The following is a 57,671-nucleotide window of genomic DNA, read 5'->3' on the forward strand; positions in this document are numbered from 1 at the left end:
AATGGATTGATTTTTATACTATTTGGATTGATAGTTTTCAATCCTAAATCAATCCATAATTTATATCAAAAAAAGTATTGCAATACCATTGCAATTTTTCTTGAAAATCATTGCAATTATTTTTGAATTTCATTGCAATACAATTGCAATGCCTTATTTTATTGATGTTTTAAGAATTGATTTGTTTTGTTTTGAACAAAAAACACTTGCAATACCATTGCAATGATTTTTTCAGAAATTGCAAAACGATATTTTTAATTGATTTATTGATTCAAATGCTTAACAGCTTGTAGTACTTCGCTTTTTTTGTAATACACTCTATTACCTAATCCTAAACTTTTAAGTTTACCCGATTTGGTGTGTTTCCAAAGTGTTGTTTTGTTAATAGATAAAAGTTTGCAAACTTCCTCTCTCGTTAGAAGTTCGCTTTGTGACTCATCATTGGCTTGATTTGCTGTTATTTGAGGTTGCAATAGTGGTTTAAGTGCCTCTGCAAGTTCCTCAACTGTAATACCGTTTAATAAAATTGGTGCATTCATAGTACTTATTTTTTATGATTTATAAGTACAAAGATGTATCTGTGTGAATGCCCATTTTAGACCCTAATTTTCCCTTTTTGGGGAAATAAACCCCAATGAACTAGGATAAAACACTTTCAAAGACAATATTGAAGTTGTTTTGTCTTTGTGTGCTATAACTTTTAGTAAGTGATTTTAATTTTGAATAAATACAATACTCGTTATATCTTTTTTCTGAAATTAGTTTAAAATCTGAAAATATGATTTTCATAAAATCATTGTCTTTGTGATAATAGATAAGTTTTTCTTTCTCTAATCTCTTTTTAAGATAGGAGTAGTCCGTATAAAAATCTAAAATATGTTTTTGATATTCTATAAAGCAATGATACACGGCTTCACTTTTAAACAATGATAAAAGAATATTTAGATTGGCTGAGTTATTTTCTTCTAATATAATGACCAATCCTGTATCTTCAATATAACTGTCAGGATATAACTTTCGATGCAATTTTTTAAATATTGGTGTATGGTCTAAAAGGAAACCTCTTTGGTATCGTATTTCAAAATCATTAAAGTCATCTAAATCATACATCATCTCAAATAATCGAGAATTGTTAGACAACAATCTTGAAATTTCATTTACTACTTCAATTATTGCAATGCTTTTTATCAGTTTAATATAATTGTAATCTTTGGGAAGTTTTGAGAAATCAACTTTATCAAAGGCTTCTTTGAGTTCGTTTGTAAAAATCTCCTGCTCTGGATCAGTTTCATAAAAATTATAACGCTTGTTAAAAAGTGAATGCAACTCTTTTAATAAATCACTTTTTTCTATTTCATGTGTAGCCTTAAAATCATTACTCAAATACAACCGAATGGAGTTCAAAGTATCTCCGTAGGTTCTCTTTTTTCTTTTGCGTTTTACAAAAAAATCTTTTATCAAAAGCTCCGCTTTATCGTAGTACTTTGTGTAAAAATCGTTATATATTTTTGCGTAATCCATTGTTGATTTTAAAGGTCGTTTTTCGCTCTATTAACTAACGTTATTTTTAACAATTTCCATTACTGGTGTTTTTTCTTTAGGGGTTAACTTGCTGAAATACTCTAACATTTGATACGCATTGTCATAGGTGGTTTTTCCGATATAGTTTAAAAACATTTTCTCTGTTCCGTGCGCTGTAATATTCATTAATATAGGTGTTGGAATGCGTCCATAAAAGTTTGTTGCAAAAGAACGTCTACAAATGTGTGAGGTAACCAATTCGTATTTTGGGTAGTTTCCTAAAACATTTAAGCTAATTTTTTCATCAATTAATTTACCTGTTCTCTTCGAGATCACTTTGTTTCCTGTTTTAGTTGTTACGGATTTACTTCCTTTAATATTTTGTGTAAGACCAGCTGTCTTGCAAATACTTTTTATAAACATATTAAAATATGGCAATGTTACTTTATATGGTAAACCATCTTTTATAATTTCTAAAGCTTCAGGTAGTAAAGGTATAGCAACGAGTTTTCCTGTCTTTTGTTGCTTGAGTTCAATTATTTTCATAGTTCCCAAGTCTTTAATGTTTTTATCGGTTATATTTAATAAATCACCACCTCTCTGACCAATTAAGCATCCTAATAAAAGCCATTTTCTAGCATTAATTAGTGATGGGTTTAATAACACTATATTTTTAATTTTCTCTTGTTCCTCTTCGCTTAAAACAATGATTTGTTCGGGCGACTTATTCTCTGAAATAATTTTGATGTTTTTTAATTGTGAAGAGGTTTCAATATCATTCTTATAAGCATCGTTGCAAATGGTTTTAATATTGGCGATGTTTTTACCGACATAATTAATCGCATAACCTTTACTAAAAAGCCACATTTTGTATTTTTCAATGAATTGCAAATCAATATTTTTAATTAAAATACTTTTATCGTTTAAGGCTTCTTTTTGATAACGAATGATTGTATTTTTAAATAAATTTAAAGCTCTAATACGTCCTAAACTCAATCCTGTTTCTCTTTTTTGATTGGTTTTGTATGGGGCTTCTTTAATGTATTTGTCGATATAATTGGTTAAAATATCAAGTTCAACTATGGCAACTTTATTGTTGAAAATATCAATTTGCATTTGTAACCAATCTCCAGTAAGTTCAATCCCTTTTCCAATAGCTTCATTATGAGCATCGCCAATAAATAAAGCTAATTTATCCAATTTGGATTTTATGATTTTTAAATCTTCTCTGCCTGTTTTGGGTAATCCTTTATCAATGCTCCAATCTTTTGCACTAATAACAAGTCCTGTTTTACGTTTTAAAACGGTAGCTCTATTTATAGAATAGCGAACATAAATATTGGATGTTTCGCTTTTGCTTTGAAGTAAAAATTTTATCTTAGCCATTATTTTGCTTTTTACAATAAAACAAAGATAATGAATTAGTCAACATTTAGTCAACAAAATGCGAATTTAACGGAATTTTGATGAATCTAGGTAAATTGTAAAATATGTAAATATACATAATATGAGCTATTTAGGTGTTTTATGATTTATACAAATCATATAGGTTGAGTCCTGATTGAAGGAAACGCCATGCGTGACGAAAGCAGGAAAATGGAAACCAAAAAAAGCCCGAACCATTCGCTTCAAATAATAAGAAATGTTATACTTTTGTGACTCCAATTTTTGAAACCATGAGAAAACTACAAATGGTTGACTTGAAAAGTCAATACGAAAAAATTAAAGACGAGGTTAATGCGTCAATTCAGGAAGTTTTAGATACCAATACTTATATAAACGGACCTTTGGTTCATCAATTTCAAGCCGATTTAGAAAATTATTTGGGCGTGAAACACGTGATTCCGTGTGCCAATGGAACCGATGCATTGCAAATTGCCATGATGGGCTTGGATTTGAAACCAGGTGATGAAGTAATCACGGCCGATTTTACGTTTGCCGCCACGGTAGAAGTGATTGCGTTATTGCAATTGACTCCAGTTTTGGTTGATGTTGATTTAAATAACATGAACATTTCGTTAGACGGAATCCGCAAAGCGATTACACCCAAAACGAAAGCGATTGTACCGGTACATTTGTTTGGAAGAGCAGCCAATATGGATGCAATTATGGAACTAGCAGCCGAGTATAATTTGTATGTAATTGAAGATAATGCGCAAGCCATTGGAGCTGATTATACATCGAAAGATGGCTCCAAAAAGAAAGTGGGAACGATAGGTCATGTAGGAGCAACGTCGTTTTTTCCCTCTAAAAATTTAGGATGTTATGGTGATGGAGGAGCGATTTTTACTAACAATGATGCTTTAGCTCACAAGTTACGAGGCATTGTAAACCACGGAATGTACGAAAGATACCATCATGATGTAGTGGGAGTGAATTCGCGTTTGGATAGTATTCAAGCTGGTGTTTTGAAAGCGAAGTTACCACATTTGGATGCCTACAATAAAGCACGTCAAGAAGCGGCTAGAAAATATTCTGTTGCACTAAGCGTGAATCCCAATATTTGGGCGCCAACCATTTGTGAAAGTTGTGATTGCCATGTGTTTCATCAGTATGTGATCCGAATCATGAATGGCAAACGCGATGGATTGTTAGCACATTTACAAGAAAAAGGAATTCCGTGTGCGATTTATTACCCAATTCCGTTGCACAGTCAGAAAGCCTATGCTGATGTTAGATACAAGGAAGAAGATTTTCCAGTAACCAATCAATTGTGTAAAGAAGTAATTGCCTTGCCAATGCACACTGAGTTGGATGAGGAACAAATTAAATTTATAACTGATAGCGTTTTAGAATACGTTTAATAATTGTTTATACGATAATTTGGTTATTTGTTAATCCGAATAACCAAATAAACAAAAGAACAAATCAACAAGAAAATGAAAATAGTAGTCACAGGAGGATTAGGATTTATTGGTTCACACACCGTTGTGGAATTGCAAAACGAAGGATTTGAAGTCGTTGCCATTGACAATTTATCAAACTCATCAGAAAGTGTTTTGGAGGGTATTTTTAACATTACCGGAAAGAAACCTATTTTTGAAAAGATGGATTTGCGAGACAAAGCTTCGGTTCAGAATTTCTTTAAAAAACACAGCGATATTGCTGGTGTCATTCATTTTGCTGCTTCAAAAGCGGTAGGTGAGAGTGTTGAAAATCCGTTGTTGTATTACGAAAACAACATTAGTGCCTTGGTGTATATTTTACAAGAATTAGCTGCTTTGCCCAATGCAAATTTTATATTTAGTTCGTCGTGTACGGTCTACGGTCAAGCCGAAAAGATGCCGATTACCGAAGATGCTTCTGTGCAACCAGCCATGTCACCTTACGGAAACACGAAACAAATAGGTGAAGAAATCATCACAGATGTGGCTAAAGTAACCAATTTGAATTCGATTTTGTTGCGTTATTTTAATCCAATAGGTGCACACCCAAGTGCCGAAATTGGGGAATTGCCATTAGGTGTTCCACAGAATTTAGTGCCCTTTATTACTCAAACAGCTGTTGGGTTACGTGAAAAGCTTTCGGTTTTTGGAAGTGATTATCCAACCGTAGACGGCACTGCTGTTCGTGATTATATTCATGTGGTAGATTTGGCGAAAGCCCATGTGGTAGCGATGAAGCGTTTGGTTGAAAAACAAAATCTTGCCAAAGTAGAAACTTTCAATTTAGGAACTGGAAAAGGAAGTTCAGTTTTGGAAGTTATCACAGCGTTCGAAAAAGTATCGGGACAAAAATTGAACTATCAAATTGTAGGTAGAAGAGAAGGTGATATTACAGAAGCCTATGCTAATACGGACAAAGCCAATAATGTTTTAGGATGGAAAGCACAATCAAGCTTAGAAGATAGTTTGGCGAGTGCCTGGAAATGGGAGCAGAAGATTAGAAGTTAGTTTTCGGTCACAGTTTTTCGATAAAAAATATTTAGATCTTGTCTAAAAGTCTATCATCTATTCGTCTATCATTTTATTCAATATGGAACAAAAGCCCGATATAAAATTAATATTTTCCTTAGTAATTGTCGGGATTGTTTGGGGAACCACCTATTTAGGAATTCGGGTAGCGGTAGAAACGATGCAGCCTTGGTTCATTACGTCTATTCGGCAAGGAATTGCGGCTTTGATTGTACTTGGAATTTTACTTTATAAAAAACAACTTTCTTGGATTGGTTGGAGTAATTTTAAAATTCAATTTTTACTTTCGGTATTGATGTTGATCTTTGCTAACGGATTTACAACCATTGCCGAGCAAACGGTTCCGAGTGGATTAACATCAATAATGAGTGCTTTGTCACCAGTGGTGATTTTCATTGGAAGTATTGTTTTTAAAATTCAGAGACCATCTTGGAAAGGATTATTTGGTGTCTTATTGGGGTTTTCGGGAGTTTTGTTTATTTTTAGAAACGGACTTTCAGAGATTTTAGATCCGAATTATAAAATCGGAATACTGTTTTTAAGCACAGCGATTATAAGTTGGTCGACTGGCGTTTTATATTCGAAGAAGCATTCTCACGAATCAAATAATATTACACTGAATTTATTTTACCAGTTCACCATTGCTTCTGTGATTCAGCTAATTTTAGCCTTTATTTTTTCTCCCGATGTTCAAGTTAGTGATTGGAGTTTAAGGAGTATTTCAGCCGTAATTTACTTAGCCGTATTTGGTTCTGTTATTGCCTTTTTTGCGTATTATTATGCGTTAAAAAGAGTTTCTGCGGTAAGAGTTTCGGTACTCAATTATGTGAACACCATAATTGCTATTTTCTTAGGATGGTTGCTGTTGGATGAAGTAATTACCTTAGATTTTATCATTGCTGCAGCTTTGATTATGAGTGGTGTATTTATAATTAACTATAAGCGGAAAGAAACTATTCAGAAATAAAAAAGTCCTCACACTATTGTTATGAGGACTTTTCTTTTTTACTTTTTAGCGGCTTCTTTCAATTCTTTGCCAGCTTCTTTAGTTTTTTCTCCTGCTTTTTCAAGAGCTTCACCTGCTTTAGCTTTAGTAGTGTCTACTGCTTCTTCTGTTTTTTGAGCAAGGGTGTCGATTTTTTCACCTGCTTCTGTTCCAACTGCTTCAGTAGCATCTTCTACTTTCTCTTTGGTTTTGTCTTGGCAAGATACCATTGCAACCGCCATAAAGGCTGCTGCTAAAATTGTTTTTTTCATTTTTTTTAAATTTAAAGATTAATAACAATTGGAGCTATGCAAAACGAGTGCCAAAGATTTAAAAAATAAAATCCTCCCAGAATTTAGGAGGATTTAAGGTTACTTTTTAACCGATTCTTTTAACTTTTTGGCTGCTGTTTCTAATTGTTCTGCACTTTTAACCACGACGGTATCCATCTTAGATTTTACTTTTACTTTGGCCGAATTCAATTCTTTTTCTGCTTTGACTTTAGCGGTATCAATACCTTCTTTGACTTCAGTTGTTACCGCGTCTTTGGCGTCTTCTAATTTTTCTTTGGTTTCTTCTTTACATGAAATGAGTAAAGTTGCAAAGGCAAGTGATAAAATTATTTTTTTCATGAGTGTTATGTGATTTTAAATTTAATCTTCTTCAAATTTCTTTTTGTATTCTTCTACTTCTTCTTTGGCTTCTTGTAAGGTAGTGGCTTCTAATTTTACTTCTACTAAATGAACAATTTCAGCATATTTAGAAGGTTTGATGGTATCGCCAAATTCTATTGCATAACATTTAGCAAAAAGTGCGCCTAAGTATAAAGTTACCGAAGAATAATATACCCAAACCATAATAATTACCAACGATCCTGCGGCACCGTATACGTTTCCTAATCGGGAATTTGAGATGTAAAAGGAAATTAAAAATTTTCCAGCCATAAAAAGTAAGGCCGTGGTAAAGGAAGAAACACGTACTTGTTTCCAAGTGATATTAGCATCAGGAAGTATTTTGAAAATTACGGCAAAAAGCAGTGTAATAATGGTTAATGTGACTAATGTTTGTCCGATGTAAACCATATACACCGCAGTATCTGAAAAATGCGCAAATAATTTTTCGTTTAACGATTCTAAGATAGCGGATAAGCCTAAAGAGGCTAATAAAATGAAACCCAAACTACCAATGACGCCAAAAGAAAGTAATCGTGATTTGAAATACAGCCAAAAGCCAGAACGTTTTTTGAGTCGAATGCCCCAAATGGAATTGATGGAATCTTGAATTTCTGCAAAAACCGAAGTAGCTCCAATCAATAAGGTTACAATTCCGATGAATGCTGGAAAGCCGCTTTTATTGGAAACAGCAATGTTTTTAATTATTTCTTGCAATTGAAGCGCCGATTTTTCACCCAAAAAGTCTTTGGCCTGATAAAAAATCTGTCCTTCTATGGCATTGGCTCCCCAAAACAAACCCACTACCCACAGCAAAACCATGAGTAAAGGCGCCATCGAAAAAACGGTAGTGTAAGCTAGAGAAGCACTTTTTTTCATGATTTTGTGTTCTCCAAATTCGGAGAAGGTGGCATGAATTACATCCCACAAATCTTTATAATAGGCTTCTCTAACTCCTTTCAAAATATATTATGCCGAAATCGTTTCGACTTCTTTATCAATTTTGTTTACTAATCCAACTAATACTTTACCCGGACCCACTTCTGTAAAACTTGTTGCTCCGTCTTTGATCATTTGCTGTACCGATTGTGTCCATTTTACTGGAGCTGTTAATTGGATGATTAGGTTTTTCTTAATCTCATTAGCATCTGAAACGGCACTTGCTGTTACATTCTGATATACTGGGCAACTAGGTGTTGAAAAAGTGGTTGCTTCAATAGCTGCTGCTAATTCTTCTCTAGCAGGTTCCATCATTGGCGAGTGAAAAGCACCACCAACTGGCAAAATTAAAGCGCGTTTGGCTCCAGCTTCTTTCATCTTTTCACAAGCTAATTCTACCGCTTTGTATTCGCCAGAAATAACCAATTGTCCAGGGCAGTTGTAATTGGCAGCTACCACAACACCATCAATAGATGCACAAATGTCTTCTACAATTTTGTCGTCTAGGTTTAATACAGCGGCCATTGTTGAAGGAGTAATTTCACAAGCTTTTTGCATGGCAATAGCACGTTGAGAAACCAATTTTAATCCGTCTTCAAAACTCAATGTCCCATTGGCAACTAGTGCTGAAAATTCTCCTAATGAATGTCCGGCTACCATTTCTGGTTTGAAGTTTTCTAAGGTTTTTGCTAAAATAACCGAGTGTAAAAATACGGCTGGTTGCGTAACTTTAGTTTCTTTTAATTCTTCGGCGGTGCCTTCAAACATGATGTCTGTGATACGAAAGCCTAATATTTCGTTGGCTTTTTCAAACAGTGATTTTGCTACTTCAGAGTTTTCATATAAGTCTTTGCCCATTCCTGTGAATTGTGCGCCTTGACCTGGAAATACATATGCTTTCATTGGATTGTTTTTATAGTTTAAAAATCGTGAGTTTAATAAAACACTCATAACGGAACAAAAATAAACTTTTTAAAAATAAAAAAACCTTACAAATTCTAAAATCTGTAAGGTTGTATAAACTATTTTGTTTGAATTATTGTTTAACCAACTGTAAATCAATTACTAGTTTTACTTCTTCTCCAACTAATACGCCGCCAGTTTCAAGTGCCGAATTCCAGTTTAATCCCCAGTCTTTTCTGTTGATTTTGCCTTCGATATTCAAACCAACTTTAGTATTTCCCCATGGATCTTTCATCAAACCACTAAATTCTACAGGAAGTTTTACTTCTTTTGAAACACCTTTTATTGATAAATCACCAGCTAATTCGTAGTCAGTATCACTTAATTTAGTGAATGATTTTCCTGTAAAGGTCAATTTTGGATGGTTTTCAGCGTCAAAGAAATCGCCACTTTTCAAGTGATTGTCTCGGTCTGCATTTCGAGTGTCGATAGAATTAATGTCTGCCGAAAAAGTAATTGCTGCACTGGTAAAATCATCGTCTTGAGTTTCAAAACTTCCATTGTATTGATCAAACTTACCCGATACATTTGTAAACATCATGTGTTTTACTTTAAAACCAATTTCTGAGTGTGTTGGGTCAATTGCCCATTTTGTAGTTGCCATAATATGTGTTTTTAATTCTATTAATAATTACACTACAAAGGTATATACACTACAAATATGGGTCTCTTAACCTAGATTAAGAAATGATTTTACAATTGAATGGAATGTACGATTTGAGTTAAATTGTGCTTTAAATCATTGTCAATTATTCCGTTTACGACATCAAAATTTTCATAAAAACTAGGCAGTGAAAAAGCACCTTTAACTACTGCGCCTTGGAAAGGAAAACGATTTTTGGCAATTTCTAATACCGAACTTCCACCACGTGGACCAGGAGAAGTAGCTAAAAGTAACACTTGTTTCTCTTGGTAGGTTTTGGCATTGATGCGAGATGTCCAATCAAAGATATTTTTGAAGGCAGCTGAATAAGCACCATTGTGTTCTGCAAATGAAATCACGATTAAATCGGCAGTTCCTAGTTTGTTGAAAAAATCATGAGCCAATTGTGGAATGCCAGTTTCTGTTTCTTTATCGGTGGAAAAAATAGGCATTTCATAATCGTTCAAGTCTAAAACTTCAACAGTAGCACCTTCGAATAAATGAGCGGCATAAGTGGCTAGTTTTTTATTAATGGAAGTTTTGCTTGAGGAAGCGCCAAAGGCTATTATTTTTTTCATACGTTATTTTCAATAAATGTTTTTGTTTTTAAAACGGCATTTTTTACCATTTCTGAATTGTTTATTTCGGTTTGTGTGGATTTATCTTTCCAGTTGATGTTGAATGTCATTTCGGTTTCATTGTCTGATAGGAAAGTAATGTCGTTATCAACGAAGCCTTCTAATTTGGGATGTTCTAGTAATTCAAAACGAACTTTGTAAGGAACAAAGGTGATTTTTTCTTTTAAAACAGTCGTTGCTTCTGCCGTAGTAACCGTCATTTCTCGAATAATAAAATCGGCTGATTTTTCTAAAACAACAACGTTGCTAACGCCAGGAACAAAGTTTTCGGGATGTTCAATTTTTAAAAGCAAATGTTCCCAAACTTTTTCCAAAGAAGCCTTAACAATTGTAGAAAATTGTGCCATTATTTTTCGTTCAAATAATAAGTTAAAGCACCCGAAGGGCATTTTTTGATGGTTTCAATGATTTTTTCTGTGGTAGAATTTTCGGCATGAATCCACGGTTTTTCTTTGGGTTTAAAAACATCAGGATTGTTTTTTACGCATTCGGCAGCGTGTTTACATAAAGCGTTTTTCCATACAATGGTTACTTCGCCATTGCTGTATTCTTTGGTTAGGTCGTTTGCATCCATAATTATATAGTTGTTGGTATGGTTATTTTGTTTTTTAAAATTTTAGAAACCGGGCATTTTTCTGCAATGATTAGCAATCGGCTTTTGGTTTCGTCATCTATATTGGAAGAAAATGAAATTTCTCTAGTGATGATTGTTTCCAAATCGGGATTGTTTTCTTGAGCTAAATTTAGTGAAATTTTTATTTCCGGAATGTCCCAGCCTTTTCGGTCGATGTACATGCGAAGCGTAGACAAAGTACACCCTGCTAAAGATGCTAAAAGCGTAGTGTATGGATCTGGTCCAAGATCTTTACCTTCAATTGATTCGGGTTCATCCATAATGAATTTACCATTGCGCCACGATATGGTACACAAATATTTTTGTGTACCAATGCTTCCTGTTACGTTTTGTTCTAAAAGATTGGCCATGATTACAAAACGTCTCTAATTTCGGGAGTTTTATCAAATACGCTTTTGGCAAAAGGACAAAGCGGAATGATTTTGATGCCTTTTTCTCTGGCATATTCAACGGCTTTCATGACCATTTTTTTGCCAAAACCCTTGCCTTCATTACCAGGTTTTACTTCGGTGTGGTCAATGATGATTTTATCTTCGCCAGCAAATACAAAAGTCATCATGGCTTCGTGTTGTCCGTTTACATCAATATAAAAAACACCGTTTTTATCATTGATTTTTAGTTGTACTTCTTCTTTCATTTTTTAAAGTTTAAAGATTCTAAGGTGCTAAGATTCTAAGGTTTTAATCTTAGGCCCTTAGAACCTTAGTGACTTTCTGTTCTTATTGCTCCATAGGAATTTCCATTACCAAAAACTTCGCATTGGTGTTGGCTTTAATTTCAATTTCGTTAGTGTTCCAAACGCCTAAAGCATCTCTTTTTTCTAATTTCTCGCCATTTACTTCAATTTCACCTTCAATATTCATGATGTAAAATCCGTTACCTTCCTTTTTTAGGGCTAATTTTTTAGAAAAATCGGCATCAAAATCGCTGAGATAAAACCAAGCATCTTGATGAATCCATGCGCCTGCATCATCTGCATTTGGGGAAAGAATTTGGGCAAAATCATTTTTTTCTAACGATTTGTCTAAGGTGATTTGTTGGTAGCGCGGTTCTACATTTCTGAATTTTGGGAACAACCAAATTTGAAACAATTTAGTGTGTTGATCGGCATTCGGATTGAACTCGCTGTGTTGAATTCCGGTACCAGCACTCATTACTTGCACATCGCCAGTTTTAATGGTAGCGGCATTTCCCATGCTGTCTTTGTGGGCTAAATCGCCTTCTAATGGAATAGTGATGATTTCCATATTGTCGTGTGGGTGTGTGCCAAATCCCATTCCAGCTGCAACGGTGTCGTCGTTTAAAACGCGTAACATTCCAAATTGCACTCGATCGGGATTGTACCAACTTGCAAAACTGAAACTATGGTAGGCGTTTAACCAACCGTGATCGGCATGTCCTCTTGTATTTGCTTTGTGTAAAACTGTATTTTTCATGATGTATAAATTTAGTGATTATTATGATACAAATTTACAATCAATCCAAGCAATGGGGTCTTAATGTAGATTAAGAAATTATTTCCTTAACAAACGGGCCTTCATTTTACTAAAAAATTCAGGAGTAACCCCAATAAACGAAGCGATTTGTTTTTGAGGAACTTTCTGAATTAAAGTGGGGTATTTTTTACAGAATTTTTCAAAGCGTTCTTCGGCCGTTAAACTCAAATTGTCCATCAATCGCTCTTGATTAGCAACTAAAGAATTTTCGATTAGAATTCTGAAGAAGCGTTCTAATTTTGGAATTTGAGTGTACAATTCTTCTTGATTTTCTCTTGAAAGCAATACGATTTCAGCATCTTCCAATACTTCGATAAAGAGATTTCCTGGTTTTTGAGAAAGTAAACTATACATGTCGCCTATCCACCAGCCTTCGCAGGCAAAACTCAAAACATGTTCTACAATATTATCGTTGATGTTAAAACTTCGCAACAAGCCAGAATTAACAAAATAAGAGTGTTTGCAAATTTCGCCAGCACTCAAAAGAATAACCTTCGCTTTAAATTGTTTGGTTTCGGTTTTAGATAAAAACAACGACGCTTCTTCTTCTGTTAAAGAAATGTGTTTGGAGATATTTTCAAGAATTGATTTCATTAGTCCAAAATTACAATTTTATTTCAAGTTTTGAAGTTAGAGATATGTTATATTTGAACTGTTGAAAATTCTACAGATGAAAACTGAAAAAGAAAAAATGCTTGATGGCGAAAATTATTTAGCCAACGATAAGGTCTTGGTTTCAGAGCGAACTAGAGCTAAAAAACTATTGCATAAATTGAATGTTACTGAATATTTAATGAATGGCAATGCTAGAAATATTCTACACCAATTGATGCCCAATGCGCATAAACGACTGTATATTGAACCTCCATTTCATTGTGATTATGGGTACAATATCCATTCGGGTGAAAATGTGTATTTCAATGTGAATTGTGTGGTTTTAGACACGATGAAAGTTACCATTGGGAACAATGTTTTTTTTGGTCCGGGTGTTCATGTATATACCGCGACACATCCACTAGACGCTATAGAGCGACGAACGGTTGAGTTTTCTAAACCTGTTTCTATTGGTGACGATTGCTGGATTGGTGGTAATACCGTGATTTGTCCGGGAGTTACTATCGGAAATGGTTGTACTATTGGTGCCGGTTCGGTAGTTACGAAAGACATTCCCGATCATTCGCTAGCGGTGGGAAATCCAGCGAAAGTAATTCGGAAGTTAAACGAATAAAAAAAACCTCAAAAGTCATGACTCTTGAGGTTTTTTGTAGGATATTATATTTTTAAGAAACCGCTTCTTTAATGCGTTTCATGGCTTCGGTTAATAAGGCTTCGCTAGTAGCGTATGAAAAACGGATACAATTTGGATTTCCAAAAGCATCTCCAGTTACTGTGGCAACATTAGCTTCGGCTAACAAATACATTGAGAAATCATCGGCATTATGGATTACTTTTCCGCGCAATGTTTTGCCAAAGTAATAGGAAACATCTGGGAAAACATAGAAAGCACCTTCTGGAACATTCAATTTGAATCCCGGAATTTCATTTACTAAACCAACTACTAAATCCCTACGATTTTTAAAAGCCGTTACCATTTCGTTTAATACGCTTGGATCGGCATCAACCGCAGTAATCGTGGCTCTTTGTGCAATAGAATTAGCACCCGATGTTACTTGACCTTGCATTTTAGTACACGCTTTGGCAATCATTTCAGGAGCACCAATATAACCAATTCTCCAACCGGTCATGGCAAAGGCTTTGGCAACTCCGTTAACGGTTATGGTTCTTTCGAACATGCCTGGAATGGTAGCGATGCTGCAAAAGGTTCCAGAAAAATTAATGTGTTCGTAGATTTCGTCTGAAACTACGTAGATGTTATTGTGTTTCAGAATCACATTTGATAAGGCAGTCAATTCTTCACGATTGTATACCGAACCACTTGGGTTGCAGGGCGAACTGTACCAAATCATTTTGGTTTTTGGCGTGATGGCTTTTTCCAATTGTTCGGGTGTGATTTTGAAATCGCTTTCTACTGAAGTAGGCACTTCAACCGGAATTCCACCTGCCATTTTGATAATTTCAAAATAGGAAACCCAATAAGGTGCTGGTAAAATTACTTCGTCACCTTCATTAATCATGCATTGTGCTATGTTGTATAACGATTGTTTAGCTCCAGTTGAAACCACAATATTGGAAGGTTTGTAATCTAGATTATTATCGCGTTTGAATTTTCTGCAAATAGCTTCTTTAAGCTCTACATATCCATCTACTGGCGAATAAGTGCTGTAGTTTTCATCGATGGCTCTTTTAGCCGCTTCTTTAATGAAATCGGGCGTGTTGAAATCGGGTTCACCCAAACTTAAGCTGATGATGTCTTTTCCTTGTGATTTTAATTCTCTTGCTAATGCTGCCATTGCAAGAGTTTGAGAGGTAGATAATTGATTAATTCTATCCGATAATGGGTTGTTCATTGTGGTGTTGGTTGTTGATTATATTATTTGTAAAAAATAAACCATTAAAATTTTAAGAAAATTAAGATTGTTATGGCTTAATTGGACTTAACGTCTTAATGGTTTATAAAATCTTTAGTTCAATTTTTTAGGCTAATTGAGGTTGTTTTCCTAAATCCCTTAAGTGTGTAAAATGCGAATAAATAGCCGCTCTTGTGGTTTTGAATTCGTAATACGGAAGGTTACATTCTTTAGCCGTTTCTTTAACAAATTCGGCAATTTTGTTGTAATGAACGTGACTGATATTGGGGAAAATATGGTGCTCAATTTGGTGGTTTAATCCTCCAGTATAATAATTTACCAACCAGTTTTTAGGAGCAAAATTGGCTGTAGTATACAATTGATGAATGGCCCAAGTATTTTCAATTTCACCTTCGTCGTTTGGAATAGGATTGTCAGTTTCGTTAACCACGTGAGCCAACTGAAATACAACACTTAATATTACTCCAGCTGTGTAATGCATCACTACAAAACCGACAAGTACTTGCCACCAAGAAACGTGTCCTACAAGTATTGGAACTACAATCCACATTGAAAAATAAATTATTTTGGTGATAACCAATGTGGTCCAACGAACTACCGGTTTTTTAAACTCACCATACGATAAATTTCTTTTTAAATAACGCTTCATTTGAAGAAAATCGGTAGTAATTGCCCAATTGAAGGTTAATAATCCATAAAGAAAAACCGAGTAATATTGTTGAAATTTATGGTGTTTGTACCATTTTGCTTCTTTGGTGAAACGCAAAATTCTACCAGCTTCTAAATCTTCATCATGGCCAAGAATGTTAGTATAAGTATGGTGTAAAACGTTGTGTTGTACTTGCCAATTGTACACATTTCCGGCCAAAATATAAATGCTTCCACCCATAAATTTGTTTACCCAAGATTTGTTGGAATACGCACCATGGTTGCCATCGTGCATTACATTCATTCCAACGCCAGCCATTCCAATACCAATGACTACATTTAGCAAAAGGTAGGTCCAAAAAGGCATTTGCATTGCTAAAAGAAAGAAATATGGTGTTAAGAAAATGGAAAACATCACAATTGTTTTTAAATGTAATTTCCAATTTCCGGTTTTGTCAATATTGTTTTCTTTGAAGTAGTCGTTAACTCGTTTATTTAAAGTTCTAAAAAATTTAAGATTGTCGCTTTTAGAAAAGACAGGTGCATTTGTATCCATAAATTATTTTCGTAATTTGTAGCAAAGGTAATTATTATAATTTTTTTAGAGTTGAAAACAAATCATAATTATTAACTAAAAGTAGTATTTTTGTCAAAAAGTAATAAAATGGAAGAAATTCTAAAGCATTTTCCTAATCTAACTGATAATCAGATACAACAATTTGAAAAATTGCAATTTTTGTATGAAGATTGGAACGCTAAAATAAACGTAATTTCGAGAAAAGACATTGACGAATTGTATACACGTCATGTATTACATTCCTTAGCTATTGCAAAAATTCAGAAATTTGAACCTGGAACTTATGTTTTAGATGTTGGAACCGGAGGCGGTTTTCCCGGAATTCCGTTAGCGATATTGTTTCCAGAAACTCGATTTTACTTGATAGATGTGATTCTAAAAAAAATCAATGTGGTTAAAGCTGTGGCACAGAGTTTAGAATTAAAAAATGTGAAAGCTGAACAGATTAGAGCCGAAAATGTTAAAGGCGACTATGATTTTATTGTCAGTCGTGCCGTAACCAACATGCCCGATTTTGTCTCTTGGATTAAAGATAAAATTAAAAAAACCAACAAACACGAACTTAGAAACGGAATTCTCTACTTAAAAGGTGGTGATTTAACGGAAGAGTTAAAAGATTTTCCTAAGGCCACAGAATATCATATTTCAGAGTTTTTTGAAAATGAATTCTTTGAAACCAAAAAAGTAGTGCATTTGCCGTTGAAATTTAAAGCATAAAAAAGGCTCCAAATGGAGCCTTTTTCGTTTTTTATTCTTTTATAAGTTTTTTTGTTATGCTGCCGTTTTCATTTTGAATGGTTAGTAAATAAACCCCATTGGTTAATGAAACTGGAATTTCTAACATCCCATTTATAGATTGGTTGTTGACTTTATAAATGGTTTTTCCTATCACATCTGTAATGGATATAGATGCATTTTCGATAGCATAATTTGCATTAATTTGAACCGAATTTTCTACAGGATTTTTAATCCAAATACTGTTTAAGGCATTGTTTTGATTGGTAGATAAATTTGGTATCAAAATTTCATTTAAAGCAAAAGTTACATTGTCTTGGGTTAAAGTAACATGATTTTCATTGGTGGTTGGAATCGACGAAGCTGCAAATGGCGTTGTTGAACTAGCCGTTATCGGACTGTATAAATTTTGTGTATTCGAAATAGACATCGAACTCCAAGCCGGAATAAAATCGAAATACATGATGTTTAAATTATTCATGAACTCTGTTAAAAGAGCATTACCTGTTCCTAATGATGAAAGCGAATTCATATCAAATCGACCACCAGGTGCCGAATCTAGACCGTCGGTGTATGAAGGCGCTTTTGATTTAGCCAAACTTTCGTAAGCAGTAATCCAAAAAATAAAATATTGTTGTCCTTTAAAATGACTTACTTCGATGGTGTTTTGGGCTATAGACGGCGTAAAATTCAAATTGATAATCGCTCTTTGCGAACTCGAAATGTTAAAAGTATGATTCATAACTACCATTCCTGGAGTTCCAGTCATGGTGCCGTTCCCAGCGCCGTTGGCAATAGAGACATTTCTGGTAGTAGCCGGAAATCCCATAGTGTTTAACTCTGTTTGAAAAGCAGTTCTGTAGTTTGGACACCCAACGGGTTGTAAGGCAGCGGCTGGAGTGGTCACAAATTCGGTAACACTTCCAGATTGCAAATGTCCTTCAAAATGATCAATTAGCATTTCTCTAGCGGCTGGACTTTTTAACATTCCGTTTACTAATGCTTGCATGGTGACATCACCAACAGGTCCAAATCCCATATAATTAAACAAATGTTGAAATCCAATGGGAACGTTAGCGCCTAAATGTGGTGAGTCAAAAGAAATGTATAACCTGGTATCGTGGTTCAAGCTGTTTTGCTCCATATAACGCAAGGCGTATCTTGAAATTAAGCCGCCCATACTTGGCCCGATAACCACATTTTGAGCCGTACCTACTTTTTGAGCATTGATTTGATTAATCAATTCCACTAAAATCATGGCGTTTCTTTGAATGTAATCTACGCCACCATCAACTACTGTTGAGGTTCCGGTTCGGGTATAGGTTGGAAAATTTAATATTACTAAATCATAACCTTGTGCGCGTACAATGTCACCTAAGTTCTGTCCAGTGGTGCCGTAGTTCAACAGAGAATAAATTCCCGGAATGTTTCGAGCATCGCCAGGATCAAATCCGTCTAATAAAAAGATAGGTTTGTCTAAGATGCCATCAACAGTATCTGGGAAAATTTCATATTCACCTTGTCCTAAAAAACCTTGTGTTTCACCATAACCTTGATACGGAATGGTTGCTGTGATGGTATTGATTGCATTCGGACTTTGAACGGACGAATTTTTATTTGAAGAAGTTAACGTTGGACAATCAACATCAATGGCAATAGATTGTTCTACGATTTCACCAGTTGAAAGTGTCATTCGAAAATGAATAATTTGACTTCCGTTTTTAGTGAATGTGATTTGAAAAGCTTGGTTTTGAACAATTGTTTTCCAGTTTTTAGAATCATCATAATTCACAGCAATACTTGAAATTGTTCGGTTGGTAGTATTAAAAATTAGATCACTTTTTAAGATAAAATTGACGGTATTGGTTTTCGTTTTTGGTAATAAAGTACCAATTAAATTGAGGTTGTGTTTTTCAAATGCAGCAGTAACACCTGTTTTTACTTCCATTTGATTGTTGGAATTCAAAAACACATTTTGATTGTCAATTTCTGATTTTTTGATGGTTTCAAAATCGGAAATTAAAATGGATAACGGAATTTGATTCTGAGTAAATCCTTTATCGGCTTCGGCTCTAACGGTTTCTAATTTAGGCAAACGATTGTCAAAATCGGCTCGTTGAATTTCATTATAGACTTGTAGGTAGTTGTTGGTTGAAATTCCTTCCGACTTTAAATTGGTCGCGTTGGAAATGTTGTAAACGCGATCGTATAAAATATTGGTTTCTGTTTTGTTTTTTAATAAATCATAGGTTTTATCTTGTGCAAAGCTTAATGCCGAAAAGAACAATAAGGTAAAAAAAGTAATTTTTAGCTTCATAGTTTGTTATTTAGATTTTCGAAAGTACAAAATTTTAGTAATCAAGCCAATAAAAAAAGCCCAAACATTTCTGAATGAGCTTTTTAATTACTTTGTACATTAAATTTTGTACTTCGTACTTTAAATTATTCTCCTAAAAACGGATATCTATAATCTTCAGGAGTAACAAACGTTTCTTTGATGGTTCTTGGAGAAACCCAACGCAATAAGTTTTGCATCGAACCTGCTTTGTCATTGGTTCCAGAAGCTCTAGCACCACCAAACGGTTGCATTCCTACAACAGCACCAGTTGGTTTGTCGTTGATGTAGAAATTTCCAGCAGCATTTTCTAGAGCTTTGGTAGCTTCCACAATGGCGTAACGATCTTGGCTGAAAATCGCTCCAGTTAAAGCGTATTCTGAGGTTCCGTCAACCAAGCTTAACGTTTCATTCCATTTGGCATCTTCATATACATAAATGGTGATTACCGGTCCAAAAAGCTCGGTTTCCATAGTGGTATATTTTGGATTGGTTGTTACAATTACTGTTGGTTCGATGAAATAGCCTTTCGATTTGTCGTAATTTCCTCCTATAATGATTTCGGCATCGGCGTCTTTTTTAGCTTGATCGATATAGCTCGCTAATTTATTAAACGAACCTTCGTGAATTACGGCGGTAATAAAGTTAGAAAAATCTTCAGGACTTCCCATTTTCATCGAATTGACATCGATAATTAATTGTTCTTTTACGGCTGGCCATAAACTTTGTGGAATGTAGGCACGAGACGCAGCAGAACATTTTTGTCCTTGGAATTCAAATGCACCACGAGTAATTCCAGTAACCACTTGTTTTACGTTTGCCGATGGATGAGCTAGAACAAAATCTTTTCCACCAGTTTCACCTACTATTCTTGGGTACGTTTTGTAAGTGTGAATATTTTCTCCGATTTTCTTCCAAATTTCTTTAAATACAAATGTCGAACCGGTGTAGTGCACCCCAGCAAAATCTGGTGAAGCTAAAACGGTATCGGTAATCATTACTGGATCTCCAAAAACTACGTTGATAACGCCGTCGGGTACACCAGCTTCTTTAAATACATCGATAATGATTTTAGCTGAAAAGACTTGACTATCACTTGGTTTCCATACTACAGTGTTGCCCATTAAGGCAGCACTTGCTGGTAAATTAGCTGCAATAGCAGTAAAGTTAAACGGTGTAATAGCATATACAAATCCTTCTAACGGACGGTATTCTACTTTGTTCCAAACATCAGAAACCGATTTGGGTTGGTCGTTATAAATTTGCGTCATGAATTCTACGTTGTAACGTAAAAAGTCAATCAACTCACATGAGGCATCGATTTCGGCTTGGAAAATAGTTTTGGATTGTGCAATCATCGTTGCGGCATTGATACGTGCTCGGTATGGACCAGCAATCAATTCGGCTGCTTTTAAAAAAATGGCAGCACGGTGTTCCCATGGCATGTTGGCCCATTTTTTTCTCGCTTCTAAAGCTGATGCAATGGCTTTTTCTATATGTGATTTTTCGGCTAAATGATACGTTCCAACGATGTGTTGGTGGTCGTGTGGCGCCGACATGGTTCTGGTATTTCCAGTTTTGATTTGCTCTGCGCCAATGTACATGGGAACATCAATAGTTTCGTTCCACATTTTTTTATAGGCGGCTAAAACGGCTGTTTTTTCGGGCGAATTTGGAGCGTATGATTTTACAGGTTCATTAACTGCTTTGGGTACATGAAAGAATCCTTTAGGCATGATATCGATTGTTAGGTTGTTTGACTTTTAGATAATTAGAACATTAATTATTGTGAATAATTTAATGTGTTACAAAAGTACAAAGGTTTTTTTGAATTTTTGACAACATAGAAAACAAAACTTGATAGTACTACTTTGGCCTAGCCCAGATAGGAATGGAAAGCTTTGTGAAGTAAAAAAACTATTTTTTCTTGACCAAAAATGGCGACGGTAGGAGCCTATTTTTGGACTTAGAAAAAAGTATTTTTACAAGCAAACTTACAATGGATAGCTGGATTAGCTACTAATTTAAAGCATACGGAGCACTCAATCGGAACGAGGGCACTATAACCCTGAAAGTTTTGGTGGTGGTAAAATTAATCATGTTGAAAAAACCACGCATGGCGCCGTGAGGAGACGACAACAAGCAACCCGAACTGTAGGTGTGCTTTTCGCCAGGTTTTAATACTGGTTTTTTGCCAATTACGCCTTCGCCATCTACAATTTCAACATCATTAAGAGAGTCAAATATTTCCCAATGACGTGAGGTTAATTGAACAGAATCTTTACTGTGATTTTCGATAGTTATCTCGTACGAAAAGGCAAAATGAATCTTGTAGTTTTTGAAGTAAGTTCCTTCAAAACTAGTAATGACTGAAATTTTGATACCTCTTGTGATTTGAGTAACCATAAAGAAAGTTTTGGTAAAGTTACAAAATTATTAAAATAACAATTGTTTTTTTAATGTTAAAGTATGATTAATTGATTATGTCTGTTGAAGTTGCGATGCCTTTTCCTATAACTCTGTCGTAACGTTGATTGTTTTCACGGTAGTAAATAATGGCGTGATAATTATTTTCGGTTTGCCAGAAATTGCCGTCAATAGCATTTTCATTGTCGATTACACCTTTGTTATTAGCAGCGGTATAACTAAAATTGGTAAAACCTTGTTTGATCATCATGGCTTTTTCATAAATACCTTTCTTTTCGTTATAATCCATTTTGTTTTCGTCGGTCAAAGCGTAGTTGTTGAACATGCCGGTTACATAAATGTTTTCGTCTTTGTAAAATGCGGGAGCAGAAAGTGAGAAGTAAATCCACGCATAATCGGCTTCGATTTCGTTGTTTTCGGCATTAATATTATTGATTAAAAAATTACCATTAATATCAGGCCAATAGGTGTATTGTTGTGAAGCTCTGGCATTGCTTGGATACAGGTAACAACTATACAAACCGCTGTTGGAATCGACTTTTGCAATGCTATTAGTAGCGGCTCGAATGTTTTTGTTTTCAAAATACAAATATTCATTTCCAGCCCAAAATTGGGTTTCTTTATCGTATTTGTAAATCAAATCATTTCCAATGGTATACATCGGTTTGATGTTGGTAATAGCGTTGTCCAATCGACCGTTTTGCAATAAAAGAACTTTTACATTGGTAAGCGGACTTTGAAAGGTGATTGCCGCTGATTTTACAGCAAAATCCATGTTGTGTTTGTATTGGATGTCGTTCATGTTTCGCGCTCTTTTGACTTGCATTGGAACCGAAACTAAATCTTCATACACAATAAATTTTCTAGAGAAAACAACTTCTTTGTCTTCGTTTAAAATGCTTATGATATAATTTCCGCTGACTCTTAATTGTGTGAGCCTATTGGGTAAGGTAACACGGTAATGCGAATAGATTTGTAAGGCATTAAACGAGTTGGTATAATCTTGAATGCGTTGTTCGTTAAAACCACCTAGATATTCGTTAGGAGACAATTGCGATTGTTTCCAATCGTAGTCGCAATGCGTGATTCGGTAGTAATAATTGTCTTCAGAACCGTGTAAATCGTCAAATTGCAATTGAAACGTATCGCCTAATAAAAAAAGAGGTACTGCGTTTTGTCCGTTTTGAACAAATGAAATTGTTTTGATGTAATAAGGCGGATTGACTTCTTTTTCTTGAGCAAATGATGTGATAAATAGAAGCAAAAAAAGTGCAACAGAGAGATATTTTTTAAACATAAACATTTTATTATCAAACGTAAAGATAGTAAATATTATTGTTTGCAATTAAGCCTTGGTTTAATTTTTACTTAAAACAAACCGGAATGATTTCGCCCTTGGCTAGACAGTATTTTTCAACTTGTTCAGAAGTAAGCTTCGCGGTATAGTCTTCTTCAACAACTTTGAAACCGATGCTTCTTAGTTTGTCGAAATAATCTCTTCCATACACACGGACATGATCGTACTGTCCGAAAATTTTAGCGCGTTCTTTTTGGTCCACAATTGAATCGTCTGAAAATGTGGTTGCACGTGATAAATCTTGTGGGATTTGAAAAATGCCCATTCCGCCGGGTTTTAGCACGCGATACAGTTCTTGCATGGCTTTGGTGTCATCAGGAATATGCTCTAAAACGTGATTGCAAAAAATAATATCGTATTCATTGTCTTTGAAAGGCAAGTTACAGATATCAGCTTTGACATCGGCTAACGGAGAAAGCAAATCGGTAGTGGTATATTCGATGTTGGCTTGCTTCTTAAAGCGTTTGTAAAATTCTTGTTCGGGAGCAAAATGCAGTACTTTTTTCTTTTCTTTAGAAGTAAAAAAATCGGTTTCATTTTGTAAATACAACCACAATAAACGGTGTCTTTCTAATGAAAGTGTGCTTGGTGAAAGTACGTTGTTTCTTTGATTACCATAGCCATACGGCAAAAACATTCGGAAACTTTTCCCGTCAATAGGATCGGTAAAGCGATTTCCTTTTAAAAGCAAAGCTAAAATAGGACGCACCACAATACTCAATCGGATTAATATGGGACGCGGAATGGTATTAAGTATAAATTTAAACACAGATTTCACAGATTTTCACAGATTTAATTATAAAATTACTCTTTTGTATTTTAAGCTGTCTTCACCAAAATTGACCAATAAACCAATTTTGTTTTTTGAAGCGGCTAAATAATTTAAAGTTTGTTTGATTTAACTTGAAGATAATTTTTCGATGGCTTTTAGCTCTATAATGATTTCATCATACACGGTAAAGTCAGAAAAGTAATATCTTGGTAATGTTATTTCTTTGTATTCAATATTGTATTTTCGTTCTCTTTCGTATGGGATATGATTTGCTTTAAATTCAAATTCTAACGCATCACCGTAAACATTTTCACTATGTCCTTTTCCGAGAATAGAATGGACTTCCATACACAAGCCAATTATCTTGTAGGTTTCGTATTTTAAATAAAATTTTTCCATGGGTTATATAATTAATTTGTTAATTGTGGCGTATAATAATTTGTGGAAATTGGTGAAATCTGTGTTCGAAAAGGTATTTTATTTTAAAGGTTGTCTTCGAAACTCATCTTCTTCAGTACTCACAATTCCCAAAGCATCATAAATGTATTTGAATGTTGATAGAATTTCTGGTTTTCCATCAATCAACGCTACATCGTGTTCAAAATGAGCACTTGGTTTTCCGTCGGCAGTCAAGATAGTCCAGCCGTCTTTCAATTGTTTGATGTTTTTGGTTCCCATATTGATCATCGGTTCAATGGCAACTACCATGCCTTCTACAAATAATTTTCCACGGCCTTTTTTGCCATAATTAGGCATTTCTGGTTCTTCATGCATTTTTCTTCCCAAACCGTGACCTACCAATTCGCGAACGACACCATAACCGTGTCCTTCGCAATATTTCTGAATGGCATTACCCACATCTTCCACACGATTTCCAGCTCTAAACTCACGAATACCAACATACAAACTTTCTTTGGTCACTTGAAGTAATTTTTTTACCTCTGGAGCGACTTCACCAATTTCAAAACTATAGGCATGATCGCCATAAAATCCGTTTTTCAACGCACCACAATCTACTGATATTACATCGCCTTCTTCCAGTGGTTTGTTGGTTGGAATTCCGTGTACAACCTGCGCATTCGGACTCATACACAAGCTATTTGGAAACCCGTACATGCCTAAAAATCCAGGTTCTGCACCGTGATCACGTATGAATTCTTCAGCCAATTTGTCTAAATATAAAGTAGTGACACCCGGTTTAATCACTTTAGCAATTTCACCTAATGTTTTTGAAACTATCAAGGCACTTTCGCGCATCAATTCGATTTCTTCTCGTGTTTTTGGAATTATCATTGTCTTAATTTGAGAGCGCAAAAATAGTGAAAAGTGTTCAGTATTACGCTTTCATGCGACAGAAATTTTACCACTCAAATTGTTGTATTTTAGCAATATTGTCAAAATTTGTTGTTTTTAAATTCGGAAATTAATAGAATATGAGTTTTGTCATATTTTCAAAAAAATGGAACTTTTAACTTTGTATCAAATATTACAGGTATGAGTAAATATGTAACCGCAGCTGAAGCTGTAAAAGTGGTAAAGTCAGGTGATAGGGTGTATCTTCAAGCGGCTGCCGCTGCACCAACGGTATTGGCAAACGCTTTAACCGAACGAGCATCTGAATTGAGAAATGTTGAAATTTGTCACCTACATGTTGAAGGTGAAGCACGCTATGCTAATCCAGAATTAGCCGAGAGTTTTCATGTAAATTCGTTTTTTATTGGTGCCAATGTGCGTCATACGCTAAAAGCAGGAAACGGTTCGTATACTCCAGTTTTTTTAAGTGAATTACCGCATTTGTTTCGTAAAAATGTCTTGCCTTTAGATGTTGCTTTTATTCACGTTTCACCGCCCGATCGTCACGGGTATTGCTCTTTAGGGGTTTCTGTTGAAGCTACTGTAGCGGCTATAGAAAACGCTAAAATTGTGGTTGCCCAAGTCAATCCGCAAATGCCACGAACTTTTGGTGACGGAATCATTCACGTTTCTGAAATTGATTATTTGGTAGATGTTGATACGCCCATATATGGTCACGAGCCTGAACCATTTACTCTTGAAGAAGAAAAAATAGGAGGGTATATTGCGTCATTAATTGACGACAGAAGCACGCTTCAAATGGGTATCGGTTCTATTCCGAATGCGGCCTTGAGCAAATTAAAAAACCACAAAGATTTGGGATTGCACACCGAAATGTTCTCCGATGGGGTCATCGATTTAATTGAAAATGATGTCATCAATTGTAACTATAAAGGGACGTTGAGAGGTCGTGTTTTGGCTACTTTTTTAATTGGCTCCAAACGTTTGTACGATTTTGTAAGCGATAATCCGTTTATTGAAATGAAAGAATCATCCATGGTAAACGACACGGCACGAATTCGTAAAAACCCAAATATGATTGCGATTAACTCGGCCATTGAAGTCGATTTAACCGGACAAGTGTGTGCCGATTCTATTGGTCCGCAAATGTATTCTGGCGTTGGTGGTCAAATGGATTTCATTCGTGGCGCTTCTTTAAGCCCGGGTGGAAAAGCTATTATTGCGTTGCCTTCTACTACCAAAAAAGGAGTCAGCCGAATTGTACCATTCTTAAAACAAGGAGCTGGTGTAGTAACTACAAGAGCGCACATTCACTATGTAATCACCGAAAATGGTATCGCCGATTTATATGGAAAAACTTTGCGTCAACGCGCAGCCGAGTTGGTTCGAATTGCCCATCCCAATCATCAAGAAGCTATCGAAAGGGAATACTACGAATTGTTTAACAAAATGTAATAAAATTTGAAGCGAATGGGTTGCGCATTTTTGTGATCCCTATTCCTGCTATTCATTGCAATAAAAAATGTCCCAAAACACTTGGGACATTTTTATTTTCATTCCTATCAGGGCTAGACTGTTGTGGTCTTTTGTGAAATTAAGAATTTATATCAACGAATGTTGTGTCATCACAGCCGGTTGTTCAATTCCCATTAACTCCAAAATAGTAGGAGCAATGTCACCCAAAACGCCATCGTGAATGGTTTTTAATTCTTTGTCTACTAAAATAATTGGCACCGGATTGGTGGTGTGCGCTGTGTTAGGTGATCCATCAGGGTTAATCATCGTTTCACAATTTCCGTGATCGGCAATGATTATGGTGGTATAATGGTTTTCTAAAGCCGCTTCAACGACTTTTTTCACACAAGCATCAACCGCTTCACAAGCTTTGATGGCAGCCGACATAACGCCGGTATGTCCCACCATATCGCCGTTAGCAAAATTTAAACATACAAAATCAACATTGCCTTTTTGAAGTTCTGGAACTAATGCATCGGCAAGTTCATAAGCACTCATTTCGGGTTGTAAATCGTATGTGGCGACTTTGGGAGAGTTTCGCAATATTCGGGTTTCGCCTTCAAACGGAATTTCTCTTCCGCCTGAAAAGAAAAAGGTTACATGTGGATATTTTTCTGTTTCAGCAATACGAATTTGTGTTTTTCCTGCCTTTTCTAATACTTCACCTAGAGTTTCGGTCAAGTTATCTTTGTCGTAAATAACGTGCACATTTTTGTAGGTGTCATCATAATTAGTCATGGTAACATAATACAAATTCAATTTGTGCATGTTCTGTTCGTGAAAATCAACTTGAGAAAGCGCTTCGGTCAATTCACGTCCTCTATCGGTTCTAAAGTTGAAGAAAACAACCACATCATCATTTTGAATGGTAGCTACTGGAGCATTATTTTCATCTACCATTAAAATGGGTTCTACAAATTCGTCGGTAATGTTGTTTTTATAACTTTCTAAAATGCTTAACACAGCATCAGTCGAGTGTTTTCCAGTTCCATTTACCAATAAATCGTAAGCAATTTTAACGCGTTCCCAACGTTTATCGCGATCCATAGCGTAATAACGCCCTACAACAGACGCTAATTTTATATTTTTATTATAAATATAATTTGTTAAATCTTCTAAATATAAAGCACCCGATTTTGGATCAACATCGCGACCATCAGTAAAAGCATGAACAAATACTTTTTCTAGACCAAATTCTTGTGTAGCATCAAGCAAACCTCTTAAATGAGACGTATGAGAATGTACGCCACCATCCGAAAGTAATCCCAGAAAATGAACCGATTTATTGTTGTCTTTAGCATATTGGAAAGCGGCTTGTAACTCAGGTTCGTTTTGCAGCGTTTTGTTGGCTACAGCCAAATTTATTTTAGCTAAATCTTGGTATACAATGCGTCCGGCACCAAGGTTCATGTGGCCTACTTCTGAGTTTCCCATTTGGCCCTCAGGCAAACCAACGTTCAAACCATCAGTGCGCAATTGAGCACTTGGGTATTGGGTGTATAAGTTATTTATGAAAGGAACATTTGCGTTGTCAATAGCAGAAACTTTGGGGTCTGGAGATTTTCCCCAGCCGTCCAAAATCATTAAAATTACTTTTTTGTTCATGATTATTTTTTGATTTACACAAAGATACACATTTGTAAAATCTCAAATCAGAAGAACCGATTAAATTTTAATGAAAAATCACGAAAACGATTTAGAAAAATTTTCTCGTTTTGTAAGACTATTAATGCTTCAACGTATTGTAATCGATGAAGTAACGAATACTGATTGAAAAAATATGATTCAAGTTATTGTTGATCACATTGGAAAAATTAGAATTTAAACTTCTTTCAAAATCTCTTTGAAAAAGAGACGCATTATTTCGATATAAAACCGATAATTGACTGCCAGGAGCAAACCACCACGAATACGATAAATCTAAATTCCATGTGTTGAAATTCGAATTTTTGTTGGTGGTATAGGTGTAGTTTTCAAGCAAGCTTCCGTCGTCTTGTAGGGTTAAAATATCATGATTTAGTGCATACGACCAATAATGTCTTACCGACAAATTGAAATTCATTACATTGTTTAATGAGTATTTTCCTGAAAGGGTGTTGGTGTAGGTCACGCGGTCTCTTCGAGCAAAGATGATATTATCGTTAACGTCGTTGTCAATCCAACCAATATTTCTGTTTTGTCTGAAAAAGTTAAAGCTGTAGGACAATAAAAACTTATTAGAAAATCGGTATCTAGGAGCGATTTCAAAGCCATAATTAATTCGGCCTTTTTCTGCAACAAAAGCGACTGAGGGATTGAAATCTAATGCAAATTTTCGGTTGTAATTGGTTGAAATATAATGCCAAAAATTAATGAATTTTGGGATTGTTACATACCGTTGTTCATCAGTAGTTCTTGGCTCATAAAAATCATAAGTGTCTACCGGTCTTATGTTAAAACCAAATCCATAGTAGTCATTCTTTTTACTGGTAGTATTGATGTTTACATTAATATTGGCACCTTGTATTCTACCTGTTCTGTTGTCAAATTCTGAATATAGATTCAAATTGGTGTTGAAAGAATTGAATATTTTGGTAGGTTTCAAAATTCGGTAACTTCCATTAGCGTACAAAGCATGATAATGCGTTTGAAAATTAATTCCTAAGTCGTTGTTGTCAAAAAGTCTACTTACATATTGTCCTCCAAAACCATAACGCCATTTTCCTTCGGTTTCTGCAAAATTTAAAGAAGTATTTATCCCTTTTTTATCGTTTAAGTTTTGAAATTCATTAACGTAGCTGTATTTGAAATCACCCGATAACTTAAAGGTGTTCTTTTTAGTATTCAAATCGAAAACCATAGCAGATACATTGGCATCTCTAAAAAATCCATTTCTGGTTACGTTGGTATTTACAAATGAAACCGAAGAATTTTTTCTGAAGCGCTGGTCTAAAACTAAAACACTGTAATTAGAAAGTGGTTCGATTACTTCTTGACGTTCTTCTCCTGTTACCGTATTTCGAATGTCTGCATAAGTCTTTTTGGTAATGGCATTTAAAATTCCAACCCCCAATCCGTCTTTGGTGCGACCAGAGATTTTTAAGGCATTCAATAAGTTTACATTAGCAGGATATTTAGTTACTTCTTCATCGGGACTTAATTCGGGATAATTGGAAGGGCTACCACCGATTCTTCGAGAATAAAACAAATCGCCCTTGCTAAAAAGTTCTGTTCCTTCTGTAAAAAAAGGTCTATTTTCATTGAATTGTTGTTCGAATGGACCCAAATTCAAAACCACATTATCGTAGGTGGTTTGACCAAAATCTGGAACTAAAATAGCATCCAATGTAAACGCATCGTTTAAGCCATATTTTATATCCAAACCGCCTTTAAATTCACCTTTGGTTTTTTGTGTGTCTTTTCCACTGAAATACTGCGAAACATAGGGAATTAAGAATAAGCGAGTGGGTGTTTCAATGTTTTCAATCCCTTCAAGAAGCCCCAATTGAGACGCCTCGTTTCGAATTTTATTGTCAATTAAATTCCATGTAAAATCTTGACGGTGTCTTTTGTCTTCCCGATACATATTCAAGCCCCAAGTTTGTTTTTTTTCAGACGAAAAACGCAAGGCTGCATACGGAATTTTCATTTCAACAACCCAACCAAAATCAGTAATTTCAACATGACTGGCCCAAATCGCGTTCCAAGTAAAATCCTCACCATTGGTGTTGGTAAATAAATCGTCTGCTTGAACTCCAGCTGAACTCACATAAAAGCCAAAATATTGTTGCTCATCGTTAAAACCATTTAACACCACTCCAAATAAATCGGCAGTTCCAATATTATCTCTTTGAGTTAATTCTCTGGGGATTTTGTTAGGTTCAGGGTCAAACATTTTAGCGGCAACATATAACGCTTCATTGTCATAGACAATTTTAACTTCGGTGCGGGTTTCTTTAGATTGGGGCTTGCCATTATCTGGACTTAACATCACAAAGTCGGTGGCAATTTCGGACGTACTCCATATTGCTTCATCAAACTTTCCGTCTACAACAATTTTCTCGTTACAAAATTTAGTTTGTAGTGTTTTTTTAGGCACTTGTGAAGTTCCTATTAAAACAGAAAAAAGGGTGAAAAGTAATGATAAAGTTAATTTTTTGGTCATGTGGGTCGATTCTCTTGGCAAATATAGTTGTTTTAATAATAACTTGAAATGCAGTGGAATTAGTATTTATTCAATACTACTTGTTACAAATATTTTTTATAAAAATAAGAAATAGACTATAAAATATTAAATAAAATGTGTTTTATCTGTAAAAAAGATTAATTTATCGATAAAATTCAGTGTTAAAATTTGCTTTCCAACTTCAATTTAATAAGTTTGTGATGCCCAATCTGCTACTTAACGTATTAATTATGAAAATGCAACCTGTCATTTGTGGTTTTATGATGTTTCTGATGATGTCATTTGTTTCTGTCAAAAACAATCTTTTAAGACCCTCTGCGAGTACTAAAATTGAATACATGTATCATACTCTGAATTCAAATGGTTTTAAAATGCCCAATTTGGAGAGTTTTTCATCAGCTATTGAAGGGTTCTATATTTTAAAGGAAGAAGGTAAAATTCAAAAAAACATTTTAACGATTATTGATTTTAGTTTGAGTTCAAAAACCAAACGATTGTGGATTATTAATTTGGATGAAAACAAAATTCTTTTGAATACTTGGGTAGCTCATGGGAAAAATTCGGGTGATGATTTGGCGACTAATTTCTCTAATGAAACCGATTCTAATAAAAGTAGTTTAGGTTTCTTTGCAACAGCAGAAGTGTACCAAGGGAAACACGGAATTTCATTAAAATTGGATGGTTTAGATAAAGGCATCAACGACAATGCGCGTCAAAGAGCCGTTGTACTTCATGGTGCAGATTATGTTTCTGAAAAGTTTATCAAAATTCACAATAGGTTAGGAAAAAGTCAGGGTTGTCCAGCGGTTCCAGTTGGTTTGAGTAAAAAAATTATTTCCATAATCAAAGATAAATCCTGTCTATTTATCTATCATCCTTCTTTGATTACGATGGAAAGCAGTACATTAATATCGTAGTTTAGAATACAACTCCGCATCCAAACAATAGATATCTTCTCTAAAATTGAGTGTTCCGTTACTTTCCCAAGCGGTCCAATACAATTGATGAATTAAAATACTTTCGTTTACCTTTATGTAAATTGTTTTTAGTTCTGGTTTAGGAAGTGGTTTTTTTGCAATAACTAATTTCGGGTTTTTAGCCAAAAGCTTGGCATTTTTTTTATCAATCCCTAATTGTTGCTTTTTCTGTAATGTGTAATAATAATTGATGTCGGTGGTATCTTTAATGCGTTGTAACGGCCATTTAATGGTATCATTCAAAATATAAGCGGCCATTTCTAACGGTTTTTCCAATCGAACGCAACCCGAACTCAACGATCGGTACGATAACGAGAAAAAATTGCGATGGTTCGTGTCGTGTAAGTACACCGAATATTTGTTTGGGAAATTAATTTTCATTAATCCTAACGAATTATTTCTACTTGGATTTTGAACATATTTGTACTGATTGGCGTCTTCAATCGTCCAGGTCCATGGGTCAATTTCATTGTTTTTACGATCTAAAATCAATAGTCCTTTTTTCTTGAAAATTCCTTTGTCTTTAACCGCTTCTGGATAAATGTCTTCTTTCAAAATGGTTGGCGGAACCGTCCAATTTGGATTCAAATTCACATTTGAAATTTTGGATTCTAATATTGGTGTCTTCCGCGTATCTCTGCCCACAACTACGCGTTGCGACTGAATAGTGTCCCCATTTTTTACGGCAACAATACTGTAATCGGGTATGTTTATTAGAAGGTAATGATTGCTAAAATCGTTGGCAAACCAACGCCAGCGTTCTAGGTTTGCAATGACCTGTTCGATGCGTTGGTTTCTAGAAAAATTCAGGGCATCAATGGTGCTTCGTCCAATTACAGCATCGGGTTTCAATCCGTGTCGGGCTTGAAAAACCTTAATGGCTTCTTGCGTTTTTTTGTTGTAAAGTGTGCTCAGAATGGTGTCTTTCTCTTTCATGTCACCCCAAAACATCAATCTCTTTTTGATAATTGGTAGGTATTTGTTTTTTGTATTAGGAAGAATGCGTTCTCTCAAATCGACCAATCCTATTATTTTTTGATCCGGAAATTCCCTTAATATTTTCAAACATTTTTTTAATTTTTTGTAAATGATATGATTGGGCTTGCAGTCTTCAATGGCTGTTTTAAAATGATTATTGTCTATGCAATCAAATAGAATTTTATTGACATCAATCTTTTTTGCAGGTAAATCCCAATCTTTATACAATATTCTAGGATTTAGTTTGCCTTTACTGATGTGATTGATGTAGCGTTGGGCACTCTTAGTTAATAGTAAATCGTACGTAATAAGTAAAGAATCGGGTAGTTTTTGAAATGTATCTTCCAAAGATTTAAGTTGCGTATAATCATAGTCTTCCGATTCTAATCCTTCGTCTTCAGCGTGAGAAAGTTCGTTAAGAATAAAATTTCGATATTCTGGGTTGTTCCAAACGGTTTCAAAATGGTATTTTCTGTAAAAGGCAGTAACATTTTCGTCTTTAGAATTGAGTATTAATAACGAATCTATGGGTATTCCGTTATTGGCTAAAGAAGTAAGGTTAACAAGTGCTAGTGATGCCGTAGAATTGATGTGACTCGTTTTCTTGCAACCCCAAAACACCATAAACAATAATAGTAAATAAGATTTATTCATAGTCGGTAGCCAATTCCTTTTTCATTACATAATGGATTCCAATATCGGCAATAGAAAATGGAGCGCCAAGTGGGTTATAGCCTAATTTTTTATAAAATAGAACTGCTTTTTCACGAGCATTAAACCAAATCAAAGTTGCCTTTAAATGCTTCAAATAAGCTTCACAATGGGTTACCAATTCTTTACCCAATCCTTTTCGTTGAAATTCTGGTAAAACGGCCATTCCTCTTATTTGATATTGGTTTTCTAAACTAAATATAGTGTTTTTATTTTTAAAAACAGAGACAACACCGATTAATTTTTCATCAACAAATAACCCAAAGTGTGTTGTTGTTGGTAAGTCATCACCTTCAAATTGGCAACTTTCAATAGGTTTTCCAACTCTTAGAACCTGTTGACGAACGTAAAAAGTGTCTTTCGAACTGATAATTCTGATGTGTTCCATAATTTTTTTCACTACAAAGAAACCGATAACAAATTAATAATAAAACTTTTAGGCAAGATGAATTTTGTAAAATTATTTCTACGATAAAAAAATTTAAAAAAAATTTGCATCAAAACAAACAAATGCTATATATTTGCACCTCACAAAACGAAATAGTTCACTGTTTTTATTGTGAATGTATGCGGAAGTAGCTCAGTTGGTAGAGCTCCAGCCTTCCAAGCTGGTTGTCGCGAGTTCGAGCCTCGTCTTCCGCTCTGAAAAAAACCTCTAATTTTTATTAGAGGTTTTTTGTTTTAAAGAGTTTCCAAAAAACTTAAGTCTGTTTCAGGATTTAGTTCTTCCGGAGTTTGATTTTGCCTAAACAATCGAGCGGTAAGATTTCCTTTTAAGATTATTTTTTCACCTTTTACATCCAACCAACTGCCTTCACGCAAACCTAAAACTGGAGTAGTATTAAAGGCATGAAATTCTGTGATGCGTGTTTCACGTGTTTCACCCATATGTTTACTTTGTGCATCGGCATCTAGGTAATGCGGATTCAAATTGAATGGAATAACGCCCAAAGTTTTAAAACTTGGCGGATATATAATAGGCATATCATTCGTAGTTTGCATCGATATTCCAGTAATATTGCTGCCAGCACTCGAACCCAAATAAGGTGTTCCGTTTTCAATGGTTTTTGCCAAAACTTCCATTATATTATTTTGGTATAATTGGGTTACCAGTAAAAAGGTGTTGCCGCCACCGGTGAAAATTCCTTCAGCCTTTTCAATAGTTGCAACCGGATTATCATACGTATGCAATCCGACTACTTTTTTATTGATTTTAGAAAAAGCCACTTGCACACGTTGGGTGTATTCATCATGCGATATACCGCCCGGTCGGGCATAAGCAATGAAAACTATGGTTGTACAATTGATATAATGCTGTTCTAAAATGGGTAGCAAATAGTCTAAATATTCGCCGCCATGAAGCGTTGAAGTACTTGCTATAATTAGATTTTTCATAGTTTGGCGTGTTGATTATAGTGTTGAAATTGAAATGGCTTCAAATTTACAAATTAATAATTAACATAAATTTACAATTGTATTGGCTAATTTTTTGGACGACTTCCCGATACTTTTACATTGAAAATCATCAACAATCAGCACGTTGCAAAAAAACATATTTCTTATTGCTTTTCTATTTCTTATCCAAATTTCAAATGGACAGGATGTGGTTACAGCTAAAAAAATTAATGGAAAAGTAACGGCTGATTCTAATGAATTGGAAGGTATTTACATTATTAACCTTAAAACAGAGAAGGCTACATTAACCGAAAGAGGTGGTTATTTTTCAATTACAGCCAGTGTTGGGGATACGTTGATGTTTTCGGCAGTACAATTCAAGGCCTTAAAAGTTGCAATAACTGAATCCGATTTTAAAAAAGAACTTTTTTTTGTAAAAATGGAGCCGTTGGTACGATTTCTAAACGAAGTCATTGTAAACGAATACAAAAATATTAACGCCGTTTCATTAGGAATCATTCCGCATGAAATAAAGCCATCAACACCAGCCGAACGCAAATTATTTACAGCCACAGGAGGCGGTAAAAATTTATACGGTTTGAATACCAGAATTTCGGGTGATGCCATATTAAATGCTATTTCAGGACGAACGGCAATGCTCAAAAAAGAGTTGGAAGTGGAGAAAAAAGAAACGTTGATGGATAAAATTAACGATTGGTATGAAACCATTTATTTTACAAAAACGCTAAAAATTCCGGAAGATTATGTCAAAGGATTTCTGTTTTATATCGTTGAAGACGCCAAATTTGTCGCCGCGATTAATGCCAAAAACAAAACTATGGCAACCTTTTTAATGAATGAATTGGCGGTGCAATACAATGCTTTATTAAACGAAAAAAAGTAATGGCTTATGAAGAGATTTTTACTTTTTATATTTTTTGTCTTTACAATAGTAACTTTTTCTCAAAACGAACGCGTTAAAATACTACGAGCTGTTGTTGTCTCTGACTCTATTCCAGTAGAACGCGCCACAATTACCAACATTACTGCTGGAACGTTTACCATCACAAACGACTTGGGTCAATTTTCAATCTTTGCCAATGAAGATGATGTAATCATGATTTCGGGTGTGGCATTTGAAACTAAAGAAGTAGTTTTAAAAGCAGCCGACTTTGAAGAAATGATTTTTAGCATACATATTGACATTAAAATCAATCAGTTGGACGAGGTTAAAATTGCACCTTACAAGCTCACCGGAAATTTAGTCTATGATGCTAAAAGAATAAAAGTCAAACCTGCTTTTAAAGTAGAACTACCAAAAATTGATTGGTCAACTGTTGAAATTACGGGCGTACAACCTCGTGTAGAAAATTCGGTATTGCCCAATTCGGGTGTTTCTAGATACAATGTAGATTTTGTGAAAATAGGTGGAATGATTTCGAAATTGATTACAAAAACGCCTGCTTCTCAAGGCAAAAAGGAAGTAAAGCTTGTTACTTCAGACCAATTTGAAATTGAAATCAAAAAACGATTTTCAGATGCTTTTTTTGAAGAAAAGTTGAACATTAAACCCGAAGAGAAAGTGAATTTTATAAGTTATTGCTACAGCAACGAGATTAACGAAAAACAACTTTTAGAGTTTTGTAACTCGTTAACTTTGATTGAATATTTAGTTGCTAAAAGCGAAGACTATCACAAAAAAGACTGATAATTACATTAATTTTGTACTTTTGAAGCATGTCAAAAATCATCCGAAACATACTGCTGATTGTACTATTTGTTAGCCTATCTTCTATGGCAGCACACAAATTTTACACGTCTATTTATCAGATAAATTATGTGCCTCAAAAGAAAATGATTCAAATTACCTCACGCATTTTTATTGATGATTTGAACGATGCCATTGAAAAACGATACCACACCAAAAGTTACATTGGAACGGATAAAGAAACACCGCAAGATGAAGTAGCCATGCAAAAATATTTGGCAGAAAAATTCATTTTAAAAGTCAATGGAGTTGCCAAACCAATGAGTTTTCGTAGTAAAGAGACCGAAGCTAATGTCTTGATTTGTTATTTTAGAATTACAGACATTTCCAAAATCACCAAACTTGAAATCGAAAACAGTGCGTTGACCGAATTGAATTCCGATCAGCAAAATATTATTCAGGCCAATATTTCAGGTGAGAAACAAAGTTTGCTTCTTACTTCAGAAAACTTTAAAGGAATGTTAAAATAATTCCAATCTAAAATTCTTCTTCAAAATTGATTACTTTTATAACCTTAAAATTGATTAGGTATGAAGAGTAATTCGACTATTTTTAGATTAGGTTTTTTAGTTTTTTCAATCGGACTATTTGCTCAAGAAACACCAAAACCTGCTGTTTCTCAAGAGAAAAACCCTGATAAATTCAAGCAAATGTATGATTTGTTGGCCACGCCAAACCTATATCGTACTGCCTCAGGTGCGCCAGGTCCGGAGTATTACCAACAACAAGCCGATTATAAGATTGACGTCGAATTGGATGACAAAAATACCAAGTTGTATGGAAAAGAGACCATTACCTATACCAATAACGCTAAAGAATCGTTAGATTATCTTTGGGTACAATTGGATCAAAACCAGCAATCACGCAAGTCACTTTCACCTTTAGTCGAAAGTAATAAAACCGATCCAGCCATGGGTGTTCAAGGTTTTTCTAGAAAATATTTAGAAGAAGACTTTGACGGCGGTTTCAATATTGAATATGTAAAAGATGTGCTTGGAAAACCGATGACTTATACCATCAACCAAACGATGATGCGTATTGAATTGCCAAAAGTGTTGAAACACGGAGAGAAAATTGTTTTCTCTATCAAGTGGAATTATCTCATCAATAATTATACAATTGATGGCGGGCGTTCTGGCTATGAGCACTTTGATAAAGACGGTAATAATTTGTATGTAATTGCACAGTTTTACCCAAGAATGGCAGTGTATAATGATGTAGAAGGTTGGCAAAACATGCAATTTTGGGGATCTGGTGAATTTGCATTGCCTTTCGGAAATTTTGAAGTGAACATCACCGTTCCTGCCGATCATATTCTAGAAGCCACAGGAACTTTATTGAACAGAGCTGAAGTATTTACACCAGCACAATTGGCCCGTTATGCTCAAGCCGAAAAATCATTTGATAAACCCGTAATTGTAGTTACGCAAGCTGAAGCTGAAGAGCGAGAAAAAGGGTTTTCTGACAAGAAAAAAACTTGGAAATTCAAGGCTGATAACGTACGTGATTTCGGAATTTCAACTTCTAGAAAATTCATTTACGATGCGATGGCTGTTAAAACAGGTAATACCACTGCAATGGCCATTTCGTTATATCCAAAAGAAGGCAATCCACTTTGGGAAGAATATTCTACCCGAATGGTGGCACATACACTAAAAAGCTACTCAAGTTATACGTTTGATTATCCTTATCCAAAAGCTATTTCTATCAATGCTCGCGATCAAGGAATGGAATATCCAATGATTTGTTGGAATTTTGGCCGACCAGATGCTGAAGGAAAATATACCGATCAAACCAAATACGGAATGTTAGGTGTAATTTGCCACGAAGTGGGTCACAATTTCTTTCCAATGATTATCAATTCAGACGAGCGTCAATGGACTTGGATGGACGAAGGTTTGAACTCGTTTATGGAGTTTTTAGCAGAATCTACTTTTGATCCAAAATTTCCATTACGTCGCGGACCAGCCAAAAATATTGTACCTTATATGAGCGGTGATCAAAAAGGATTGGAGCCTATTATGACCAACTCTGAAAGTATTCGCCAATTTGGAAATAATGCCTACGGCAAACCAGCTACTGCTTTAAATATTCTTCGTGAAACCATCATGGGACACGAATTGTTTGATTATGCTTTTAAATCGTATGCGAATCGTTGGAAATTCAAACATCCAACGCCAGAAGATTTCTTTAGAACTATGGAGGATGCTTCGGCTGTTGACTTAGATTGGTTTTGGAGAGGTTGGTTTTATACCACCGATGCCAATGATATTGGGATAAAAGAAGTGAAAAAATATTATGTAAGTAATGAGCCTTCTAAAGAAGTGACGGAATTTTTAAAAACGAGACGCCGTCGTGATACCAACCCAGGACCAATGGTATATATGATTGCCGAAGGAAGTGAAGACTACAAACCAGAAATGAACAAGCCGTTTAAAATTGCTGATTACAAAGCGCTTTCAGATTATGTAACCGAACATTTTACTGCAGAAGAACGTGCAAAATTGAACGAACCTAAGTATTTCTATCAAGTAACTTTTGACAAACCAGGTGGATTGGTAATGCCTATTATTGTGGAATTGACCTATGAAGACGGTACTACAGAAATTCAAAAATTCCCAGCACAAATTTGGAGAGTGAACGATAAAGAAGTGAGTCGTACATTTGCAACTCAAAAAGCAATTACTAAAATTCAAATCGACCCAAAATTAGAAACTGCCGATATTGATGTTACCAATAATACTTGGCCAAAAGAAGAAGTAAAATCAAAATTTGATTAAGAAGTTTGTAACTTTGCAACACAATAAATTATAAAAATATGTTTGGAGGTGAATTCTTTTTCATAATAATCGTAGCTTTTTTACTTTTTGGTTCTAAAAACCTACCAGAAGTAGTGAGAGGGTATGCCAAATTTATGGCTACTCTTAAAAATGCCACCAATGAAATCAAGTCAGAAATTCAAAAAAGTGCCGATATTGAAGGCATCAATTCTTCTATCAAACAAATCACAACTTCAATAACACAAGAAGTTGAAAAAGTAAAAGAGAACGCATCAATTTCTACAGTTGATGTGGGTGAAAACATTTTGAAAGATGCCGCCGAAAGCACCAATAAAATAAAAGAAGACATTGAAAACATTGCAGAAGGTCCAATCAAACGCCAAATGTAATGCTCGAAAAAATCATCACTTTAGATAAGAAACTGTTAGTTTTCTTAAACGGATTAGGTTCCGAACAATGGGATGGCATGTGGCTAATCATTACCAAACAAGCCTATTGGATCCCTTTCTTTTTGTTTTTAGCCTATTTGTTGTACAAGAAAATAGGAATGAAGAATCTAGGAATTGTCATTCTTTTTATTGCGGTGATTTTGTTGTGTTGCAATACGTCTGTCGAATTTTTTAAAAGTACTTTTCACAGATTGCGACCGTGTAATGATCCCGAAATTAAAGGAATTATCAGAATCGTACACCAATCCGATTCGTACAGTTTCTTTTCCGGACACGCTTCCAATTCCATGGCAACGATGATGTTTTTGTATTTAATTCTGAAGAAATATTACAAATACATCTTTTTAATATTTCTGTATCCTTTAATATTTGCTTACAGCAGAATTTATTTAGGCGTTCATTTTCCAACCGATATTTTAACGGGTTATCTTTTTGGTGCGCTATTCGGAATAACGTTTTATGCTATATATAAAAAATACATTCTTAAAAATTAAAGCACACGACTAACCGTCAATCCATCACGAATAGGCAGCAACACCGTTTCTACTCTTGGGTCGTTGTTCACCATTTGATTATATTCCAACAGTACTTTCGTGCTTAGGTCTTTCGGGTTCAATGCTTCCAAAACCTTACCGCTCCACAACACATTATCTGATAAAATGATACCGCCTTGGTTCATCATCGGCACAATCATGTTAAAATAGTTAATATAGTTTTCCTTATCGGCATCAATAAAAACCAAGTCGTATTTTTTATTTAAAGTAGGAATAATTTCCAAAGCATCACCCAAATGCGCGATAATTTGTCCTTTCCAAGGCGACAAATCAAAGTATTTCTGCTGAATCGAAACCAATTCTTCTTTCACATCAATAGTATCCAAAGTGCCGTCTTTTGGCAATCCTTCCGCCAAGCATAAGGCAGCATAACCGGTATACGTTCCAATCTCTAGAATGGTTGTAGGATGAATAATTTTAGACAACATACTCAATACTCGACCTTGAAAATGCCCACTCAACATGCGAGGTTGCAGAATCTTTTGGTGGGTTTCTTTAAATAATTTCACCAACAATTCGGGTTCATTTTGAGAATGTTGCTCAACGTAGTTTTCTAATTCTTCGGATATGAAATGCATCGGGATTATTTTTTTACAAACTTACAAATATCCCACCACAAATAACCAAATACTCAAATACCCAAATCAACAAATTATTCTACCTTTGCGTCATGATGGAGAAAAAAGACATTCGAGCGATATCCAAAGAACAACTTCGAGATTTTTTTGTGGCCAACGGCGATAAAGCATTTCGTGGTAATCAAGTATACGAATGGTTGTGGAGTAAGGGCGCTCATAGCTTTGAAGACATGACCAATGTTTCTAAAGAAACACGTGCCATGCTCGAAGCCAATTTTGTTATCAATCACATTAAGGTAGATACCATGCAACGCAGTGAAGACGGTACGGTTAAAAACGCTGTTCGTTTGCACGATGGTTTGGTAGTAGAAAGTGTTTTAATTCCGACAGAAACTAGAACAACCGCTTGTGTGTCATCGCAAGTAGGTTGCAGTTTGGATTGTAATTTTTGTGCCACAGCGCGATTAAAACGAATGCGAAATTTAGAGCCAGGCGAAATTTACGACCAAGTGTTGGCTATCGATAATGAAAGTAAATTGTACCACAACCGACCGCTTTCCAACATTGTTTTTATGGGAATGGGCGAGCCGTTGATGAACTATAATAATGTAATTAAAGCTATAGACATGATTACTTCAGAAGAAGGATTAGGCATGTCGCCCAAACGCATCACGCTTTCTACATCGGGTATTCCTAAAATGATAAAGAAAATGGCAGATGATGAGGTAAAATTCAAATTAGCCGTTTCGTTACATTCCGCTATTGATGAGGTTCGCGCACGAATAATGCCTTTTAGTAAAAATTTTCCCTTAGCCGATTTGCGTGAAGCGTTAGAATATTGGTATCGAAAAACCAAAAGCAAAATCACTTATGAATATGTGGTTTGGGGCGGTATTAATGACACGAAAGAAGCTGTCGATGCTTTGGTGAAATTTTGCAAATACGTGCCGTGTAAAGTCAATTTAATTGAATACAATCCGATTGATGATGGCGAGTTTCAACAAGCCTCTGATGAAGCGATTAATTTGTACATAAAAGAATTAGCTAAACATGATATTATAGCTAAAGTACGCCGAAGTAGAGGAAAAGATATTGATGCAGCCTGCGGTCAGTTGGCTAATAAAGAAGCATAAAATACAAAAACACGTAAAAATACGTATAAAGAATTCAGTTATCCGTTTTACTTTTGCCTCAATAATAAATCAAATGATTTTTTTGTTGGAGATCTACTAAAAGCCAAACAGATAAAAATTAAAAAACGTCCCATTACTATGGGACGTTTTCCTTTTATAATTAATCAGATGAATGATTTTTTAATTTCCTATTACAATAGTATAGGAGACTCCGTTAATAGTAAAAACAGCCAAGTTATCGCAAGCACCACTTCCATAATCTAAAGTAGCTGTATGTCCGTTTCTTACAAAAGTGATTAATCCTTGAACGATTAAAGGTTTGTTTACGGCAATACAACTCATTTTAACAATCAAAGGATTTGACGATGAAATAGTGCTTGTTTGAACTGTTGTATTTGGAAATGTAGTCGTCCAGTTTCCAGTAACTTGATATACATTATCAGCTAATACATTTGGAGTGTCATATCCAGCAATGATTTCTCTAGTTCTGGTTCCCACGCGATTGAAAACTCTTCCGTCAGGAAACGTAGCATTCATGTCCATATTCATTACTACAATTGGATGCGCTGGTGACGTTGCCGTGGCAGTTGCCATAGTTCTAGTAAAGGTTTTATTTCCATCAAATTTGATAGCATTGTGATAAAAATTCACGAATTGGTAATTGATCGTATGAGAAGTTGCAGTCGGATTGTAGACAAACGTTGCAACAATTTGACCTTTTAGTATATTTCCGTTTGGCATCGCACAACCTGTAGTCCCAAAATCAATAGTTTTAGTTACGGTAGTTCCAGGAGTTATTACGGTTCCAAATGCAGGATTTCTTGTAACGGTAGCACAAGTTGGTAAGTTGATTGTTGCCGTAGTTGCCGTTTCAGTTGCTTTTCCAGTGGTACTGTTGTCCATAGTAGCATTAAACTGTCCTTCCACAATATCAGAAACATCGTCGTTGGCCAAATCAATTTTTGCGTTTACTCCAGCTTCGTCAGCTGTAAAATCGTTTTCCTCTTTGTCTTTGTTACAACTTACAGTAAATAAAGACAATAGTAATCCTAAAAATAAAATTTTTGTTTTCATACGTATTTTTTTAGTGGTTTAAAAGTAAGACATTTTAAATTCAAAAAGGTTTAATGATATCATAAATTATTTTTCAAATAGGCTGATTGTTGTATCTTTGGGCACTAATGAATATCACTTCGCAAATAAAACAACCCATTCTGCAGGAGATGGAACTTTTTGAAAAGAAGTTCTATGAATCGATGTCTTCTAAAGTGGCTTTGTTAAACCGAATTACCTATTATATTGTAAATCGAAAAGGAAAACAAATGCGACCGATGTTTGTTTTTTTAACTGCCAAAATGATTTCAGGAGGCACTGTTGAAGAACGAACCTATCGCGGCGCTTGTGTAATAGAATTGATCCATACCGCAACTTTAGTACATGATGATGTGGTCGATGATAGTAACCGCCGTCGCGGATTTTTTTCAATAAATGCCCTTTGGAAAAATAAAATTGCTGTTTTAGTAGGTGATTATTTGTTGTCCAAAGGATTACTACTTTCTATCGATCATGGTGATTTTGATTTACTAAGAATTATTTCGGTGGCAGTACGCGAAATGAGTGAAGGCGAATTGCTTCAAATAGAAAAAGCACGTCGATTGGACATTACCGAAGACATTTATTACGAAATCATCCGACAAAAAACAGCCACGTTAATTGCCGCCTGTTGCGCCCTTGGAGCACGTTCGGTTACTGATGATGAAGTTCAGGTAGAAACGATGCGCAAATTTGGTGAACTCATCGGAATGGCATTTCAAATTAAAGACGACTTATTTGATTATACCGACGAAGCGATTGGAAAACCCACAGGGATCGATATTAAAGAACAAAAAATGACATTACCGTTAATTTATGCGTTAAACAATTGTTCGGATAAAGAAAAAAGCTGGTGCATTAATTCAATTAAGAATCATAATAAAGACAAAAAGCGCGTTAAAGAAGTTATTCAATTTGTAAAAGACCAAAACGGATTGCATTATGCCGAACAAAAAATGGCGCAATTCCAACAAGAAGCGCTAGCTTTGATTCAAAATTTCCCCAATTCCATCTACAAAGACAGTTTAACGTTGATGGTTAATTACGTTATTGAAAGGAAGAAATAAACAATTTCAATATCAAAAGGCAATTTCAATTTTAAATTCTTACTAATACAAAGTTGCCGTTCTATAAAAATTACACAATCTGATAAAAAATATTTTTTTTAAATCTTTAATAGTCAGTATTTTAATTTTTAATTCATAATTTTTAATTATTTCATGCAACCTTTTTGCAACGACAATCGTCTATGCTAATAGAAGTCTGATTCAATATTAAAAAACAATTGCAATAGCAATAACAAATATTGAATTTTCAAATTGAAATTGAATTTTGTCATTGAATAATGAAAGTAATCAACTTACATCAAGAAGAGAAAGAATTAATCGAATTGGCTGTCGAGAATAATCGTCATGCACAACACAAGATTTATTCCAAATTTTCTCCTAAAATGCTAAGTGTGTGCCGACAATACATGAAAGATTTGCATCAAGCAGAAGACATTATGATTACGGCTTTTATGAAAGTGTTTGCCAATCTGAATAAATTTAAACACGAAGGCAGTTTTGAAGGATGGATTCGCCGAATCATGATAAACGAATGCATTTCTTATATCAGAGTTCAAAAGAAAGTAAAGTTCATTGAAGATGAAAATTATTTCGAGGAAAGTTTCAACAATATAGAAAGCCAGTTTTCTGTGGATGATATTCAGTCTTTAATAGATAGTTTGCCTGATGGATATAAAATGGTGTTCAACCTTTATGCAATTGAAGGTTACAAGCATCAAGAAATTGCAGAATTACTTGGTATTAGTGAAGGAACATCAAAATCGCAGTTGTCTCACGCTCGAAAAGTATTGCAAGACAACATTAATAAATTAAAAAATTACACAAATGGAACCGAATAAAATAGAAACCCAGATACAAGAGCAGTTGAATGCTCGCGAAATCCAACCCAGCCCAATGGCTTGGGACAGATTAGACGCCATGTTGTCGGTAGCAGAAGAAAAAAAAACAGTGCGTTCGCCTTTTCTGTCTTTCCGATTTATTGGAATTGCTGCCAGCGTTTTGGTATTGGTATCGCTTGGTTTGTTTTTCTTCAGTCCAAAAGAAATCGTTGTTAAACCAGAAAATAATGTAGGGGTAAATGAAACAGTAAAAAATGCAACTCCAAAAGAAGTCACTCCTACAATTAACGCAAATACGGGAAATGATAATTCGGGTTTACAAGGATTCAATCAACAAGTAAAGCAAGTTGCAGTCGCTACAAACAATAATCAACCAACACACAAAAAATCATCATCGAGTTTCAATCAAAACAATCAAAAAACAACAAATCATTTATTAATTAATCAAGAAAAAGAAGTTCAAATTCAAAAGCAAGAAGCTGTTGCTCAAAAAGAACTTCCGATAGTTGAATCTCCAAAAGAAAGCGTTCTTTCCAAAACAAGTCCAGTAAATGTAGACGACTTATTAGCATCGGTAGAAAAATCACCTAAATCGGGTGCTAAACCGAAGGTAAAAGTCAACGCTAACAGTCTTTTATCTCAAGTCGACGGAGAATTAGACCAATCATTTAGAGACAAAGTTTTAACCAAAATCAACAAAAATTACCAAGAGGTGAAAGTGGCATTGGCTACTAGAAATCAGGAATAAAAAATCATCAATTAATCATTTAATACAGTAGAAATCATGAGAAATTTTACCATTTACTTAGCACTATCACTATGTCTTTTTGCGAGCAAATTAGTGGCTCAAGATCAAAAAAAGAAAGACGATCAAGCAATCCAAAATTTTGAAACTAAAGCCAAAGCCATTGGTGATAAAATTGAAAAAATCACTACCGAAGAAAAAGCTACTTTGAAAATAGAAGTAGAAGAAGTAAACGTTCAATTGGAAAAAGGGATAATTACCAAAGAACAAGCTGACGATAAAAAGAAAAAATTAGCCGAAGCTAGAGCTACAATTATTGAAAACAGAATTGCCGTTGCTCAAGAAGAATTGAAAGATTTAGTACAAGCAAAAGTGGATGGAAAATTAGCAGAATCTACTAATGAGCATTCGTTTTCATTCAAATGGAATAGTAAAAACGATACCGTTCGTAAATCAGAAAAAAGAACAACCTCACAATTTGTATTTGCTACAGGAGTCAATAATTTGGCTACTGATGGTAAAGTGGCAGGTTCTGATTTTAGATATTTAGGATCACATTTCTACGAATGGGGAAATACATACAACACTAGATTGTTAAAAAACAACAATTTATTACACTTGAAATACGGATATTCTGTAATGTATAACAATCTTCGTCCAACCGACAATAGAGTTTTTGTAAAAAATGGCGACCAAACGAATCTAGAAGTAAGCGCTACTCATTTAGACGATTCTCGTTTTAGAAATGTGTATTTAGTAGCACCATTACATTTAGAATTTGATTTCTCAAAAAATAAATCTAAAGACGGAAAAGCCTTTTTTCAATCGCACCAAAGTGTTCGTGTTGGTCTAGGTGGATATGCAGGTTTCCGATTGAAATCAAAACAATTTCAAAAATTTGAAGATACCGACGGTAATGATATTACGGTTAAAGACAAAGGTGATTTTAATGTAAATAGTTTCATCTATGGCGTTAGTGCCTATATTGGTTATAAAGAAACGAGTTTGTATGTAAAATACGATTTGAATCCAATGTTCGAAAACAATACCGTGAAACAAAACAACATTTCGCTAGGAGTACGTTTCGATTTAAATTAAATTTTGTTTAGGTTAGTTATATTTTCTAAAGGCATCTTTATTTAAAGGATGCCTTTTTTATTTGTAGAATTTCGTGCCATTGTGGCGAAAAAACTTTTAACTTTGAAACCTTAGAACCTTTAATCTTAGAACTTAAAATTGATTACCAAAGAAACCATAGATAAAGTTTACGAAGCGGCTCGAGTAGAAGAAGTTATCGGCGATTTTGTGCAATTAAAGCGCGCCGGTAGCAACTTTAAAGGATTGAGTCCGTTCTCTGACGAGCGCTCGCCTTCGTTCATGGTTTCGCCTGCCAAAGGAATTTGGAAAGATTTTAGTTCGGGAAAAGGTGGAAATGCTATTGCTTTTATCATGGAGCATTCGCAGTTTACTTATCCAGAAGCCATTCGGTATTTGGCCAAAAAATACAATATCGAAGTTGAAGAAACCGAACTTTCAGATGAAGATAAAGTAGTGGCTAACGAACGTGAAAGTTTGTTTTTGGTTTCCGAATTCGCTTCAAAATATTTTCAAGATATGTTGTTGAATTCTGAAGAAGGAAAAGCGATTGCTTTAACCTATTTCAAAGAACGTGGATTTACGAATGATACCATAAAAAAGTTTGGTTTGGGATATTCGCCTTCTACTTGGGATGCTTTAACGAAAGAAGCGCTAGGAAAAGGGTATAAGCTAGAATTTCTTGAAAAAACGGGTCTGACAATTGTTGGTGAAGACAAACAGTTTGATAGATTTAAAGGGCGTGTGATGTTTCCTATTCAGTCGATGTCGGGGCGCGTATTGGGTTTTGGAGGCCGTATTTTAACCAACGATAAAAAAGCGGCTAAATACCTCAATTCGCCAGAAAGCGATCTGTACCACAAGAGTAAAGTGTTGTACGGAATTTTTCATGCCAAACAATCCATTGCTAAAAATGACAACTGTTATTTGGTTGAAGGGTATACCGATGTAATTCAGATGCACCAAGCCGGAATTGAAAATGTGGTAGCTTCGTCTGGAACAGCATTAACTCCCGATCAAATACGTTTGATTAATCGTTTAACTAAAAATGTTACCGTACTTTTTGATGGTGATGCTGCTGGTTTACGTGCTTCCATTCGCGGTATCGATTTGATTTTGGAAGAAGGCATGAACGTAAAAGTGTGTACTTTTCCTGATGGAGACGATCCGGATAGTTTTGCCAAGAAAACGCCGCTTCAAGATTTGATTCAGTATTTTGAAGAAAATGCAATGGATTTTATTCAATTCAAAGCCTCGCTTTTAATGAAAGATGCCAAGAATGATCCGATCAAAAAAGCCGATTTGATTCGCGATATGGTGGCCAGTATTTCTAAAATTCCAGACCGCATTAAACGTGAAATCTATATTCAAGAAGTGTCTAGAATTATGGATATTTCAGAAGATGTTTTGTTTAATACCTTGGCGCAGTTGGTTAAAAAAGACATTGTTGAGTTAGGTAAAAAACATAAAGAAGAGCAAACGGCATTTGAAGTTCATAAAAATGAAAATGTAGTAGCAACTGCCAATGTTGATATTCAATATGAATTGGAGCATAAAATCATAGAAATCCTTCTAGTTTATGGTCATGTTGAAGATGAATTTGAAGACATTTTATTGAAAGCAAATGAAGCTGGAGAAATGGTTGAGGTTAAAGAAATGAACAAATATAAAGTCTATCAGCGTGTGTATTTGAGTTTGCAGGAAGACGAAACCGAATTAGCCAATCCATTGTTTAGAGATATTTACAACGATTTGATTGCTTACTTTAATCAAAATGAAACTTTTGAATTAGAAAAATATTTATCCCAATTGACGCCCGAATTAGCACAAGAAGTTACTTCGATATTAATGAATGATGAAAGGTATTCTTTAGACAATTGGGAAGCCAAAAATATTTTCGTAAAAGCAAAAGATCAAACCATTAGCCAATATGTTTCCGAAACGATATTAACCTTAAGATGGTTATTGGTTAGTAAAATAATTAAAGAATTGCAGGCGTCCGTCTCTAACGAACCCGAAGTCGATAATCACGAAATATTACTAGGAGTTCGAGATTATAACGAGCTTACCAATATGTTTTCAAAAAAATTGGGAAGAGTAATTTCTCGACATAATTAGAGAATAACATAAAAAAAATCCCAAATTCTTAGATGTAAAAGAATTTGGGATTTTCTATAAGATGTGTTTTTAAACAATATCCAAAGTCTTGGCTTTGTTCACCAAATCAACTAAATTGGTTACATTCAGCTTTTGTAAAAGACGAAGTTTGTAGGTCGAAATTGTTTTTTCGTTTAATCCTAAAACTTTAGAAATTTCATTGTTTTTCTTTCCGTCACACAAATAGCGTAGTACTTCAATTTCTCTGTTGGATAATTTTCGATAAAGGCGCTCGCTTTTATTTTGTTTGGCGATTAATGCTAAATTTTTCTTTATAGCATCACTCAACATTACAATTCCTTGATGTACTCTAATGATAGTTGTGCCTAGAGTTTCCAATTTAGAAGATTTGTGTACAAACCCAGCAACTCCAGCTTTTATAGCGTTAGGTGCATAGATTTGTTCGTTCAAACTAGTAAAAACTAATACTTTCGTATTAGGAAAGTTTTTAATAATTGCTTTTAGTTCGTAAATACTTTTCAAGCCGTCTAACTCGAGGTCAATTACTAAGACGTTAATCTCTTTATTTCTTAAGGCATCTGGAACCATGTAAAAGCTTCCGACATTCGAAACTACACTAATTTCAGGATGATCTTTAAAATATGATTTTACGCCATAATGTACCACCGGATAATTGTCGGCAAGGCAAACTGTTATCATAATTTTAATTTTTTAGTAGCTAATTTTTTTCATAAAATGATTGTAAAGTTAATCAAAAAATGCTAAATTTTTAATAAATATCTAATTATTCTCTAAAGGAATTTGGTATTTTGCATACCGGGATTGATTCCATCTTGTGTCTATTTACGAGATTAAGGTGATTATAGATTTCAAAAACTTTTTTTTCTCTGTGCGAAAAATCTTCTGGTTTTTTTCCAATTTCTTTTTGAAGCATGGCCCACTCCAATTCATCGTAATTGGCACCCAATTGATCTTCATCGGTTCGATTATCTCCAAACAAACCATCGGTTGGTGCTGCTTGTTGAATGGATTCAGGAATTTGTAAATAAGAACCAAGTGCATAGACATCACTTTTCATTAAATCGGCTATCGGACTCAAGTCTACGCCACCATCTCCATATTTAGTGTAAAAGCCAACACCAAAATCTTCTACTTTATTTCCGGTTCCAGCTACAAGATAGCCGTGAATTCCAGCAAAATAATATAAAGTTGTCATCCGCAATCGGGCACGAGTATTGGCTAAAGATAAATGGTATTTGGTTTCGTTATCACTTGGTGGGACTTCAGTCTTAAAAGTTTCGTAAATGGGAGTTAAATTGGCTTCGGCTCTACTTACATTAGGAAATCTTTTTTGCAATTGATCGATGTGTTCTCTACCGCGATTTACTTGGTTTTGAGCCTGATGAATAGGCATTTCTACACATAAAGTAGGTAAACCCGTTTGGGCACAAAGTGTTGAAGTCACGGCCGAATCAACGCCGCCAGAGATTCCCACAACAAAACCACTTACTTTTGCGTTATTAGCATACGTTTTTAACCAGTTAACTATATGTTCGTTTACTTTCTCAACCTGAATGGTGCTTTTTTTAGCCATAGTTTAGGAATGAATTAAGATTTGGTAATGTATATTTGCAAAAATATTAAATAAAAAATGAAAAGATATATTTCACTTATTATTATTAGCTTAATACTTTTTTCGTGTGATAAGAAAAGTAAGGTCGAACGTGCTGTGGATGAAATTCCAGTTCAAATGAAAGTATTTCGTTTTGAACAGGCTTTTTTTGAGGCTACACCCGAAGGTTTACCGAAAGTAAAAGCAGATTTTCCTGATTTTTTCCCGTTAGGTACTCCCGATGAGGTTTGGATAGAAAAAATGCAAAATCCACAATGGAGAGAATTGTATCAAGAAGTAGAAAAAAAATACAAGAATTTTAATTCGGAGCAAACTGAAATAGAAGATTTGTTCAAACATATAAAATACTATTTTCCTACGGTGATCACACCAAAGATCTACACGGCAATTGGAGAAATGGATTATTTGAACAAAGCAATTTATGCCAACGACAAACTAATTATTGCATTAGAATTGTATTTGGGTAAAGACCACAAGTTCTACAAGAATGAGTTTCCTGAATATTTAAGACAAAATTTTGAGCAAAGACAAATGATGCCTGATATTGTTTCTAGTTTTGCTTTTGGAATTTTGCCTCCACCCAAAGACAAAGAATTAATTTCGTTAATGATTAGTGCAGGAAAAGAGTTGTATTTAAAGGATATTTTATTGCCTGATTATTCGGATGCAGAACGAATAGGATATACGGAAGATCAAATAAAATTTTGTCAAGAGAACGAAAGTTATATGTGGGAAAATTTTGTGAGTAATAAATTGCTTTTCAGTACAGATTCAAGATTGCCTAATCGGTTTATCAATTTAGCTCCGTTTTCTAAATTTTATTTAGAAATTGATAACGATACACCGGGTCGAGTGGGGCAATGGGTAGGATGGCAAATTGTGCGTTCTTTTATGGAGAATAACGAAGTTTCAGTGCAACAAATGCTAAAAATGGATGCTAAAACAATCTTTGAAAAATCAAAATACAAACCTAAAAAAAATGACTAAAAATACTACTTCCGAAATTAAATTTGAAATTGGATTGGATGAGAATAAAGTGCCTGAATCACTCTCTTGGACAGCCCAAGACGGCGGCATTGTAAATGAAGAAGCCAAGGCAATAATGTTGTCTATTTGGGATAATAAAAACAAAGAAACCTTGCGTATTGATTTGTGGACTAAAGACATGCCAGTAGACGAAATGAAGATTTTCTTTCATCAAACGTTGGTTGCCATGGCAGATACCTACGAAAAAGCAACTCAAGACGACAAAATGTCTAATACTATGCGGGATTTTTGTGATTATTTTGCTGAGAAATTAGAATTAAAAGCATAAAAAAAGGCTCTCGTTTGAGGGCCTTTTTTAGGGTATTAAAACTCGTTTAAATCTTTATAAACTTCACTATTTATTTCTTCAATATAATTTAATAGGGTGTCTTTTCCAGTACCTTCTGTGGCTGAGGTAACAAAATAAGGCGGTATTTCTTCCCAGTTGTGGGCATGAAGTTGCTTTTTGTAGGCTGCAATATGGGAATCAATTTTTGTTTTGCTAATTTTATCTGCTTTGGTGAAAATAATGCAAAAAGGCACTTCGGTTTCTCCTAGATATTCTATAAATTCTAAATCTATTTTTTGCGCTTCAAGTCGTATATCAATCAGTACAAAAGCACAAACCAATTGGGCTCTACTTTCAAAATAATTGGTAATGAATTCTTGAAAAACCTGCTTGGTTTTTTTAGAAACCCTAGCGTATCCGTAACCCGGTAAATCTACCAAAAACCAATTGGAATTGATTTTAAAATGGTTTATTAATTGTGTTTTTCCTGGTTTTCCAGAAGTTTTAGCCAAATTTTTATGGTTGGTAATCATGTTGATTAACGATGACTTCCCAACATTGGAACGACCAATAAAGGCGTATTCTGGCAAACGTTCCGTCGGACATTTGCTTACATCAGAATTGCTTATTATAAATTCGGCTGTATTTATTTTCATGGCTGTTTTTTTTACTTGCTTACTTGAGGGTTTTTCAGGGTTTCGCTTTTTTCATTCAACCATACTTCAAGTAATCTGTTAAATTCTTCGGGTTGTTCCATCATTGCAGCATGTCCACATTTGTCAATCCAATATAAAGTTGAATTGGGTAAAAGTGTGTTGAATTCAATGGCGACTTCTGGAGGTGTAACCGTGTCATTTTTACCCCAAATAATGCAGGTTGGTACGTGCATTTTTGGTAAATCTTTAGCCATATTGTGTCGTATAGCACTTTTGGCAATAGTTAATGTTTTTATAAGCTTGATGCGATCGTTTGCCATGGCATAAACCTCGTCAACAATTTCTTTAGTGGCAATTTTTGGATCGTAAAAAACGGCTTCAGCTTTTTTCTGAATGTATTCATAGTCTCCTCTTCTTGGATAGCTGTCGCCCATAGCACTTTCATACAATCCAGAGCTTCCTGTAATAACCAATCCTAGCATTTTTTCAGGATACATTTTGGTATGGTACAAAGCTATATGACCGCCTAGAGAATTTCCTAGCAATATTACTCTTTCAAATCCTTTAAAAGTGATAAAATCTTTTACATACTTGGCAAAAGCTTTTACATTGGTCTTTAGTATATTTTGCGTATATATTGGCAATTCTGGAATGACAATTTTATAGCCTTTTTGAGAGAAATACTCGGCAACTCCATCAAAATTACTTAGGCCTCCCATCAAGCCATGCAAAATGACAATTGGTGTGCCCTCGCCAATTTCTAAATAACTGTATCGACCTTCCTTTTTAATGATTTTGTCCATTTTAAAAAACCGTTTTTTCAATTGTTACAAATATAGCTTTTTATCTATAAATTCATAGTGTTTGCTCAAATATTTAGGCTTCAGGGCTATCTTTTTTCGGTTTCTTTTGTGAAAACTTAAACGCTTAATTGTCAACATTTCAACTTTTTTTAGGAGGCCATTGTCTTGTTCTAGAAGTTGTGTTTTTCTTAAATTTTTCTCAAAAAAAGTCTTTTTAACCACTTTTTATTCTGTAAAACACATCGATTTTGGGCAATTCGATGCAAATTTTCATTTTCTGATTTCAATGGAATGTTTTTTCATTTTTAAAAAGTGGTAAAACTTATTAACAATGTGGTAGAAAGTGGTAAAAGGTGGTAAAATATTTTATATTTTTGCTCAAATCATTTAATTACTAAGTTTTTGAATTCAATAATCGGAACATACGAATGTAAAGTTGATGCCAAAGGAAGGCTGCTTTTGCCAGCGCCTTTCAAAAAGCAATTGGCTGCTTCGCTTCAAGACGGATTTGTCTTGAAACGTTCTGTATTTCAGCCCTGTCTGGAGTTGTATCCGATGACGGAATGGAATGTAATGATGCAAAAAATTAATAAACTCAACCGTTTTGTAAAAAAGAACAATGACTTTATTCGTCGTTTTACAGCCGGAGTAAAAGTGGTTGAAATTGACGCTTTAGGACGTTTATTGGTGCCTAAAGACCTGACTAATTTTGCTCATATTTCTAAAGATATTGTATTGTCTTCGGCAGTAAATATTATCGAAATCTGGGACAAAGAGTTGTACGAAAAAGCTATTGATGATTCAGTTGTAGATTTTGCCGATTTGGCTGAAGATGTAATGGGAAATGTAAATGACGACGACAATGGAATATCATAATCCAGTTTTACTAAAAGAAACAGTTGATGGTTTGAATGTGAAGCCAGATGGTGTTTATGTGGATGTTACTTTTGGTGGTGGCGGACATTCTAAGGAAATTTTGAGCCGACTTGGTGCAGACGGGAAATTATTTGGTTTTGATCAAGATGAGGATGCTTGGGAAAATGCTTTACCAGATGAACGGTTTACCTTGATTCAAGAGAATTTTAGATATATCAAACGTTTTTTAAGGTTTCACGGTGTGAAACAAGTTGATGGAATTTTAGCCGATTTAGGGGTGTCATCACACCAATTTGATGTGCCAGAACGTGGCTTTTCAACTCGATTCGATGCCGATTTAGACATGAGAATGAGCAAGAAAAACGACTTGGATGCCTACAAGGTAATCAATGAATACGATGAGGCGAATTTGAAAAGAGTGTTCTTGGATTATGGTGAATTGAAAATTGCCCCAGCATTAGCAAGAACTATAATTGACGCCAGAGAATACAAAGCGATTAGCACCACGGATGAATTAAAATTGATTTTGCAGCGCTTTCTGCCAGACCAGTTTAAAAATAAAATATTAGCTCAAATTTATCAGGCAATCCGAATTGAAGTCAATCAAGAAATGGATGTATTGAAAGAGTTTTTAGAACAATCGTTAGATATTTTAAAGCCTGAAGGTCGATTGAGTGTAATATCCTATCACTCGTTGGAAGACCGATTGGTGAAGCGGTTCATGAAAAACGGACTGTTTGATGGTGAACCCGAACGCGATTTCTTTGGAAACTTTTCAGTGCCATTCAAATTAATAGGAAAGTTAATAGTTCCAACCGAAGCAGAAATAAAAATAAACAATAGAGCTAGAAGTGCAAAACTCAGAATAGCAGAAAAAAAATAATGAAAGGCGGCGTTTACAACATATTAAAAGCAAGATTTTTGGTCAATGAAGACGCTACTAAAAACTGGCGTTTTATTCTTTTTATAGTAGTTCTAGCGATTATTATGATTGCTAATTCGCACCGATTTGACCAAAAAATATTCAAAATCGCCGACTTAACCAACGAAGTTAAAGAATTGCGTTCCGAGTTTGTAGACCGTCGTTCGGAATTGATGAAATTGAAAATGGAATCGACTGTTTCTGCAAAAATGGAACAAAGAGGTGTTTTTCCATCTCAAGTTCCGCCTCAAAAAATAAAAGTTAAAAAAACAGAAGAAAAAAGTTTTTTCAAAAAGTTATGGCAGTAGAAGATAAAAATATTTCTTATCGCATTTACTTAGTTGCTTTTGCTATCTTTTTAGGGGGTATTGCAATTACGGTAAAACTCACTAATATACAGTGGGTAGAAGGAGACTATTATCGAAAATTAGCCAAAGAACGTACCGTAAAAACATTTGTAATTCCTGCAAATAAAGGAAATATCTATTCAGCTGATGGAAGTTTGTTAGCCACTTCTATACCTAATTATACCATCCGTTTTGATGCGGTTGCTCCAAAAGCCAGTGATTTTGATTCTAAAGTAGATTCGTTAGCGATGAGTTTGTCTAAACTTTTAGGGAAGCCAAGTTCGTATTATAATTCGCTTTTAAGAAATGCCCGCACCAGTAAAAGTCGCTATACTTTAATAGCAGAAGATTTGAGCTATACCGAATATGCCAGAATTAAAAAGATGCCTCTTTTCAATAAAGGTGCCTACAAAGGTGGCATCATTGTAGAGCAAAAGACAGTGCGCGAACATCCAATTGGTATTATTGCCGAAAGAACTATTGGATATGATCGCGTTGATGAGCAAGGCTATAGAAAACGTGTTGGAATTGAAGGTGCTTTCGGTAAATACTTAAACGGAAAAGACGGTAAAATTTTAAAACAAAAAATAGCTAAAGGGCAGTGGAAACCTATTCGAGATGTAAACGAAGTAGATCCTCAAGATGGGTATGATGTAATTTCTACAATTGATGTCTACATTCAAGATATTGCACATCACGCTTTGTTAAAACAATTAGAAGAATACGGTGCCGAACATGGTTGTGTGGTGGTAATGGAAACCAAAACGGGTCAAGTTAAAGCCATCTCAAACCTAGGAAGAGACGAAAAATCGGGTAATTATTATGAGACTATTAATTATGCTGTTGCCGAAGCACATGAACCAGGTTCAACATTTAAATTAGTCGATATGATTGCCTTGCTTGATGATCATAAGGTCGATACAAGTATGGTGTATGACAGCCGCGGCGGAATCATAGATTATAGAGGAAGTAAGGTGCGCGATTCCCATGAAGGCGGTTACGGAAAGGTATCGTTAGCTAGAGGTTTTGAAGTTTCTTCTAACACCATCATGGTGCAAGCGGTTTATGAAAATTATAAGGGTAATCCAGAGGAATTTGTCAATAGAATTGATAAAATGGGATTGAACAAACCACTTGGGTTGCCGTTTCAAGGAGAAGGAACTCCGCGAATTCCGCATCCATCCGATAAAAGTTGGAATGCTATTTCATTGCCATGGATGGCTTTTGGATATGGAGTTGCTGTTACACCATTGCAAACCTTAACCTTGTATAACGCCATAGCCAATAATGGTGAAATGGTAAAACCGCAATTCGTTTCGGAAATCAAGGAATGGAATAAAACCATTAAAAAATACGATAAGCAAGTCATCAATTCTAAGATATGTTCAGATGAAACCATTAAGAAATTGAAAGCAATTTTGAAAAATGTAGTTAAGAAAGGAACGGCTTCCAAATTGTATTCCAAGGATTTTTCAATGGCAGGAAAAACAGGAACTGCGGCTGCAGGTTATGGGACTAATGGTGCGCTTGATAAATATTATATTTCTTCATTTGTAGGTTATTTTCCAGCAGAAAATCCTAAGTATTCATGTATTGTAGTCGTTCATAAACCCAATACTTCGAATAATAATTATTATGGTGCTGATGTTGCTGGACCAGTTTTTAAAAGAATCGCTCAGAAAATTTTCACTGATGCTCCTTCAACCAATGAAATCAAGGACATAGATAAAAAAATAGCCAAGCAAGAATATAAATACAGCGAGTATTTTGCGAAAGCACAATCGGTTAAAAATACGATACCCAATTTAAAAGGAATGGCCGGAATGGATGCCGTTGCGCTGTTGGGAAATTTAGGTTTGAAAGTTAAAGTAAAAGGTATCGGAAAAGTAAAAAACCAATCGATTCCAGCAGGCGAACCATTGATTAAAAATTCAACTATAATATTAGAATTATCGTGATTGTTTTAAAAGACATATTATATAAAGTAGCGATTGAAGCTGTAAAGGGTTCAACAGAAATTGCTGTGAATAAAATCGAATTTGATTCGAGAAAAATTCAAGAAAATGATGTTTTTGTTGCTATCCGAGGAACCGTTTCTGATG

The 57,671-nt window shown here is 34.9% G+C and carries 60 protein-coding genes, 1 tRNA gene and 1 pseudogene (1 of these 62 running past the window's edge); 27 read left to right on the top strand and 35 right to left on the bottom strand.

The features are described 5' to 3' along the window. Positions 1–263: 263 nt before the first annotated feature. The 3 genes from ACODSI_RS08085 to ACODSI_RS08095 form a co-directional block, all read right to left on the bottom strand. The gene (locus ACODSI_RS08085) at positions 264–539 is read right to left on the bottom strand and encodes a helix-turn-helix domain-containing protein (RefSeq protein ID WP_488916335.1); all 276 of its coding nucleotides are present in this window, start codon (positions 537–539) and stop codon (positions 264–266) included. Positions 540–639: 100 nt separating this feature from the next. Then, positions 640–1,521, bottom strand: coding sequence for a hypothetical protein (locus ACODSI_RS08090; RefSeq protein ID WP_488916336.1), 882 nt, complete (start codon positions 1,519–1,521; stop codon positions 640–642). 30 nt (positions 1,522–1,551) lie between these two features. Further along, a complete protein-coding gene (locus tag ACODSI_RS08095; RefSeq protein ID WP_488916337.1) occupies positions 1,552–2,907 on the bottom strand; it encodes a tyrosine-type recombinase/integrase in 1,356 nt (451 codons plus the stop codon). A gap of 290 nt (positions 2,908–3,197) precedes the next feature. On the opposite strand from ACODSI_RS08095, the gene ACODSI_RS08100 reads away from it, so the two are divergent. The 3 genes from ACODSI_RS08100 (at position 3,198) to ACODSI_RS08110 (ending at position 6,402) form a co-directional block, all read left to right on the top strand. Then, positions 3,198–4,325, top strand: a complete 1,128-nt coding sequence (locus ACODSI_RS08100) for a DegT/DnrJ/EryC1/StrS family aminotransferase (RefSeq protein ID WP_488916338.1) — start codon at positions 3,198–3,200, stop codon at positions 4,323–4,325. A 75-nt stretch (positions 4,326–4,400) separates the two neighbouring features. Next, the gene (galE, locus tag ACODSI_RS08105; protein WP_488916339.1) at positions 4,401–5,414 is read left to right on the top strand and encodes a UDP-glucose 4-epimerase GalE; all 1,014 of its coding nucleotides are present in this window, start codon (positions 4,401–4,403) and stop codon (positions 5,412–5,414) included. 82 nt (positions 5,415–5,496) lie between these two features. Further along, positions 5,497–6,402 carry a DMT family transporter gene (locus ACODSI_RS08110; protein ID WP_488916340.1) on the top strand — a complete coding sequence of 302 codons (906 nt, stop codon included), beginning with the start codon at positions 5,497–5,499 and terminating at the stop codon, positions 6,400–6,402. A 38-nt stretch (positions 6,403–6,440) separates the two neighbouring features. On the opposite strand, the gene ACODSI_RS08115 is transcribed toward ACODSI_RS08110, so the two are convergent. The 12 genes from ACODSI_RS08115 to ACODSI_RS08170 form a co-directional block, all read right to left on the bottom strand. After that, complete coding sequence (locus ACODSI_RS08115) at positions 6,441–6,692, bottom strand: hypothetical protein (RefSeq protein ID WP_488916341.1); 252 nt, start codon at positions 6,690–6,692, stop codon at positions 6,441–6,443. Between the two features lie 99 nt (positions 6,693–6,791). Further along, positions 6,792–7,052, bottom strand: a complete 261-nt coding sequence (locus ACODSI_RS08120; RefSeq protein WP_488916342.1) for a hypothetical protein — start codon at positions 7,050–7,052, stop codon at positions 6,792–6,794. A 21-nt stretch (positions 7,053–7,073) separates the two neighbouring features. After that, entirely contained in the window at positions 7,074–8,054 is a 981-nt protein-coding gene (locus tag ACODSI_RS08125; RefSeq protein WP_488916343.1) for a YihY/virulence factor BrkB family protein, read from the bottom strand. Between the two features lie 6 nt (positions 8,055–8,060). Then, positions 8,061–8,933: an ACP S-malonyltransferase gene (gene fabD, locus ACODSI_RS08130; protein WP_488916344.1), complete on the bottom strand. Its 873-nt coding sequence runs from the start codon at positions 8,931–8,933 to the stop codon at positions 8,061–8,063. 133 nt (positions 8,934–9,066) lie between these two features. Beyond that, positions 9,067–9,597 (bottom strand): YceI family protein, encoded by a 531-nt coding sequence (locus tag ACODSI_RS08135; RefSeq protein ID WP_488916345.1) that lies wholly within the window; start codon positions 9,595–9,597, stop codon positions 9,067–9,069. An 89-nt stretch (positions 9,598–9,686) separates the two neighbouring features. Next, positions 9,687–10,214 (bottom strand): NADPH-dependent FMN reductase, encoded by a 528-nt coding sequence (locus ACODSI_RS08140; RefSeq protein ID WP_488916346.1) that lies wholly within the window; start codon positions 10,212–10,214, stop codon positions 9,687–9,689. Next, positions 10,211–10,621, bottom strand: a complete 411-nt coding sequence (locus tag ACODSI_RS08145; RefSeq protein WP_488916347.1) for an AtaL-like protein — start codon at positions 10,619–10,621, stop codon at positions 10,211–10,213. The genes ACODSI_RS08140 and ACODSI_RS08145 overlap by 4 nt, the downstream gene beginning before the upstream one ends. Further along, positions 10,621–10,848, bottom strand: a complete 228-nt coding sequence (locus ACODSI_RS08150) for a (4Fe-4S)-binding protein (RefSeq protein WP_488916348.1) — start codon at positions 10,846–10,848, stop codon at positions 10,621–10,623. Before ACODSI_RS08150 ends, ACODSI_RS08145 begins: the two co-directional genes overlap by 1 nt. 2 nt (positions 10,849–10,850) lie before the next feature. Then, the gene (locus ACODSI_RS08155; protein ID WP_488916349.1) at positions 10,851–11,258 is read right to left on the bottom strand and encodes an OsmC family protein; all 408 of its coding nucleotides are present in this window, start codon (positions 11,256–11,258) and stop codon (positions 10,851–10,853) included. A 2-nt stretch (positions 11,259–11,260) separates the two neighbouring features. Then, positions 11,261–11,545 (bottom strand): GNAT family N-acetyltransferase, encoded by a 285-nt coding sequence (locus ACODSI_RS08160; RefSeq protein WP_488916350.1) that lies wholly within the window; start codon positions 11,543–11,545, stop codon positions 11,261–11,263. Between the two features lie 82 nt (positions 11,546–11,627). Continuing rightward, on the bottom strand, positions 11,628–12,344 hold the full coding sequence (locus tag ACODSI_RS08165; RefSeq protein ID WP_488916351.1) for a pirin family protein: 717 nt from the start codon (positions 12,342–12,344) through the stop codon (positions 11,628–11,630). 78 nt (positions 12,345–12,422) lie between these two features. After that, positions 12,423–12,998 carry a Crp/Fnr family transcriptional regulator gene (locus tag ACODSI_RS08170; protein ID WP_488916352.1) on the bottom strand — a complete coding sequence of 192 codons (576 nt, stop codon included), beginning with the start codon at positions 12,996–12,998 and terminating at the stop codon, positions 12,423–12,425. 76 nt (positions 12,999–13,074) lie between these two features. On the opposite strand from ACODSI_RS08170, the gene ACODSI_RS08175 reads away from it, so the two are divergent. Further along, complete coding sequence (locus ACODSI_RS08175) at positions 13,075–13,632, top strand: sugar O-acetyltransferase (protein WP_488916353.1); 558 nt, start codon at positions 13,075–13,077, stop codon at positions 13,630–13,632. A gap of 52 nt (positions 13,633–13,684) precedes the next feature. On the opposite strand, the gene ACODSI_RS08180 is transcribed toward ACODSI_RS08175, so the two are convergent. After that, on the bottom strand, positions 13,685–14,872 hold the full coding sequence (locus ACODSI_RS08180; RefSeq protein WP_488916354.1) for a pyridoxal phosphate-dependent aminotransferase: 1,188 nt from the start codon (positions 14,870–14,872) through the stop codon (positions 13,685–13,687). Positions 14,873–14,999: 127 nt separating this feature from the next. Beyond that, positions 15,000–16,097: a fatty acid desaturase family protein gene (locus ACODSI_RS08185; RefSeq protein WP_488916355.1), complete on the bottom strand. Its 1,098-nt coding sequence runs from the start codon at positions 16,095–16,097 to the stop codon at positions 15,000–15,002. 108 nt (positions 16,098–16,205) lie between these two features. On the opposite strand from ACODSI_RS08185, the gene rsmG reads away from it, so the two are divergent. Beyond that, a complete protein-coding gene (rsmG, locus tag ACODSI_RS08190; RefSeq protein WP_488916356.1) occupies positions 16,206–16,835 on the top strand; it encodes a 16S rRNA (guanine(527)-N(7))-methyltransferase RsmG in 630 nt (209 codons plus the stop codon). Positions 16,836–16,866: 31 nt separating this feature from the next. Here rsmG and ACODSI_RS08195 read toward each other — a convergent pair whose 3' ends face one another. The 7 genes and pseudogenes from ACODSI_RS08195 to map form a co-directional block, all read right to left on the bottom strand. After that, the gene (locus tag ACODSI_RS08195; RefSeq protein ID WP_488916357.1) at positions 16,867–19,170 is read right to left on the bottom strand and encodes a T9SS type A sorting domain-containing protein; all 2,304 of its coding nucleotides are present in this window, start codon (positions 19,168–19,170) and stop codon (positions 16,867–16,869) included. Positions 19,171–19,295: 125 nt separating this feature from the next. Further along, positions 19,296–20,924: an L-glutamate gamma-semialdehyde dehydrogenase gene (gene pruA, locus ACODSI_RS08200; RefSeq protein WP_488916358.1), complete on the bottom strand. Its 1,629-nt coding sequence runs from the start codon at positions 20,922–20,924 to the stop codon at positions 19,296–19,298. A 283-nt stretch (positions 20,925–21,207) separates the two neighbouring features. Then, positions 21,208–21,594, bottom strand: a complete 387-nt coding sequence (apaG, locus tag ACODSI_RS08205; protein WP_488916359.1) for a Co2+/Mg2+ efflux protein ApaG — start codon at positions 21,592–21,594, stop codon at positions 21,208–21,210. 67 nt (positions 21,595–21,661) lie between these two features. After that, on the bottom strand, positions 21,662–22,912 hold the full coding sequence (locus ACODSI_RS08210; protein WP_488916360.1) for a type IX secretion system plug protein: 1,251 nt from the start codon (positions 22,910–22,912) through the stop codon (positions 21,662–21,664). A 67-nt stretch (positions 22,913–22,979) separates the two neighbouring features. Next, positions 22,980–23,750, bottom strand: coding sequence for a class I SAM-dependent methyltransferase (locus ACODSI_RS08215; protein WP_488916361.1), 771 nt, complete (start codon positions 23,748–23,750; stop codon positions 22,980–22,982). 18 nt (positions 23,751–23,768) lie between these two features. Next, positions 23,769–24,143, bottom strand: a pseudogene (locus ACODSI_RS08220) (GxxExxY protein). A 78-nt stretch (positions 24,144–24,221) separates the two neighbouring features. Beyond that, positions 24,222–25,037: a type I methionyl aminopeptidase gene (map, locus tag ACODSI_RS08225; RefSeq protein WP_488916362.1), complete on the bottom strand. Its 816-nt coding sequence runs from the start codon at positions 25,035–25,037 to the stop codon at positions 24,222–24,224. Between the two features lie 201 nt (positions 25,038–25,238). On the opposite strand from map, the gene ACODSI_RS08230 reads away from it, so the two are divergent. Then, positions 25,239–26,513, top strand: coding sequence for an acetyl-CoA hydrolase/transferase family protein (locus ACODSI_RS08230; protein WP_488916363.1), 1,275 nt, complete (start codon positions 25,239–25,241; stop codon positions 26,511–26,513). Between the two features lie 147 nt (positions 26,514–26,660). Here the strand turns inward: ACODSI_RS08230 and gpmI are convergent, their stop codons facing one another. Both gpmI and ACODSI_RS08240 read right to left on the bottom strand, forming a co-directional pair. Continuing rightward, entirely contained in the window at positions 26,661–28,178 is a 1,518-nt protein-coding gene (gene gpmI / locus ACODSI_RS08235; protein WP_488916364.1) for a 2,3-bisphosphoglycerate-independent phosphoglycerate mutase, read from the bottom strand. 121 nt (positions 28,179–28,299) lie between these two features. Next, positions 28,300–30,738, bottom strand: coding sequence for a DUF5916 domain-containing protein (locus ACODSI_RS08240; protein WP_488916365.1), 2,439 nt, complete (start codon positions 30,736–30,738; stop codon positions 28,300–28,302). 230 nt (positions 30,739–30,968) lie between these two features. Between ACODSI_RS08240 and ACODSI_RS08245 the strand changes: the two genes are divergently transcribed. Next, on the top strand, positions 30,969–31,655 hold the full coding sequence (locus ACODSI_RS08245; protein WP_488916366.1) for a murein L,D-transpeptidase catalytic domain family protein: 687 nt from the start codon (positions 30,969–30,971) through the stop codon (positions 31,653–31,655). Here ACODSI_RS08245 and ACODSI_RS08250 read toward each other — a convergent pair. Together ACODSI_RS08250 and ACODSI_RS08255 are read right to left on the bottom strand one after the other, a co-directional pair. Beyond that, positions 31,644–33,347 carry a L,D-transpeptidase family protein gene (locus ACODSI_RS08250; protein ID WP_488916367.1) on the bottom strand — a complete coding sequence of 568 codons (1,704 nt, stop codon included), beginning with the start codon at positions 33,345–33,347 and terminating at the stop codon, positions 31,644–31,646. The genes ACODSI_RS08245 and ACODSI_RS08250 overlap by 12 nt on opposite strands. Continuing rightward, the gene (locus ACODSI_RS08255) at positions 33,340–33,792 is read right to left on the bottom strand and encodes a GNAT family N-acetyltransferase (protein ID WP_488916368.1); all 453 of its coding nucleotides are present in this window, start codon (positions 33,790–33,792) and stop codon (positions 33,340–33,342) included. The genes ACODSI_RS08250 and ACODSI_RS08255 overlap by 8 nt, the downstream gene beginning before the upstream one ends. A 181-nt stretch (positions 33,793–33,973) precedes the next feature. Between ACODSI_RS08255 and ACODSI_RS08260 the strand changes: the two genes are divergently transcribed. Next, a tRNA-Gly gene (locus ACODSI_RS08260) sits at positions 33,974–34,046 on the top strand. Positions 34,047–34,085: 39 nt separating this feature from the next. Here the strand turns inward: ACODSI_RS08260 and pepE are convergent. Further along, positions 34,086–34,799: a dipeptidase PepE gene (gene pepE / locus ACODSI_RS08265; RefSeq protein WP_488916369.1), complete on the bottom strand. Its 714-nt coding sequence runs from the start codon at positions 34,797–34,799 to the stop codon at positions 34,086–34,088. 145 nt (positions 34,800–34,944) lie between these two features. Here pepE and ACODSI_RS08270 point away from each other — a divergent pair, with 145 nt between their 5' ends. From ACODSI_RS08270 to ACODSI_RS08295, 6 genes are read left to right on the top strand one after another with little or no spacing between them, the layout of a single operon-like run. Continuing rightward, positions 34,945–35,703: a peptidase associated/transthyretin-like domain-containing protein gene (locus ACODSI_RS08270; protein WP_488916370.1), complete on the top strand. Its 759-nt coding sequence runs from the start codon at positions 34,945–34,947 to the stop codon at positions 35,701–35,703. 6 nt (positions 35,704–35,709) lie between these two features. After that, a complete protein-coding gene (locus ACODSI_RS08275) occupies positions 35,710–36,507 on the top strand; it encodes a hypothetical protein (protein WP_488916371.1) in 798 nt (265 codons plus the stop codon). A 29-nt stretch (positions 36,508–36,536) separates the two neighbouring features. Next, a complete protein-coding gene (locus tag ACODSI_RS08280; RefSeq protein WP_488916372.1) occupies positions 36,537–37,037 on the top strand; it encodes a DUF6702 family protein in 501 nt (166 codons plus the stop codon). 60 nt (positions 37,038–37,097) lie between these two features. Continuing rightward, a complete protein-coding gene (locus ACODSI_RS08285; RefSeq protein ID WP_488916373.1) occupies positions 37,098–39,347 on the top strand; it encodes a M1 family metallopeptidase in 2,250 nt (749 codons plus the stop codon). Positions 39,348–39,385: 38 nt separating this feature from the next. After that, positions 39,386–39,736 carry a Sec-independent protein translocase subunit TatA/TatB gene (locus tag ACODSI_RS08290; RefSeq protein WP_488916374.1) on the top strand — a complete coding sequence of 117 codons (351 nt, stop codon included), beginning with the start codon at positions 39,386–39,388 and terminating at the stop codon, positions 39,734–39,736. Further along, positions 39,736–40,290 (top strand): phosphatase PAP2 family protein, encoded by a 555-nt coding sequence (locus ACODSI_RS08295; protein WP_488916375.1) that lies wholly within the window; start codon positions 39,736–39,738, stop codon positions 40,288–40,290. The genes ACODSI_RS08290 and ACODSI_RS08295 overlap by 1 nt, the downstream gene beginning before the upstream one ends. Here the strand turns inward: ACODSI_RS08295 and ACODSI_RS08300 are convergent. Beyond that, positions 40,287–40,928 (bottom strand): O-methyltransferase, encoded by a 642-nt coding sequence (locus ACODSI_RS08300; protein ID WP_488916376.1) that lies wholly within the window; start codon positions 40,926–40,928, stop codon positions 40,287–40,289. The two genes, ACODSI_RS08295 and ACODSI_RS08300, sit on opposite strands and share 4 nt — an antisense overlap. A gap of 92 nt (positions 40,929–41,020) precedes the next feature. Here ACODSI_RS08300 and rlmN point away from each other — a divergent pair, with 92 nt between their 5' ends. After that, positions 41,021–42,061: a dual-specificity RNA methyltransferase RlmN gene (rlmN, locus tag ACODSI_RS08305; RefSeq protein WP_488916377.1), complete on the top strand. Its 1,041-nt coding sequence runs from the start codon at positions 41,021–41,023 to the stop codon at positions 42,059–42,061. Between the two features lie 180 nt (positions 42,062–42,241). Here the strand turns inward: rlmN and ACODSI_RS08310 are convergent, their stop codons facing one another. Continuing rightward, positions 42,242–43,135, bottom strand: coding sequence for a hypothetical protein (locus ACODSI_RS08310; RefSeq protein ID WP_488916378.1), 894 nt, complete (start codon positions 43,133–43,135; stop codon positions 42,242–42,244). Between the two features lie 107 nt (positions 43,136–43,242). Between ACODSI_RS08310 and ACODSI_RS08315 the strand changes: the two genes are divergently transcribed. From ACODSI_RS08315 to dnaG, 5 genes are all read left to right on the top strand, one after another. After that, the gene (locus tag ACODSI_RS08315) at positions 43,243–44,220 is read left to right on the top strand and encodes a polyprenyl synthetase family protein (RefSeq protein ID WP_488916379.1); all 978 of its coding nucleotides are present in this window, start codon (positions 43,243–43,245) and stop codon (positions 44,218–44,220) included. A 278-nt stretch (positions 44,221–44,498) separates the two neighbouring features. After that, the gene (locus ACODSI_RS08320) at positions 44,499–45,059 is read left to right on the top strand and encodes an RNA polymerase sigma factor (protein ID WP_488916380.1); all 561 of its coding nucleotides are present in this window, start codon (positions 44,499–44,501) and stop codon (positions 45,057–45,059) included. Beyond that, positions 45,046–45,807 carry a hypothetical protein gene (locus tag ACODSI_RS08325; RefSeq protein ID WP_488916381.1) on the top strand — a complete coding sequence of 254 codons (762 nt, stop codon included), beginning with the start codon at positions 45,046–45,048 and terminating at the stop codon, positions 45,805–45,807. The genes ACODSI_RS08320 and ACODSI_RS08325 overlap by 14 nt, the downstream gene beginning before the upstream one ends. 36 nt (positions 45,808–45,843) lie before the next feature. Beyond that, positions 45,844–46,902, top strand: a complete 1,059-nt coding sequence (locus ACODSI_RS08330; RefSeq protein WP_488916382.1) for a coiled-coil domain-containing protein — start codon at positions 45,844–45,846, stop codon at positions 46,900–46,902. A gap of 138 nt (positions 46,903–47,040) precedes the next feature. Further along, a complete protein-coding gene (gene dnaG / locus ACODSI_RS08335) occupies positions 47,041–49,017 on the top strand; it encodes a DNA primase (protein ID WP_488916383.1) in 1,977 nt (658 codons plus the stop codon). Positions 49,018–49,086: 69 nt separating this feature from the next. On the opposite strand, the gene ACODSI_RS08340 is transcribed toward dnaG, so the two are convergent. Together ACODSI_RS08340 and nadE are read right to left on the bottom strand one after the other, a co-directional pair. After that, a complete protein-coding gene (locus tag ACODSI_RS08340) occupies positions 49,087–49,716 on the bottom strand; it encodes a LuxR C-terminal-related transcriptional regulator (RefSeq protein WP_488916384.1) in 630 nt (209 codons plus the stop codon). Positions 49,717–49,801: 85 nt separating this feature from the next. Next, complete coding sequence (gene nadE / locus ACODSI_RS08345; RefSeq protein ID WP_488916385.1) at positions 49,802–50,611, bottom strand: NAD(+) synthase; 810 nt, start codon at positions 50,609–50,611, stop codon at positions 49,802–49,804. Positions 50,612–50,668: 57 nt separating this feature from the next. Here nadE and gldB point away from each other — a divergent pair, with 57 nt between their 5' ends. Both gldB and gldC read left to right on the top strand, forming a co-directional pair. Continuing rightward, the gene (gene gldB, locus ACODSI_RS08350; RefSeq protein WP_488916386.1) at positions 50,669–51,637 is read left to right on the top strand and encodes a gliding motility lipoprotein GldB; all 969 of its coding nucleotides are present in this window, start codon (positions 50,669–50,671) and stop codon (positions 51,635–51,637) included. Continuing rightward, positions 51,630–51,965: a gliding motility protein GldC gene (gldC, locus tag ACODSI_RS08355; RefSeq protein ID WP_488916387.1), complete on the top strand. Its 336-nt coding sequence runs from the start codon at positions 51,630–51,632 to the stop codon at positions 51,963–51,965. The genes gldB and gldC overlap by 8 nt, the downstream gene beginning before the upstream one ends. 35 nt (positions 51,966–52,000) lie before the next feature. Here gldC and yihA read toward each other — a convergent pair whose 3' ends face one another. Further along, on the bottom strand, positions 52,001–52,621 hold the full coding sequence (gene yihA / locus ACODSI_RS08360) for a ribosome biogenesis GTP-binding protein YihA/YsxC (RefSeq protein WP_488916388.1): 621 nt from the start codon (positions 52,619–52,621) through the stop codon (positions 52,001–52,003). Between the two features lie 11 nt (positions 52,622–52,632). Next, entirely contained in the window at positions 52,633–53,424 is a 792-nt protein-coding gene (locus ACODSI_RS08365) for an alpha/beta fold hydrolase (protein ID WP_488916389.1), read from the bottom strand. A gap of 402 nt (positions 53,425–53,826) precedes the next feature. On the opposite strand from ACODSI_RS08365, the gene mraZ reads away from it, so the two are divergent. The 5 genes in view from mraZ to ACODSI_RS08390 are tightly spaced (each overlapping or abutting the next) and all read left to right on the top strand, a layout consistent with a single transcriptional unit that may run on beyond the window. Further along, positions 53,827–54,300, top strand: a complete 474-nt coding sequence (gene mraZ / locus ACODSI_RS08370; RefSeq protein WP_488916390.1) for a division/cell wall cluster transcriptional repressor MraZ — start codon at positions 53,827–53,829, stop codon at positions 54,298–54,300. Next, positions 54,275–55,183, top strand: coding sequence for a 16S rRNA (cytosine(1402)-N(4))-methyltransferase RsmH (gene rsmH / locus ACODSI_RS08375; RefSeq protein ID WP_488916391.1), 909 nt, complete (start codon positions 54,275–54,277; stop codon positions 55,181–55,183). The genes mraZ and rsmH overlap by 26 nt, the downstream gene beginning before the upstream one ends. Beyond that, a complete protein-coding gene (locus tag ACODSI_RS08380) occupies positions 55,183–55,530 on the top strand; it encodes an FtsL-like putative cell division protein (RefSeq protein ID WP_488916392.1) in 348 nt (115 codons plus the stop codon). The genes rsmH and ACODSI_RS08380 overlap by 1 nt, the downstream gene beginning before the upstream one ends. Next, complete coding sequence (locus ACODSI_RS08385) at positions 55,521–57,527, top strand: penicillin-binding protein (RefSeq protein ID WP_488916393.1); 2,007 nt, start codon at positions 55,521–55,523, stop codon at positions 57,525–57,527. Before ACODSI_RS08380 ends, ACODSI_RS08385 begins: the two co-directional genes overlap by 10 nt. Next, on the top strand, positions 57,524–57,671 hold the 5' portion of the coding sequence (locus tag ACODSI_RS08390) for a UDP-N-acetylmuramoyl-L-alanyl-D-glutamate--2,6-diaminopimelate ligase (RefSeq protein WP_488916394.1). It continues 1,316 nt past the right edge of the window; the window shows 148 of its 1,464 coding nt (coding positions 1–148); its start codon is at positions 57,524–57,526; its stop codon lies beyond the right edge, outside the window. The genes ACODSI_RS08385 and ACODSI_RS08390 overlap by 4 nt, the downstream gene beginning before the upstream one ends.

The organism is Flavobacterium sp. FG139, assembly GCF_057809695.1.

Bases quoted from the DNA above. Each gene is read 5' to 3' on its own strand.
- ACODSI_RS08320 (WP_488916380.1), top strand. From the start codon at position 44,499: ATGAAAGTAATCAACTTACATCAAGAAGAGAAAGAATTAATCGAATTG.
- ACODSI_RS08100 (WP_488916338.1), top strand. From the start codon at position 3,198: ATGAGAAAACTACAAATGGTTGACTTGAAAAGTCAATACGAAAAAATT.
- ACODSI_RS08195 (WP_488916357.1), bottom strand. From the start codon at position 19,170: ATGAAGCTAAAAATTACTTTTTTTACCTTATTGTTCTTTTCGGCATTA.
- rsmG (WP_488916356.1), top strand. From the start codon at position 16,206: ATGGAAGAAATTCTAAAGCATTTTCCTAATCTAACTGATAATCAGATA.
- ACODSI_RS08110 (WP_488916340.1), top strand. From the start codon at position 5,497: ATGGAACAAAAGCCCGATATAAAATTAATATTTTCCTTAGTAATTGTC.
- ACODSI_RS08145 (WP_488916347.1), bottom strand. From the start codon at position 10,621: ATGGCACAATTTTCTACAATTGTTAAGGCTTCTTTGGAAAAAGTTTGG.
- ACODSI_RS08340 (WP_488916384.1), bottom strand. From the start codon at position 49,716: ATGATAACAGTTTGCCTTGCCGACAATTATCCGGTGGTACATTATGGC.
- ACODSI_RS08325 (WP_488916381.1), top strand. From the start codon at position 45,046: ATGGAACCGAATAAAATAGAAACCCAGATACAAGAGCAGTTGAATGCT.
- ACODSI_RS08135 (WP_488916345.1), bottom strand. From the start codon at position 9,597: ATGGCAACTACAAAATGGGCAATTGACCCAACACACTCAGAAATTGGT.
- fabD (WP_488916344.1), bottom strand. From the start codon at position 8,933: ATGAAAGCATATGTATTTCCAGGTCAAGGCGCACAATTCACAGGAATG.
- ACODSI_RS08385 (WP_488916393.1), top strand. From the start codon at position 55,521: ATGGCAGTAGAAGATAAAAATATTTCTTATCGCATTTACTTAGTTGCT.
- ACODSI_RS08275 (WP_488916371.1), top strand. From the start codon at position 35,710: ATGAAGAGATTTTTACTTTTTATATTTTTTGTCTTTACAATAGTAACT.
- galE (WP_488916339.1), top strand. From the start codon at position 4,401: ATGAAAATAGTAGTCACAGGAGGATTAGGATTTATTGGTTCACACACC.
- ACODSI_RS08155 (WP_488916349.1), bottom strand. From the start codon at position 11,258: ATGGCCAATCTTTTAGAACAAAACGTAACAGGAAGCATTGGTACACAA.
- gldC (WP_488916387.1), top strand. From the start codon at position 51,630: ATGACTAAAAATACTACTTCCGAAATTAAATTTGAAATTGGATTGGAT.
- ACODSI_RS08170 (WP_488916352.1), bottom strand. From the start codon at position 12,998: ATGAAATCAATTCTTGAAAATATCTCCAAACACATTTCTTTAACAGAA.
- ACODSI_RS08230 (WP_488916363.1), top strand. From the start codon at position 25,239: ATGAGTAAATATGTAACCGCAGCTGAAGCTGTAAAAGTGGTAAAGTCA.
- ACODSI_RS08180 (WP_488916354.1), bottom strand. From the start codon at position 14,872: ATGAACAACCCATTATCGGATAGAATTAATCAATTATCTACCTCTCAA.
- ACODSI_RS08295 (WP_488916375.1), top strand. From the start codon at position 39,736: ATGCTCGAAAAAATCATCACTTTAGATAAGAAACTGTTAGTTTTCTTA.
- ACODSI_RS08175 (WP_488916353.1), top strand. From the start codon at position 13,075: ATGAAAACTGAAAAAGAAAAAATGCTTGATGGCGAAAATTATTTAGCC.
- ACODSI_RS08085 (WP_488916335.1), bottom strand. From the start codon at position 539: ATGAATGCACCAATTTTATTAAACGGTATTACAGTTGAGGAACTTGCA.
- ACODSI_RS08380 (WP_488916392.1), top strand. From the start codon at position 55,183: ATGAAAGGCGGCGTTTACAACATATTAAAAGCAAGATTTTTGGTCAAT.
- ACODSI_RS08290 (WP_488916374.1), top strand. From the start codon at position 39,386: ATGTTTGGAGGTGAATTCTTTTTCATAATAATCGTAGCTTTTTTACTT.
- ACODSI_RS08255 (WP_488916368.1), bottom strand. From the start codon at position 33,792: ATGGAACACATCAGAATTATCAGTTCGAAAGACACTTTTTACGTTCGT.
- ACODSI_RS08120 (WP_488916342.1), bottom strand. From the start codon at position 7,052: ATGAAAAAAATAATTTTATCACTTGCCTTTGCAACTTTACTCATTTCA.
- ACODSI_RS08140 (WP_488916346.1), bottom strand. From the start codon at position 10,214: ATGAAAAAAATAATAGCCTTTGGCGCTTCCTCAAGCAAAACTTCCATT.
- ACODSI_RS08150 (WP_488916348.1), bottom strand. From the start codon at position 10,848: ATGGATGCAAACGACCTAACCAAAGAATACAGCAATGGCGAAGTAACC.
- ACODSI_RS08310 (WP_488916378.1), bottom strand. From the start codon at position 43,135: ATGAAAACAAAAATTTTATTTTTAGGATTACTATTGTCTTTATTTACT.
- ACODSI_RS08090 (WP_488916336.1), bottom strand. From the start codon at position 1,521: ATGGATTACGCAAAAATATATAACGATTTTTACACAAAGTACTACGAT.
- pruA (WP_488916358.1), bottom strand. From the start codon at position 20,924: ATGCCTAAAGGATTCTTTCATGTACCCAAAGCAGTTAATGAACCTGTA.
- ACODSI_RS08280 (WP_488916372.1), top strand. From the start codon at position 36,537: ATGTCAAAAATCATCCGAAACATACTGCTGATTGTACTATTTGTTAGC.
- map (WP_488916362.1), bottom strand. From the start codon at position 25,037: ATGATAATTCCAAAAACACGAGAAGAAATCGAATTGATGCGCGAAAGT.
- nadE (WP_488916385.1), bottom strand. From the start codon at position 50,611: ATGGCTAAAAAAAGCACCATTCAGGTTGAGAAAGTAAACGAACATATA.
- ACODSI_RS08185 (WP_488916355.1), bottom strand. From the start codon at position 16,097: ATGGATACAAATGCACCTGTCTTTTCTAAAAGCGACAATCTTAAATTT.
- ACODSI_RS08300 (WP_488916376.1), bottom strand. From the start codon at position 40,928: ATGCATTTCATATCCGAAGAATTAGAAAACTACGTTGAGCAACATTCT.
- ACODSI_RS08245 (WP_488916366.1), top strand. From the start codon at position 30,969: ATGAAAATGCAACCTGTCATTTGTGGTTTTATGATGTTTCTGATGATG.
- ACODSI_RS08210 (WP_488916360.1), bottom strand. From the start codon at position 22,912: ATGTTTAAAAAATATCTCTCTGTTGCACTTTTTTTGCTTCTATTTATC.
- pepE (WP_488916369.1), bottom strand. From the start codon at position 34,799: ATGAAAAATCTAATTATAGCAAGTACTTCAACGCTTCATGGCGGCGAA.
- rsmH (WP_488916391.1), top strand. From the start codon at position 54,275: ATGACGACGACAATGGAATATCATAATCCAGTTTTACTAAAAGAAACA.
- ACODSI_RS08250 (WP_488916367.1), bottom strand. From the start codon at position 33,347: ATGAATAAATCTTATTTACTATTATTGTTTATGGTGTTTTGGGGTTGC.
- ACODSI_RS08095 (WP_488916337.1), bottom strand. From the start codon at position 2,907: ATGGCTAAGATAAAATTTTTACTTCAAAGCAAAAGCGAAACATCCAAT.
- ACODSI_RS08330 (WP_488916382.1), top strand. From the start codon at position 45,844: ATGAGAAATTTTACCATTTACTTAGCACTATCACTATGTCTTTTTGCG.
- apaG (WP_488916359.1), bottom strand. From the start codon at position 21,594: ATGGTTACTCAAATCACAAGAGGTATCAAAATTTCAGTCATTACTAGT.
- ACODSI_RS08160 (WP_488916350.1), bottom strand. From the start codon at position 11,545: ATGAAAGAAGAAGTACAACTAAAAATCAATGATAAAAACGGTGTTTTT.
- rlmN (WP_488916377.1), top strand. From the start codon at position 41,021: ATGATGGAGAAAAAAGACATTCGAGCGATATCCAAAGAACAACTTCGA.
- gpmI (WP_488916364.1), bottom strand. From the start codon at position 28,178: ATGAACAAAAAAGTAATTTTAATGATTTTGGACGGCTGGGGAAAATCT.
- gldB (WP_488916386.1), top strand. From the start codon at position 50,669: ATGAAAAGATATATTTCACTTATTATTATTAGCTTAATACTTTTTTCG.
- ACODSI_RS08285 (WP_488916373.1), top strand. From the start codon at position 37,098: ATGAAGAGTAATTCGACTATTTTTAGATTAGGTTTTTTAGTTTTTTCA.
- yihA (WP_488916388.1), bottom strand. From the start codon at position 52,621: ATGAAAATAAATACAGCCGAATTTATAATAAGCAATTCTGATGTAAGC.
- ACODSI_RS08165 (WP_488916351.1), bottom strand. From the start codon at position 12,344: ATGAAAAATACAGTTTTACACAAAGCAAATACAAGAGGACATGCCGAT.
- ACODSI_RS08365 (WP_488916389.1), bottom strand. From the start codon at position 53,424: ATGGACAAAATCATTAAAAAGGAAGGTCGATACAGTTATTTAGAAATT.
- ACODSI_RS08315 (WP_488916379.1), top strand. From the start codon at position 43,243: ATGAATATCACTTCGCAAATAAAACAACCCATTCTGCAGGAGATGGAA.
- ACODSI_RS08115 (WP_488916341.1), bottom strand. From the start codon at position 6,692: ATGAAAAAAACAATTTTAGCAGCAGCCTTTATGGCGGTTGCAATGGTA.